The sequence below is a fragment of the Lactobacillus kefiranofaciens genome (genome assembly GCF_900103655.1).
In the GTDB taxonomy this organism is placed as follows: Bacteria; Bacillota; Bacilli; order Lactobacillales; family Lactobacillaceae; genus Lactobacillus; species Lactobacillus kefiranofaciens.
In genome coordinates this window covers 1-55780 of the sequence record NZ_FMXC01000011.1, presented here as the reverse complement: position 1 = coordinate 55780, position 55780 = coordinate 1, and the positions used below count along the sequence as shown (strand labels likewise).

The window sequence follows — 55780 nt, the reverse complement described above, 5'->3', positions numbered from 1 at the left end:
CTTCAATGAGTTTGTTAGGTGTCAGCTCAGTTGCTCAAGCTGCTAGCTTCAACGCTCCAAAGCTTGGTGTTTCAGAAGTTGCTCCTGCTAACCCTTCAATCAAGAAAGGCAACAAGATCTTTGTTACTGTTAAGGATACTAAGAACCAAAAAGTTAGCGTTTTAAACGCTAACGGCAAGAAGACCAACAAGAAAGTTTCAATGGGTTCAACCTTCACTGCTAAGGCTGTTAAGAAGGCCAATGGCAAGAAGATCGTTAAGATCCAATGGTTGAACGTTAAAGACGTTGTCAAGGACTAATTCTTCTAGATCAATTTAAATTCAATTAACAATTCTTACATAATGAATATCATGAAGAAAGCGAGCTTAATGCTCGTCTTTTTTCTAAAAAATAATTGGGCATCACACGCTTTTGTGCTATACTAATTGAGTTGATAGATGCGCCCTTAGCGCAACTGGATAGAGTGTCTGACTACGAATCAGAAGGTTGAAGGTTCAAATCCTTCAGGGCGCACTTAAAAACGGGAAATGGCTCAGTTTGGTAGAGCACCTGGTTTGGGACCAGGGGGTCGCAGGTTCGAATCCTGTTTTCCCGATAATATATTTAAGCGATGGGTTTTAATTCCATCGCTTTTTTTGATATTTTCAACATAAAAAATACGAACTATTCCCTAGGAAATAGTTCGCGTCTTATTTCTACTTTTCTTTATTTGCTTTTCGAAAAATTACCCGTGTACTAGAGCCAATATGGTCTAATAAAGCTAAGTCATAATCTTTCACTTGTCCCAGTACATTAACTTTTTTATCACAAGGCAAATCACGCTTGGTAATTTCAATTTCACCTTCGTAGCGTTGATATAGACTATTATCAATCGTTACGCTGCCTTTAGGTCGAGCATAAATATTGTCCTGTGGTTCTGTAGATAGTACATGCTTCTTCCTGCTCTCCTGCAGTCTAACGACATCCCGGGCCACATCTGGTCTATTATGCCACTCATTTTCAAATAACTCAAGAATCTCAGTATCAAGATGCAGAGTAATGGCATCTTCCTTTTCATAATCTGTGATCGTCTCAATCGCATCCCGCGTTAATTGTGGATCACCGATAAAAACATGATCACAATCGTACTGTTGCAGCTCTAATATAGCAGCTAGTGGATTCTCATATCTCTGTTTTTCTAAAGTAGGCAGTCCAGCAAAAAGCGGACCACGCAATTTGCCATTCCCCGCAACAAAAGCGGCAGTCTTTAAGTCATATTGATGCAGCCACTTGTTACGCTTCTGCATCCAAGAAGCATCCAATCCAGTCTCGGGCCGCGGATAAAAATTATGCCCTGCCGTTAATCTATCAAAATTTGCATTGCTGTACTTTAGATTGTCAATATCCTCTTGTGTGATCGTGCTAGCATTAAGCACAATTGGCATTTCCTTAGAGAGCTTAGCGATCATCTCGATTGAAAAACCATCATCAACCCTCAAGCCAGTCAAATTCAGACTCTTGATCTGCTCCACGCTATTGACATTAATATCTAGTTTCTGCAGAATCTCTTCTGAGACATCTGCTCCAATTTTTAAATCTAACTTTTGACACCAATCAGTCAAGTTACTTAGCCGCTTCAAGATTGTTTCTCTATCTGTATCAGGTGCCTCAAGCTGCGTAAAGACGCACGCGAATCCACTATTTCGCATCGTCAGCAAATAATTATAATCTTCAGACGTTAATTCATGTCCGAGATAAACTGAAAATCCTAACATTTTTATCCTCTAAAATAGTTTAATTTCATTTATATCTATAACTAAAACGCTTTTCCATTTATCATAGCACAAATTTTTCTTGCTTTTTTGCGTAAAATAATGTTAAATACATATAAACAAATTAAAAAGCAATGAAAAAGACGAGTAAATAACCTATTTCTTTTCAGTGAATTAGCGTTAGTGCGAAGCTAATAGACCCTGGGTTATTGAACAACACTTTTAGCAGCTCACCGAACTAACAATTCTTATAGTAGGTTGAGACGTCTCCGGTACGTTACCACGCCGGTGGAGCATGATAGTGCTTCATGAGTAGGTCTAGATCTAGACAATATGGGTGGTACCGCGGAAAAGAGCCTTTCGTCCCTGGCAATTCAGGGAGTGAAGGGCTTTTTCTTTACTCTCAACTAAAAAAGAAATTATTTTTAGAAAGAAGATTATTATGGAACTTATTTTACCTAAAGATTATCATCCAACTCTAACTGTCCGCGACACTGAAGCAGCTATTGTCTATATCCGCGAAACCTTTCAAGATAAGCTGGCTTCTATTCTAGGCGTGCAAAGAATGTCTGCTCCAATGTTTGTCGAAAAAAGTACAGGTTTAAACGACAATTTGAATGGTGTTGAACGGCCCGTTGCCTTTGATATGAAGGCATTACCTAAGGAAGATACCATTGAGGTTGTTCACTCACTAGCTAAATGGAAACGGCTAGCATTGAAGAAATATGGTTTTGGCATGCACGAAGGTCTTTACACCAACATGAACGCTATCCGCCGCGACGAAGATCTAGACAACTTTCACTCCATCTACGTTGACCAATGGGACTGGGAAAAGGTCATCCGTAAGGAAGAACGCAATACCGATACTTTAGAAATCACCGTTAACAAAATTTTTAAGGCAATCAAAGAAACTGAAAAGCTAGCATCCGCGCGCTATCCTGGTTCTACTTACCGTCTAGGTGATCACGTTTCATTTATTACTACCCAAGAACTTGAAGACCGCTGGCCTGATCTTTCACCAGAAGAGCGTGAAAGCAAGATTGCTGAAGAAGAAAAGGCCGTCTTCATTATGAAGATCGGCGATAAATTAAAGCGTAGCGGCAAACCACATGACGGTCGTGCTCCTGATTACGATGACTGGCAATTAAACGGTGACTTGGTCTTCTGGTATGAACCATTACACCAAAAGATCGAACTTTCTTCCATGGGTATTCGAGTTAGTGAAGAAAGCTTGCGTGAACAACTGAAAAAAGCCCACTGCGAAGAACGGGCCAAGTTGCCATTCCACCAGATGCTTTTAAAGGGCGAATTGCCATACACGATCGGTGGCGGAATTGGCCAATCACGTTTGTGTATGCTTTTACTTGGTAAAGCTCATATCGGTGAAGTCCAAGCAAGTATCTGGCCAAAAGACATGGTTGAAAAATGTGAAGCTGACGATATTAGATTACTGTAATCAAAAAAGCGTTCTGAAACTAATCAGAATGCTTTATTTTTTATCTAATTTTTTCGTTCACTTCTAGAAATCCAAGCCATAATCAGTGGCAAAATTACGAAGCCAAAGATCATCATGGCGATGGCGTACCAGTTGACGTCAATGACTTGTCCGCTTGCATTCATCACACCAAATTGTGCTTTCCAGTTATACTCAATTAGCAAGAATACAACTACAATGATTGACAAAATTGGCGCAACGACATCCGTAACGACGTTTTTATCAGCTGGCAAAACATCTTCACTAGCCTTGCCGCGATAAAACTGAATGACAGCTAATGGTACTACGATAAAACCTAAAAATCTAACCATGGCACTCAAGGTAATCAGGTTAACCATATTGTATTCAAAGGCCATCGGAATTAAAATCGCCAAAGCAACTGAGATAAAGAATGTTCTAATCGGAAAATTATTTTTGGTTCTCTTGGTCAATGCTTTTGACATCTGTCCTTCACGGGCCATTGCCTCCAAGATACGTGGCGCATTAAAGCTAGAAGCAACATTGATCCCAAACATTGAAACCAAGGCACCGACTAAAATTATATCCCGTAAAATTTCATTGTTAAAAATTGCAGCTACAGCTACAACTTGCTTAGTAGTCATCAATGCCTTAGGATTAAGCACCATGGCTACCGCTACAACGCCGATATAAATCAGTGCAATAACCAAAATAGCCAATGGAATAGCACGCGGTAAATTCTTTTCCGGATCTTCCATATCTTCAGAACCTGAAGCTACAGATTCAAAACCAGTAAAGGCATAAAACGCTGAAACGATTGCCATTACGAAAGTGGTAGTAGTCAAAGTTGGCACAATCTTTTGTCCGTTTTGGGTAATTTGATCAACTTCAGCCATATGACTTGAAGCACCAGTGGTGATCAGCAATACTACACCAGCAACGATGATTAATACCAAGGCAGCCAATTTACCGATAGTAGCCAAGTTCATCACCCACTTTAAAACGCGTTGACCAAACAAGTTAATGATCGTGATAATTGCCATCAAGACTAAGAAACCAATCGTTACACTCATCGTTTTATTAGGGTCGCCACCAAAAATAGAAATAGTCGACTTGATAACCCCAACGGCCATTACACCCCAGGCAACACTAGCTGAGAAGTAACGCAACACGCCCATGTAAAAACCAACTTTTTTACCAAAAGCTGCCTTAGAATAAGCATATGCGGCACCAGACTTAGTAACATACTTTGATGCAGCCGCAAATGAAATTGCCAAAATAGATGCAAAAATGGCTGCGATTAAGTAAACAACTAAGGCCTTGGAACCTGCTTGCTGTACAACGCTACCTGGGGTCAAGAAAATTCCTGATCCGATAATCGCATTAATTGCCAGCAAGACAATTGACCAAAAGCCTAATTTATCTCCTGTTTTCTCATTCAATATTTAAAACTCTCCCCTATTTTGCATTATTAATTACAAACTTAAATAAATTGTTCATGAAAGCTACATCAGGATTACGATGCATCATCTCTGGATGCCATTGCACGGCGATAATATCGCCTTGCTTATTTTCTAATCCTTCAACTACGCCATCAGGAGCAGTTGCCACTGCTTTTAAGTCAGGCGCGACATCCTTAATTAACTGATGATGGAAGGAATTGACTCTAAACTCAGTCTTACCTAAAATTTCAGCCAACTTGCTATCAGGCTCAACCTTCATCCCATGTGTAGGCAAACTTGGCGTATGTCCCTGCATATGCTTTAAAGTTAAGCCTTTGCGGTATGACAAATCTTGGTAAAGCGTGCCACCATGCGCAACGTTGATGATCTGCGCACCGCGACAGATACCTAGCACTGGAATCCCTTTTTCTTCGGCTAATTTAAGCAGAAGCATATCGAAGTGATCACGCTCAGGCCAAGTGGCACCGATCTTTTGCAACGGTTCTTCGCCATAAAAATGTGGATCAACATCATGACCGCCTGATAAAATCAAGCCTTGAACATGATCGATCTGCTCTTTAATAACCTCGTCATTTTCCGTAAATGGAATGATATATGGCACTCCGCCATTTTGCACTACTGAATCAACATAGTCTTCATTCACATAGCTACGATGATAGCCAGGAAAAATCCCGCCATCGTCAATAATAACGGAACCCGAAATGCCAATAATTGGTTTAGTCATTCATATTCCTCCCTCTACTTACTTTTAGTATGTAGTTACTATTATAAATAAATTAGAATGAAACGTACAATCAAAAATACTTAGAGAGATGAAAAACACCAAGATCATTTTGATCTTGATGTCATTCTTGAGTATTAATATTGGAAATATTAGTATATTTCTACTTTAGTACCTACCTTGATTGTAGGAAATTCTCCTTTTTCTACATAAAGTGAGCCTGGCATGTCCGCTGTTGTTTCTCCAGTAAATTTCACAGCAGTATGACCAAGATTTCGTAGATTACGATTTACTTCATTACCTACAGCAGTAATCTTATATTGGGTTTCACCTATTTGAAGAGTCTGTCCCACTTCTATATCTTGCTTTAAATCATTTACTTCAATGATAAAACATGAAGATCGTAAAGCATCAGGTGCTTCATTGCCAAAGAAAATCAACATGTTTATTTCTTTAAATTGTTGAGCTTCTTTACCAATATCTACAACTTCCGTCTCATAAATTTTATTTTTTAGCGCATCCATTTAAATTTCCTTTCCGTTATTTACCACTGTAAAGACCAAAACTTGCAAGCCAAGCAATGAATACTCGTGGTACACCGTTTAAAAATCTTGAGTACAAAACAGAAGTTACACCAACTTCAACTGTTTTGGCATCAGCATCCATTAAGCCCAGTCCAACTGGAATAAAATCACACCCATTTTGAGTATTAATAGCAAACAAGGCTGGCAAAGCATATTGTGGTGGAATATTACCCTTACCAATTTCTACACCAATCAAAGTCCCAATAATCTGACCAATTACTCCTCCTGGTCCAAGTAATGGTGATAAGAATGGAAGTGAACAAATAAAGCCTAGAATCATTAAACCCCAAATATTGCCTGCAAGTGGTGTCATCAACTTAGCAAACCATTTACCAATTCCTGAAGCATTAATAATACCAATTAACAAAGATACAAAGGCCATAAATGGTAAAATAGTTTCGATAACAGTTTTAACTGATTTTTTAGCGGCTTGATTAAAGGTAGCAACTATTTTACCAACGCCAACACCGACTTTAGCTACCCAGCCACCACTTTTTTGTTGCGTAAGTGTCTTTTGAGTATCGATTTTTGTTGAAGTAGTTGATTTCTTATCTTGAATTTTACTCTCATTATTATCCGTCGTAGATGGGGCATCCCCGGATGATGAAGTAATTTGATCAACGTCTACTGCTGAAACATATAATTCAGGAGTAATAAAATCTGCAAGTGGACCGGATTTACCGGTAGGCAAAATGTTAATTGTCTTGATTTTCTTTTTAGGATAGATCCCACATCTTAATGTACCGCCACAATCAACGACAGCCACAGCTACTTCTTCATCAGGAATAGATGTTTTAAAACCATCCACTGCTTTCATACCTGTTAGCTTGCTTAACTTATCAATAATTGCAGGACGATTACCGCCGGTAACATATAAAATCTTATTCTTTTGGTCAGTAGGAGTAATCGTTATCGGACCACCCCAGCCGCCAGATCCGCGAACTACTTTCACGCTCTTCCATTTTGTCATAATAATTGCCTCCAATTACTTAGTTAAGTTGGTCTCTTTAGACAGCTTAATACCAGTAGTTTTACATACATATGCAGTCGTAAAATCAGTAATCCAACCACCAATAAAGTTCATAATTAAACCAACTAATAGATATCTAACTGCTAAGTCCATAGTATTCAAGCCTAATTTTTGAACACCTGCAGCTATCCCCATCCAAATAAAATATTCAGCGGGATTAATATGAGGAAAAACACCATTACTGGTATTACAAAATTGAGCACATGATGCATAATAGCTAGGTTTATAATACTCTGGCAAAAATTTTCCCATAGTATGAGCTAACGGATTGCCTAGCATAAATGCTGCCAAAAATGGTAAAATCATATATCTCATAATCGGATTGCTAGCTGATGCCTTAGCAAACTTGTTCATCTTTTTTTGACCAATTAATGCAATTAGTGCATTCATGAACACTAACATGATCAAAACCAAAGGAATAATTGTTGCTACCCAGTTAGCAAATTGTTTGCCACCAGCTTGAAATAACCCCATAAACCATGTGGCAAAATCAATTATATACTTCATAATTTACGCCTTCTTTACTAACGTTTTTACTTTATTACTAAACTTATTAAAGCCAATTATCGCCATATCTTTCCACATACTAAATACGGGAAGAGAAAAGAAATTATTGTTTTTATCCCAATCTGCTTGACTCATTTTTCCAGTCCGATAATTAATGAAATTACGATAAGCATTCAGAATACATTCTCTAGTTAATGGATCAAATTGCTGTAACTCATAATAAGAACTAGCTAAAATTGGCAGTGATTTATTTTCTAGTTTCTTAAAACGCTTAAATCTAGCAAAAACTGTCACGCCTTTCATTAGACTGGCATTTTGAATATAAGCATCTTGATCTATATTTAACAAAAGCAAACTGCCCGCATGAATCTTTTTAGGATTCTTACCAATTAATACTTTACCGTTTTTACTCATTCGCCTAAAAACTTTAACGAAATTTTGTAATTGCAGAAAGCCTAATATACTTTGTAAAAGAAAAACTAGGCCAATTAAAATTGAAATAAACCAAATATTCATCTTAAATTCCTTCTAGCATTTGAATGAAAGATCTTTCATTATTATACTTTTCCGCATTTTCTAAAAGAACCTGATTACGCACAATCATCGAAACAAAATCATATAATTCAGAAGTTGCTTTAACTAATGAACTATCTAAATTCTCAGGAATGCCTAATAACGCAATAAATCTTAATTTCGTCTTCTTGTAAACTACTCGTTTTTTAATAATTCCAAAACTAAGTAGAATCCGTTCCCTACCAGAATTATCAACTGCATGAGGAATCGCAATTCCATTTGAAATTACATTATTTGATTTCTTTTTTCTTTCTGTCCAACGTTGATAAAAGTCTAAGGTCAATTCATTATCTTTACTAAGCAATTCCACTAGTTCTTTAACAGATTTATAATAAGAATCTTCATTGAGATCATATCTTACAACCTTAATCATACCCTGGGTAATATATTTTGAATTAAAGAAATAGTAACTACCGCTGTAAATCTTTCCCTCTTAAACAACAAATTAGGATTAATTACAGGAATATTTTTATAAACAAATGGCATTTTTGAAATTACAAATAAGTAATCACCATTGTCTTTAAGCAAATCTTGTCTTTGATTAAAAACTACTATTTTTGCTTTAGGCAAGTTCTTTTTTATTATTTTAGCTAAATAATCATTAGCCGAATTACGAAGATCTTTTATAATTGCAATTTTTTCAGCAAAATTTATCTTTTCTGTATTCAATTCAGTAATATATTGCTGGAAGTACAGTACTAAGTAATTAATTTCGCCTAAGCTGACCTTGACATGATATTTAGTTTCAATTATTTGTGCTAAACTAAGTGCAAATTCAAAAGCAACAGGATATTTTTCAGCAGTTTCTTCAGGTAAAGTTTCATTAATCTTTTTCCTTAAGATACAGCGGTTAATTAAAAATAAAATATGCCATTTTATCTTGTAATACACTGTATCTGTATTAAGACCGTAGTTGATCACGCTTTTCTTCAAACTACTATAAACTAATTTGCGGTTTTCATTAAACAACTGATCAACTTTCGTTTCATTGGTATAGATATTTTTATCTAAATTCAGAGGCGATAACAGAAACATAATTTCTGTTGAGGTTAGACCCAAGAAATGAACTTCTAACCATGAAACCAATGCCTGAATCTCCACGTTTTCTTTATTCCACAAAGGCTCAAAAAATGGCATTTTATCTTCTACCTGACCATGACAATTTCTAATCTTTTCAAGCACAAGAATATTTAATATAATTTCCTTTAATTTAGTCTTATCTGTAAACTTCTTATCTAAAGAAGCATATATTGTTTTGAAACGATCTGAATCAATGTAGTTTCGCTTTAAAGTCATAATATTTCTCAGCAAAAGCAAAATCATGGCTTCATTTTTAAAACAAATTTTGATACCTTTTCCTTGCTTGCCAATGACCTTAGCTGAATACAATTGAAGATAATTTTCTTTACTAGCTATACTTTTACTAATAGAACGCCTATCAAGCGCCAGCTGATCTGCTAAGTCATCAATAGAGATATAATCTGTCTGCTTGATCAATTCATAAATAATGCAAATTGATTTTTCCTCTGGATCATCAATATCAAGCCCACTTTTTAAATACTTATATTGCATTTGATAAAAAACGTTGTAATTACAAATAGATAAACTATAAGAATTACCACGTTTAATTATTGATGCGATATTTTTAAGAATTTGAGATAGATTCTTTATTCTATTTTCAATGGTTCATCTGCTTACATTTTGCAAATAGGCTAATTCATCAATAGTTGTAGGCCCATTTTCCAGCAATATTCTAATAATTTTATATAAATCGCTGTTCATATCCTAGGCCTCCAATCTTTGATAATTTTATCCTCTTGATTTACCACCTGCTACATTGATAGTGACACCTGTAATGTAGCTTGCTCTTTCAGAAAGTAAATATGATACTAAATCCGCAACTTCGTATAAATGACCGCTTCTGCCCATTGGCGTAGTCGTTGTACTCTTATAACCCGCGCGAAGCTGATCAACTGTAATATTCCTAGTATAAGCCAGAGCATTTTCATAGCTTGGTGTTCTTAAACCTGTAGCTTCCATGATACCAGGAGCTACACCAGCTACTCTCACATTAAACTTACCTAATTCTTTAGCCCATGAACGAGTAAAGCCATTAATAGCACCCTTAGTAGCTGAGTAAATACTCTGTCCCTGAGAACCCTCAAGTCCTGCTTCACTTGACATATTGACAATTACACCATGTTTTTGACTAACTAAATGGCGACCTACTGCTTGAGACATTAACATTACGCTTTTAACATTAACTGCAAACATCTTAGCCCAATCTTGCTCAGTCATCTCATATTGACTTTCTGGCTTTTTATCATCGACTAACAATCTTGGCAAGTTAATTCCAGCATTATTAACTACACCATCAATTCTTCCTAATTCAGAAATTGTAGATTCAACTGTAGTTTCAACATCTTTTCTGTTAGTAACATCTGTATGGCAGAAAGTTAAGTTTTCATTTGCTTCCTTAGGCTCATTCAAGTCAGCATCCACAACTTTAGCACCGTGTCCTAAAAGTTCCTTAACAATTGCTGCACCAATACCAGATGAACCACCTGTTACAATATAAACTTTGTCTTCTAAATTTAACCAATCGTTCATTTTAAATACCTCTTTTCGCTTGATTCATTTTCTATCTTAATGAATGCGGTTACATTACTTAATAGCATGTTTTTCGAACCAGTTTGAAAAAGATGTATCTAATAACAAACAAAAAGTACTACCTAACAAATTAAATGACAGTACTTAAATTTTTACTCTAAGCCTTGTTCAAAGCGATACTGCTGCAATACGTATTCTTTGAAAAACGGTAAGGTAAAGGCAACTTCACCATAATTAGTAGATTTGATGACCTGATCATCTAACAGCCGTCGACGATAATTTGCAACAAAGTTACTCGGGCGATTTAATCTTTCACGAATTTTTTTGATTGAAACACGATGTTGGGAACTCTGAGCCATCGCCAAAACAAACTTTTTATCTTGTAGCGACAAGCTACTAAATATTTTAGTATAAGCATTCTGATCAAGTTCAACTAGATATTCCAGCTTAATCTCGTCTAACAAATCTTGATCAACCGTCTTGCTTTTTTGGGCAACGTTCCAAACTAAGTAGCCCAGCAGTTGAAATCCATATGCATATCCCATTGTCATTAATGCCATTTTACTAAGAGTATCTTCCGTCACTTGAAAACCAGAACGCTTAAAAACGTTGTTATAACTGATTTCAATTTGCGATAGATTTAAGGCTGACAAAGCTATTCTTTTTCCACGTAATAAGAAAGTCATTACGTCTTCATTTTGCAATTCAGAAATATTCTCAGGAAGGCCGGTCATCATTAAGGCAACAGGATAATCCTCTCTATTTAGGATCTGATAATAAGCTACAAAATTCTTTAATTCGGTATTAGATTTAGCCTCATCTAACGTGATCAAAACTTTAATCCCTTTTTCTCTTAATTTAGTAAACATATTAGTCAGAATCCCTTGATAAGTAGAAAGAGTGGGTTTACTTAGATCAGCGCTTAATTGTAATCCAACTGCAGAAAAACTAAGTCCACGAATGGATTCAAATGTTTTTTGTAAGTCTGAACTAGCTTTCATGTATAAATCGTCTACTAAAGTAGCCATTAGATTTGATCCCATTGCTAGATTAACAACCAACCAGTCTGGCGCTTGCTTCACTTTTCTGCCAACTTCTGTTAAAAAAGTGGTTTTACCTACCCCTCGCATTCCGTAAACTATAGAAACTTTATAAGGACTGTTAGGATTATTTAACTCTTCAACTACTTCATTAATTAGTTGACCACGATTCAAAAAGATCGTTGGAATTCTCCTAAAACTCGGATTAAACGGATTGTTCATTCTGCCACCTACTTGCTAAGATACATTTGTTCCATCTTATCATTTTTATGTATCTCTATGTATCTTATCCCACTAAAAAAGCAGCAAAGCTACTAACTTCACTGCCTAATTTTAATTTTTCCTGCCGTGCTTAATCACATAAGAGAGTGCCGCAATAATTAATACTGCTGCACCAACTGCTACGGAAATACGCGTTTCCGGGTTAATGAACATAAAAATGACGATCAGTACTAACATGATCAATGCAAAATAATTGGAATAAGGATAAAGCGGCAATTTGAAGGGATGCTTCTTCATTAGATCGAGATTCTTTTTCCTAAAGCGTAATTCCGCTAGCAAAATTACGAACCACGCTACCATCCCTGGCAAAACGGATGAACTATAAACGATTACAAAAATATTGCCAAGTGATTTACTAAAGAATTGCAACAGCACATTTAACATAAAGCCAATAAAAATACCCGAAGTAATTCCGATAATTGCATGACTAGGAACGATACGCTTAGAAACATAGCTAAAAGTCTTTGGTGCATATTCTTCGTGCGCCATTTTATACAGCATTCGACTAGATGAATAAATACCTGAATTTGCCCCAGACAAGGCGGCTGTCAAAACGACAAAGTTAATTACCGAAGCGGCAGCAGTAATTCCTACCTTGGCAAAAGTCGTTACAAATGGAGAACCAATATTGCCTAGTTGATCCCACGGATAAATTGTCACGATTACGAAAATTGCCCCAACATAGAAGATTAAAATTCGCCATAATACAGACTTAACGCTTTTCACAATTGCCTTGTGCGGATCTGCTACTTCACCAGCAGAAATACCAATTAACTCAATCCCTTGATAAGAACCAACAATAATCGCCATGGAGAATAAAAAGCCTTTAATGCCGCCGGTAAAGAAGCCGCCGTGACTCCACAAATTAGAAAAGCCTACCGGATGACCACCATTGCCAAAGCCAAACAGAATTACCATGAAGCCCAAGATGATCATCAAAATGATAGTAACCACTTTAATCATGGCAAACCAAAATTCCAATGTTGCATAAGCTTTCGCACTAGCTAAATTGGCTACTAATAAAAACAGAATAATTATTACCCCGGCAATCCAGTCAGAAGTACCTTTCCACCAGAAGCGAAGATATTCTGTCGTGGCTACCACTTCAGAAATACCAACCACAATATACTGAAAGACGTTCGCCCATTCAGCTAAATAGCCAGCAATCGGATGAACATGTTCTGTAGCGTAATCCGCAAAGGAGCCAGTACCTGGATCGACATACAGCATCTCGCCTAATGCCCGCATTACGATATACAAAATCACGCCGACAAAAATATAGGCCAATAATACTGATGGTCCTGTCCATTTAATTGTGGAGCCGGCCCCCATGAATAAACCAACTCCGATCGCTCCTCCAAGCGAGATCATTTCCATTTGTCCAGCCGTCATCGAACGTTTTAATTCAGGTGCCTTTTTCACCATACACAACTCCCTTTCTTTTGTATTTGTAAAAAATTCCCCTGGAAATAATTTAATTTTCCTCTAATTATTATACATAATTATGCTTTTCGTACAAAACTGTAGCTAATTGCTAAAACTACTACAAATAAAATTGAAATGATTAATGCTAACTGGGTTGTAGGAATAAAGAATAGTAACGCCAACACAGCTAAATAAAAGATAATCGTTACCCAGCTAGTTACAGGATAACCAGGCATTCTAAACTTGCCTAAACTAGCTTTATTCTGATTGCGATAAACAATATGCGCCCACATAATCATGAGCCAAACAATCACAAAACAGATCGTCGAAACAGTTGACACTACAGCAAAAATACTAGCTGGCATGACATAATTGAGAATTACAACGACAAATAAAATTAATGATGAAGTCGTCAGCGCATTCAATGGAATTGCTTTTTTAGTCAAACTGCTTAGCTTCTTAGGAGCATGACCATTGCGGGCTAAAGAATAAAGTGACCGACTAGTTGAAAAGATCGCACTATTGGTTGCTGACATTGCGGCAGTCAGAACAACGAAGTTCAAGATTCCAGCAGCGGCCGTTACGCCAATTCCCATAAAGACCTGCACAAATGGACTCGAGGTCGTCTTGATTTCATTCCACGGATAGACTGACATGATTGCCAACATTGAGCCGACATAGAACAGACCGATTCTTACTGGCAATGTGTTGATCGCCTTGGGAATGTCCTGTTCTGGATTGGCTGTTTCACTAGCTGTTTGACCAACAATCTCCACGCCTACGAAGGCAAAGACTACCATCTGGAAGGAGAGCAGGAATCCCCACCAGCCAGTTGGAAAGAAGCCACCGTGATTAACCAAATTAGTTAGCGAAACATTCCCACCTTTAACTGGAGTATGTAACACAATCATCACAGCGCCGGTAATGCTCAAAGCCACAATTGCGATAACTTTGATCATTGAAAACCAACTTTCCAATTCACCAAACAAACCTACATTAACGGTGTTAATCAAAAGGAGCAGTACAATAATCGCCAATGGTCCGACCCATTGTGGCAACCACGGAAACCAGTAGCGTAAATAAATACCAGTAGCAGTCAAGTCAGCCATCGCTAGTGTTAACCAGCAAGCCCAATAAGTCCAACCCGCAACAAACTCAGCTCGCTTGCCCAAATACTTCTTAATTGCTTCAAGAAAGGAACGACTCTCTGGATCAGCCAAGATCAGTTCGCCTAATGCTCGCATCATGAAGAAGGTGATAATTCCGACAATTAAATAGGACAAAATGATCGACGGACCTGCGCTATGAATTGCTGAGCCGGAACCTAAGAACAGTCCTGTACCAATCGCTCCACCGATCGCAATCATGGTCACATGGCGGCTTTTCAATCCACGTTTTAGTCTTGGCTTCTCACTATCGCATTCACATCTTTCCCCTTTAAGAAAAAAGCGTCTATTTCGGTAATGAAACAGACGCTCCATCAAAATTACTTTTGACTTGCATTATAACGGCAACTTACTTTTTGTGCAATTATTTTTTGCTTTTAATTCGATTATTTAGATAAGCTGTAAAAATCAAAATTGCAATTGCAATCAAAATGAAGGCAATCACGCTTAAAGTTGGCATCCCAAAAAGAGGCATACAAGCTAAAATTTCAATAATCATCAATATTGTAGTAATCCAAACCACTTTACCGCGATAGAATTTTAACCAATTAATCACAGCGTATGCAATATCTAAAATCGCTAGAACTAAGATCCCATATACTAACGCATATTGACCCCATTGGGGCAAGTACCAAATCATCGCGCCACTGATCTCCAACATTAGAATTAACATAATAGCAATAATATCAACTTCAAAGCTTAAAATAATCCGCATGAAAACAAGCAACAAATCCAAATTGTCATGTCGCGTGTTTAAATTAAAGTAGATTAAGCCTAAAATTCCTGGGGCAGCCAGTAAGACTATTATCAGAGAATGAAACATCTCTGCTTGATAAACACCCAGCGGAATTCCTGCTATTGCCTGGGCAATTGTCAAAATCACCGTCACTACAAATGAAGCCGTCATTATTACTTGCAGCCAGCCTTGTTTTTGCTGCAGCCATAGAGTTAAGGCAATAAGAAAATATAGAATTCCATAAATTGTCGCAATTACTGCTTCTCGACCTGGCCATTGCGTTACAAAGCAAAAAACGCCAGCAGCTAAGGCTAAGATCGTCAAAATTATTTTGATAATTAAATCAATTGTTTTTCTATCCATGTTCCTAATCTTTTTACTCGAATCGTATTAGTTAGATTATACAAGAAATCATGTATGTAAAAAAGGATATTCCCTGGGGAATATCCTTCAAACACAGACTAACTAAAAATTAGTCTTCTTTTTTATCTTCAGTTTTAGCTTCGTCTTTCTTAACCTTTTCTTCAATCTTTGGAGAAATATCATATATTGCTTCACCGTTTAAGTACAAGTGCTTGTCATCAGCAGTGAATTCAATCTTCTTAGTATCCGGCTTGCTCAAGATCAACTTAGCAGCTGGTGTCTCAAGATTTTGTTCCACCACTCTTCTTAATGGCCGAGCACCGAATTTCTTGTCGTAACCCTTTTCTGCTAAGAATTTCTTAGCTTCATCTGATACTTCAACCGTAATATCCTTCTTAGCAAGAACATGAGTCATCTTCTTTAAGTAGATGTCGATGATCTTGCCCATGTCTTTTTCAGTAAGTGAGTTGAATGGAACAATTGCATCAAGACGGTTCAAGAATTCAGGTCTGAAGTAATTTTCAAGAGCTGAGATCAACTTGTCTTGGTCAACCTTGCCGTCCTTCAACAACTTGTCTGAGAAGCCAGCATTAGAAGTCATGATCAAGATCGTGTCCTTGAATGAAACGGTTCTGCCTTGTGCGTCAGTCAAACGACCATCATCCATGATTTGGAGAAGTGCGTTGAAGACTTGTGGGTTAGCCTTTTCAATTTCGTCGAACAAAATCAATGAGTATGGTTCATGACGAACTTTTTCAGTTAATTGACCGCCTTCACCGTAGCCTACATAGCCTGGTGCAGAACCAATCAACTTGTTGACTGCCATTTCATCTTGATATTCACTCATGTCCAAACGGATTAAGTGATCCTTGCTGCCAAATAATTGAATAGCCAATTGCTTAGCAAGTTCAGTCTTACCAACACCAGTAGGACCAGTGAGCAAGAATGAACCAGTTGGACGATCATTGTCCTTGAAGACTTGCTTACGAGCAATAGCATCAGTAATGACATCAATTGCCTTGTCTTGGTCAATGACGTTTTGCTTTAATTTCTTAGCCAAATCAATATTCTTTTGCGCTTCGTCAGCGTGGAGTTCACTCATTGGAATCTTGGTCTTTTGCTCAATAATTGCGTAGATGTCCTTCTCAGTTACTTCTGGAGTATTCTTGGTGTCTACGTTCTTTAGTTGTGCTTCAAGTTCAGCAATCTTCTTCTTGATGTCAGCTGCCTTGTCGTAGTCTTCTGCCTTAGCAGCTTCAGACTTCTTAGCTTCAAGAGCATTAATTTGGTTCCTCAAGCTCTTTTCATCAGTTGGTTGTACAAGCAAAGCCTTCTTAGCACCAGCTTCATCCATCAAGTCGATGGCCTTGTCTGGTAAGTAACGGCCTTGGATATATCTTTCTGATAATTCAACAGCTAACTTCAGACTGTCGTCACTGTATTTTACGTGGTGGTAGTCTTCATACTTCTTCTTCAAACCTTCCAAGATCTTCACAGCTACCTTAGTAGTTGGTTCTGGAACTTGAACAGGTTGAAATCTACGTGATAAAGCTGGGTCTTTTTCAATTCTTTGGTATTCACTAGTAGTAGTAGCACCAATTAGCTTCAAGTCACCACTAGCAAGAGCTGGCTTCAAGATATTGGCTGCATCACCATTGTTGTTTTCAGAATCTGTTGAACCTGCACCTACAATGTTGTGCAATTCATCGATGAACAAAATAATGTTTGGATCGCTCTTAGCCTTGTCGATGACTTTCTTTAATCTCTCTTCAAAGCTACCACGAAGGCTAGAACCAGCAACCATGTCATTAATGTTAATTGAAATAATGTGCATGTTAGCCATCTTAGCTGGTACATTACCTGAAGCAATTCTTTCAGCTAAGCCTTCTACAATAGAAGTCTTACCAACACCAGCTGGCCCAATCAAGACAGGATTGTTCTTCTTACGTCTTGATAAAATCTCAATTACATTATCAATCTGTTCATCACGACCGATTACTGGATCGAAATGATTATGCTTAGCTTCTTCAACTAAGTCTACGCCAATTGTTTTTTCATTAGTTTGGTTAGGATTCTGTTGAATAGTCTGTGGAGTGGCACCCATATTGCTTGAGTAGTTCACTGGAATTGAGCCACCGTTGCTGGCTCTTCTGTTGCCAAAGTCATCGTTAAAGAATGAGCTGTTCAATTCGTTAAATAAGTTATCAAAATCATTGTCAAAGTATGCCATATTCGCAACACTCCTTATGTCAAATTTAGATCATTAGCACTCAATAGCTTTGAGTGCTAGCTCTTTACATTTATAAGTATAGCAGGTTATCCACAAAAAGCAATAGAAAAGCTAAAAGCTTTCCACATTTATTTTGATTTTTGTGATTAATAAGCAAAAAAGTGCCAAACATGTTGATATATCAACACATCTAGCACTTCACAAAATATAAAGAATTTCTTAAGATCACTATGAAAATTAGTTTTTTATCGTCTTATTATCAAAGTTTTCCACAATAATACTAATTTTGATCCTTTCTACCATTATTCTTATCTTTATTTTGATTTGCTTGATTTGGATTATTTTTAGGTTTCACAGGATTGACCAAATGCTGTTCAATTACCTGAACAACCTGCTCATTTTGAGGCAAATCTGAGTGATCTGCTTCTTCACCCGTTACGGTCATTGCAGTGAAGTTTTTAACCCGGTTTTGAAAGATATATTTGCCGGCAGCTACACTGGCCTCAGGCACAATTCCATCTGATTCATAGTTCTTACCACCAGATAATGAATAGACAACCAAATCTTTCGGAATCCTATTCCTATCTTTGATAAAGTCTTCCAACATCTGCGTTCTATGACTAGCATTGCCTTCACTAAAATTATATGGCGTACCTGCCGTCATCAGTCGCTTCATCGTGATTTCATCGGAATACGTTGAATAATAATGCTCTAGCCAGTAGGTCCAGATCAAGCCACCATTTGAATGACCAAAAGCCTTGAAATTATTAAATCTATAATTCTGTGTCAAATCGTAAAAAGCCTGATCTAGCCAGCCTGCCTGCTTCTTGATATTGCTGTAGCCGTCTTTATTGTTTTGGAAACCTACTATAATAAAAGGCTCATTATCGTTTTTATCAATTGAACCAGAATAAGACAATACCCCTTTAGTCGAAACGTTAATCTTCAATACGCTGTGCTTAGTTGGCGTATCACGGTTTAGTTGGTTGACTAATTCATTGAAACGCTCGGTTGTTGCACTTGAGCCAGGAACCATAATTACTGGCGACAAGATAGACTTCTGCCGCTGAGCCCGCATCCGGTTGCCTTCCTTCATCCAGCTATAACCTGGAATAGCCAGCAGAATAATCAATGCTATTACAATGAGTAGCCACTTTAAGTTGGGATTTTTACCTAAATTACTTTGCTTTTTGCTCATATTCTTTCAGTCTCTTCTCAATCTTTTGTCCCAGCATGGTAGTTGGAACAAGCAATACAATATCAAAAATAAATAATAAGATAGAAAATACTAAATTCATCCAATTTCCGTTAGAGCCGAAAAACGAAATCAAAATTCCTGGAGTCCCCTTTAACACAGGATAAACGCAAGGCGGAATAAGATGAATGGCAATTGCACCAGCCGCAAGTAACACATTGATTAGAGGAATAATTAGCATCGATAAAAAGAAAACCGGATTCAAAATGATCGGCATCCCAATCATAAAGCCCCACGTCGAATTAAAGGCCGCTGGTAAAAGGTTTGCTTTAGCAATATTCTCACTTTCTTTAGAGTTTTTATTTGCTAATAAAATCAAGACGATTAAGGCCAGAACCAAGCTCGCACCACCCATTGCACCATAGGGATAAACTAGCGAGCTAACTAAGAATCTATGTGGTACATTCCAAGCACTGCCATGCCTTAATGCATAATTCAAATTAGCAGTTGCTGCAGCACCTGAAGCTGCGTTAGAGATTGATGATAAGGGGTAGCCAATACCAATCCAGCTTAATATCATTACCACCAACAATAAAGCTAAGATTTCCAGCAAATTATTTGAACCTTGCACCTGGGCAACCAAGGTCTTGAAAGTGTCAGAATTAATAATTTTGATTTGAAACTCATAGATTATAATGCCTAATACCATCCCGCATCCAAGTGAAACTGACATTGGCAAAAACGAATTCCATGCTCGCTGCCGAATACGCTCGGTGTGTTCAAAAGAAATAGGTTGATGATCCTTACCTAGCCAATGAAAAATCTGCCCCACAACATAACCAATTAAAATAGCTAAAAGCAGTGCATTAATCTTTAAAATACTGGATGAAAACGGTGACCGATCTCCTGCACTGTTTGCTACATTATTTGCATACGCGCAGAACATAATGACAATCACCGCGGTCATGCCGGCTAAAGTTGAGTCCTTTTTATATAATCTTGCGGTATAACGAGCTGCAAAATATGCAGCATACATACCAAACAAGCCAAAGGTTACCCGCACAAAACCATTACTAATAAAAGCTCCAGCATACCAAAGATGATCCGACATTGTTTCATCAAAGCTAAAGATATTATAGATGAAGCTATCTGGTGAAAAAACTGCATCCCGCAATAACTTAAAGTAGGAACCAACAATGGCAATCGGCATTAGCATCATCAATGTACGCTGAATTATTCTAAAAATCGATAGCCTTCTAACGCGAAGGACAAAACCTACTACTTTATCTCCCATGGTGTTTTCCTTTACCTATCTTCCAAAAATATGATTGAATTAACTTAGATCTATTATACATGTATGCTAGAAAGTTGATCATTATGGCTTATATTGAATTAAAAAATAATACCAAAACTTATCAATCCGGTGATACAACTATTTACGCCAATAAAAATATTACATTTTCTGTCGCTCAGGGAGAGTTAGTCATTATCCTAGGCTCATCCGGAGCAGGCAAATCTACTTTACTTAATATTTTAGGCGGGATGGAACCAAATACTAGTGGCGACGTAATCGTGGCTGGCAAGAATATTGCCAACTATAATGCTAAGCAGCTCACCACTTATCGCCGCAATGACATGGGCTTCGTCTTTCAATTCTATAACCTTATTCCTAATTTAACGGCAAAAGAGAACGTCGAACTAGCGGCTCAAATCGTGCCCGACGCGATGAGCGTGGACAAAGCTTTGCAACAAGTTGATTTAGCCAATAGAGAGGACAATTTCCCCGCGCAACTATCTGGCGGGGAACAACAACGCGTGGCCATTGCCCGCGCAATCGCCAAGAAGCCAGAACTTCTCTTATGTGATGAGCCAACAAAATGGTTCAACCGTATTAATCGTTACCCACAACGCCGCTATTGCGCCAATTGCCGACAAGGTGATTCGCATTCATGACGGCGGTATTCAAGATATTAAAATTAACCATCAGCCTGCTGACATCAGTACAATCGAATGGTAGGTGATTATTATGCGTAAAACGATTTTATATAAAGACGCATTGCCAGCAATTACCCACTCGCTAGGGCGCTACATTGCTATTATTCTCTTAATCGGTCTGGGAACCTTTGCTTTTGTAGGGCTTAAGATGGCTGGCCCTGACATGCGTGCCACCGGTGGCAACTTTTTTAACAAGCATAATCTAGCCGACGTAACCATTACTTCCAACTATGGAATCAATTCAACCGATCGTGCTACTATCCGCAATTTGCCAGAAGTTAAAGAAGCCGCGTTTGGCTATTTTCAGGATGTACGCGTTAAAAATAGCCATGATACTCTACGCGTCTTTTCTCAATCTAACAATATTTCCAGTTACGAATTAATTAAAGGACATTTCCCGGACAATAAGCGAGAAATTGCCTTGTCATATTTACTAAAGAAGAAATACCATCTTGGACAACAAATCACCTTTAGCAAACCAGGTATTTTAAAAAATAAAACTTATCGCGTTGTCGGCTTCGTTAAATCCAGTGAATTTTTAGATAAAAATCAAATCGGGCAAACCAACATTGGTAATGGCCGCCTAACCGGTATCGCCGTAACCTCGCATAATGCTTTTGCTTCACCTGTATATCAGGTTTCACGTGTAACTTTTAAAAATACGGCTAGCCTAAGTCCCTTCAGCGTCGCCTACCGCAATCGTGTTTATTGCGACCAAGATAAGCTGCAAAAAGCACTTAATAAAAATCGCCGCGACAAATACAATAAGTACGTAGCTTTATACAAGGCACAATATCGGCAAAAAGCAGCACGACAATTATTAAAAAAAGGCATTCCAATCAATCCTAATCAAATTGAGGTGCCTAAAAATAAAATTAAAATTGCCTATCCAAGTTACACGATTAACGGCCGTGAAGAAAGCCAAGGCTATTCTTCCTACCGCGCTGATTCAGAACGAGTTGAAGTCCTCGCCAACGTCTTTCCTGTCTTTCTTTTTGCCGTAGCCGCGTTAGTCAGTTTGACAACCATGATGCGTTTTGTCGAAGAAGAAAGAACCAATATTGGTACGCTAAAGGCACTAGGCTACGGTAATGGCGCAATTGCCATCAAGTTTTTGCTTTACAGTACCTCTGCCGCAATTTTAGGTGTAGTACTGGGCTCCATTTTAGGCTATACCTTTTTACCCGATTTAATCATCAAGGCATATCTGGCCTCTTCTACATTAGGGACTGGTTATCAGCTAAACTTTGCCTGGGGACCACTTTTAATCTCCTTAGCCGTTGCACTGCTTTCAACGACAGTCATCTCTATGCTTACACTTTGGCAAACGCTGCGCGAGCAGCCCTCAGCTTTGCTTTTGCCCAAACCACCTAAGAACGGCTCTAGAATTATGCTAGAACACATCCCTTGGCTCTGGCGGTACATGAGTTTTTCAGCCAAGGTCACAGCACGCAATATTTTCCGTTATAAGAGCAGAATGCTCATGACGATCTTGGGTGTAGCTGGCTGTACGGGGTTGTTAGTAATGGGCTTTGGTATCCGCGATTCGCTTCAAGGCATCGGCCACATTCAATATAATGATGTACAAAAAATGATATTATCGCCTTGAAACCTAGCGATGTTACTAAAAAAGAAGAAAGAAAATTAACTCAAATTTTTAAAGAAAAAGCTATTACCCAAGTCAATGCGGTGCAGTATCAGCAGTTAAGCAAGCATCTAAAAAATAGCGGCTCAACTGAAAACGTGTCATTAATCGCGCCTAAAGATACTAAGACTTTTAGGAAATCAATTAACCTGCGGCAACGCCAAGATAAAAAGAAACTGATTCTACCCCAGAATGGCGTCATTATTTCAGAAAAACTAGCTACTATTCTTAATGCTAAAAAAGGCTCAACGATCTCTTTAAAAAACAGCCACGGCAAGATCTATCACTTCAAAGTTAGCGGTATCTGCGAAATGTATCTGGGTCACTATCTCTTCATGAGTCCGCGTGAGTATGAAAAGGCTACTGGCAAGAAGTATTCAGCTAATGCCTACTTAGTCACTACCAAGAAGCATGATCCTGCTTATGTGAACAAAGTCAGCAGGCAATTAGTAAAGACCGCAGCGATTGAAACCATCGTTTCTAATTCATCTAACAGAAAGCTCTTGGGCAGCTTTACGGGTAGTTTAAACGAGGTTATCTTTATTTTGATCTTAATCTCTGGGATACTAGCGCTGGTTGTAATCTATAATTTAACCAACATTAACGTAGCTGAAAGAATCCGTGAATTGTCCACAATCAAGGTCTTGGGCTTCTACGATAATGAGACGACGATGTATATTTACCGTGAGACCATTATCTTATCGCTGCTTGGAACTTTAGTAGGCTTTGGCTTCGGTTGGTGGCTGCATTACTTTATTATCACGAGCTTGCCGCCAGACGTCGCAATGTTTGACCCGAACATGTACCCGCTCAACTTTGTCTTTTCGGCATTAATTCCTGCCCTGATCACGGCTGCCTTGGCCATTGTAGTTCATCACAAGATTAAAAAAATCAATATGCTCGATGCTTTGTCATCTATTGACTAAAAGGCATTATGTTATAATTGCTTCATAAGAAAAGGTGGAGATAAAAATGCCAAGAAAGCACTTTGAATTAAATAGTGATGTCAGTAAGTTAATTGAAAAATATGATGAGATCAACGATGTTGATTTTAATAAGTTAGTCAACAAGGCCTTAAGATTCTACCTTGTTAATCAAATGAATTATAAAGATATCCAAGATGCTCTTAACGAGGCAGATATCGAAACTTCAAAATACGTTGATGAAGCAATGCGTTCCAGCATGGGCGACATCAATCGAAATTATTAGCATCAAAAAACGGCAAGTTCTAATCAACTTGTCGTTTTTGTTTTACTCATAATGCTTATAGCGATAATAACGGTAGCCAATCTTCTTCCCAAAAATCTTCTCGGAGATTCCCATGAAGTTGGCCAGCATAATATAAATACCTAGGAAGGCTAAGCCAAAGATAGCTAGATAAATGAAACTGCCCATGCGGCCGAGCGTGTTGAAGTGGCTGCCAATCAAGAGTTGATAGATAAAGAGTACAACAATGTAGATTTCATTAGCTACCACAATTGGCAATAGACTGCCTAGTTTAACGCCATAAGTATGATTCAGTTTATGATAACTAAGCAAGATCACTACTAAGAAGGCAATATCGCTAGATAAAATTGAACCGTCAGCACTTAACATAAAAGTCATCGGCACCTGTAAAATCAGCTTAATCACGACGCCCCAAACTATGTAAATCACGGCTAGACGATTCATATTCAATGCCAAAAGCAAGGTTAAAGAGTTCATTACTAATCCAGCAAAGAGACTCTGGATAATATTTTCTACCAAATAATAGCTGCCAAAGCTGTCATGTGAAAATAATACCGTATAAACTGGCGAAGCCGCAAAAGCACCTAAAGCTACAACAGGCAGCAGAATAAATAAGAGTAGTCGATAATTCTCTAGGAGCAATTTTCTGATGCTTTTAACGCTATCCTTAGATTTATACTTAAGTCCAGCCAAAAGCGGCAGACTCGTCTCTGAGACGGCTGTAGCTAAAGAAATAATCACCGTTGTAATCTTGCTGGGATTAGCTGAGAAAATGGTATAGAGATAACTAACATAAGTTTTATCCATATGGTTGAAATTAATCAGAATTTGCTTAAATAGCAGCTGATCAACTAACTGCGTTACCGTAATAAATGAACCGAGCATCACAAATGGAATTGAAGCATACCATAAGTTAAGCAGACTGCGCGAAACATTGTTCAGGGAACGAGGCAGACTATTATTAATTAGCTCCCGGTAATCCCCCCATTGCTTACGCAAATAAGCAAACAAATACAGATAACTAGCAATTGCCCCAACGCAGGCGCCAAATACGCTGAAGTAAACCGCAATTACATAATTACGGTGAAAGACCTCGATGATTAACAGCGTAGCCAGCAAAATAAAGAGAATCCGGGCAAACTGCTCCCATAATTGGGAAATACCGTAAGGCTTCATATCGTTATTACCTTGGAACCAGCCACGAACCATGCTCATTGAAGGCAGAATCACTACGGCTGGCACTAATACCCGAATAGAAATCGTCGCGCTAGCCACCGAATCGACTGGGCTATTCTTGGCAATCAAAGGTGCCGTCACATACAGCAAGATCCCACAAGCAAGACCCATCACCAGCATAATAATCAAGCCTAGCTTAGTGATGTACAGACTATCTTTATATCTTTTTTGTGAATTAAGCTGTGATACTTCCCGGGCAATAACTGAAGGCAGTCCCGCTGCCCCAATGGACAAAAAGAGTGCATAAGGCGTGTATGACGAATTAAATAGCGCCTGCGCATTCAACTGATTGTGATAGCTCCCTAACATGATCAGCCAAGGAATTAAATAAACTACTCCTAGAATTCGTGAGACAATACTACCAAACGATAGCCAAAACGAACCGGATAGGATTTTTTTATTCAAAATAAAAACCTCAAATCTACGTTATCTCATTGCCTTCTTATTATACGTGGATTTTTTATTTTATGGGTAAAAAGTTGATTTTTTACCTCATAATAATACAAATCCGTTACATTATTTACTATATTATTACTCCTCGTTTAATTTTTTATTAGTCCCCTTGACCTTCTCTTTTATTATTATTATCCTTGATATGTTTCTATGTAAAGTTAACTAATTATTATTGGTTTAAAAAAATACATTCGGGGGACTTAAGTTGTTATTTAAGAAGAGATTTATTACAAAATTAGCATGTGTTGCTATGCTTTCAACTGCTGGAATTGTTGCAGCTCATTCACAAGTATCAAGTCATGAAACTGTGCAAGCTTCAACTACTTCAGTTGCGGCACGTTCATTGGGGATTGACGTTGCCAGCTACCAAAGCGTAGACTTATCAGCACACGCTAGATCAGGGGCTAAGTTTGCCGTTGTTAAGGTAAGTGAAGGTACCAGCTACCGCAATCCTAAGGCAAGCAGTCAGATTGCTAGTGCTCGTCGTCAAAACATGATGCCAATGGCTTACCACTTTGCAACTTTCAGCGCTAACTCTGGTGCAGCTAAGCGTGAAGCTGATTATGCTATTGCCTCAGCTAGAGCCATGGGCCTTACACCAGGTTCATACCTTGCTTGTGATTACGAATCAGGCGATGGTAACAACGTTAACATGGGTAAAGGCGCCACTGCTAATGCAATTATTGCCTTCATGAAGAAGGTTAAGGCAGCAGGTTACAAGCCATTGTTATACGCAAGTTCATCAGTATTGAGAAACAACATTAACACTAATGCTGTAGTCAACGCATTTCCTAATTCATTATGGGTAGCTTCATATGCCATTTCAGGTCGAATTGACAATCCTAACTTTAACTACTTCCCATCAATGAAGGGCATTTCTATCTGGCAATTTACTGACAACTGGCGCGGCCTTAACGTAGATGGCAACATCAACGTATTACCACTCCATGCTTCAGCTGGTGCTGTTTCTCAAGCTCCTAAGAAGATCAAAGGTAAGGCTCGTTTGTTAAAGCATAAGGCTGCTATCTACAACAAGCACGGTAAGCATACGCACCACAAGGCTTTGAAGAAGCATGCTTCAGTTACTACTTACGGTAAGAAGAAGACCATCCACGGCAAGAAGTACTACCGGATTGGCAAAAACAAGTACATCAAGGCAGCTAACCTCTATTAACCAATAATTATAGTCAGAAAAAAGGCACCGGGTAAAAAATTACTCGATGCCTTTTACTATGCTCACTTTTATTTTAAGAATTGGTTGCCAGCTAATTCGCGGTAAAAGTTAGCCTTGGCAGTCTGATAATATGGCACAACCCATAGCATCCCAATTACGCTAATTCCGCCCAATAAGAACCAACCGATGAAGCTGAGATCAAAGACGAATAAATCCATCTTATGTCCATTCATTAACTCCCTACTAGCATTGATTCCGTCAGTTGCACCAACTTGCTTGCCACTAGCTACCATGTCCTTTACGATGTAAGGCGTCATTGCGTAGGAGTAACTCTTAATAATCCCTGGAATGATCAACAGCAATGTCCATAAGAATGTAAAAATACTGGTCATGACAAAGTTAATACATTCAGGGCCGAAGCGATTCTCCGTAAAAACTGAGAACGCTGAAACATATGGCTTCTCTAGCTTATCGTTATCTCTTAGCTTCAAGAATGAAATAACTAAGCTTAAGGCAATAAAATCGCCAATCCAAGCTAGAATCGTACCCAGTGGACTAAGCAATTGCATGTAGAAATTCGTGCCTTCATAATCCATATAGATCTGATCAACCCGGTGACCGCCGCCAGACAAAATCGCTACGATTATCATGTTGATCAGACACATCAGTACAGCCCAACCCCAATTGCCACGCAGGGCAAGCTTGGCATTATTCTTTAATTCTCTTCTAGTAGTCGACATAATTCTTCCCACTTTCTACTAAATAAAGATATTTTCACCTAATTAATTACAATTAGCAACACGAAAATTAAGATCAAAAAAAGCCTAATCCCACAACACGGAACTAGGCTCACACAGTGTTGACCGCCACTCTGACCACATATAGAAGATGACATTTTCGCTACCGGAGAAAATGACCACAACTAGTGGCGGTACATGAAAATCTTAGCATTCAACTATCTAAAAAACAAGCAAAAAAACATGTTGAATTAACTGAACAATGATTATTCTAAAGAATCGAAATCAAACCTGAAATTACAGCTGCTACGACGATTATATAAACTGTTATAACTTGCCATGAGCTACCCATTGTTTTGCCATTGACAGGCTTTATCTTTTTCCTCATTTGATTAGCTTTAATTAATGCAATAGCCGCAGCTACCCAAAATAAAATAGCACTAAAGATAGAAAAGCCACGACTAATATCCGAAGCTCGGCCCGCGAACACCATTAACGAAATAAAAATTACACCTATTCCAAATACTACACTACTCCAGATAGCAAAGGGAGCTGTTAATGCATGATTTTTAATTTTCTGGACATTCTTATAATAACGATAGGTCAAAAATAATTGCAATCCACCTAAAAACATCAAGACTACACCGATTAAAATTCCAGCTGTATCCATTTTTATTACACTTTCTGTAATCTAAGTAACCGCTTTCTTTACTGAACAGCACTATAATAATTGGTATAAACATTAAAAAGTATATAATTATACGCGTGGTGCTAGTTAAATCGTTCTAGACAATATGCCATATTGTAAGCCAAAACTGCGACTTCAAGACGTTCTTGAAAACCTGTTAAGCTCCGGGCACGATTGTTTTCAGCGTTGTAGTAGCTAAACAAGGAAAAGTCGCTCTCGATTGTTCTTCTGATAGCCATTAGCTGATGATCGTTATGCTCTTTAGCACCTTGCATGTTTTTGCGGTATGGCGTCCAAAGCTTATAGCCCATTTGTTTTAGCTTAAAAGCTAAATCTTTGCCGAGGTAGCCTTCATCGCCTAAAAGATAATGGTTGGCAGGATGGGCATTGGCCATCAGCTCTGTGGTTTCCTTGGCATCATGCACTGATGCTTTGGTGACTGCATAATCAAGCAAGTAGCCGTCATCACTTACAATGGCATGAACCTTAAAGCCATAATAGTAGACTTTTTTGGTTGCCTTATAGCCAATGTCAGCTGAACTGCGAAAGATTCGCGATAATCGCGAACTGGCTGACAAACTGGTACTGGAAAGCTATCAATAATCAAGATTCTGCCTGAAAGATCTACCTCCTGGTTCAGAATATGGCGGATCAGATAGATTAAAGGTAAAAGCTAATGGGCTCTGCGATTAAAACGGGAATGGGATAGTCCTACAAAGAACTTACAGAATCTTCTTTGTGATTCGATTCCTAATTCCGCTTGCCAGATAAGCATGGCCAATATTGAGCTGTCAGATAGCCTGGTTTGATCAGTATTTCTGCGATGCTTCAAAGAATCCGGTGCATACAGTTGATACCAAGAACGACAGATTACATTTAAACGAGTAAAGCTAACTTGTAAATGGTGAGAAAAACGCTTAAGCTTAAGGTAGTTCAATTGGATCAGACTCCTTTTTATTACTACTTACAACTTGAGTCTAGTCCGATTGGACTTTTTATTTAACTAAAACGATTTAACTAGCACCACGCGTATTTAAATATATATTTAATTATCTTCATAATTTCTTCTCAAAATATGCAAATTAAAAGGGATTAAAAGCATTGCCTTCAACCCCTTCTAACCTAGTTAATCACGATCTCTCCATGAGCGATGATGACGTGCTCTACCTTCAAATCCATTTTTGAATCCCCAGATCCAATCTCTGGCACCTTTCCAATTCATTATAAGTAATTCCTCTCCTATAAATTCTAAGGAAATTTTACACCCGTATCATCTTTAATATGATAAAATTCCTAATATTAGGAATTTTTTTGAAAGAATAAATACAAATAAAAGATAAAATATACGGACCCAAGTTTCGAAAACTTAGAAAAAATAAAGACATCACATTAGTAAAAGCCGCAAAAGGAGTAACTTCCAAATCTTCCCTGTCATTATGGGAAAAAGGTAGTGATAATCTATCATTTACTCAAGTTCTGACTCTTTTAAAAAATAATCATATTCAAGCAATTGAATTTATTGATAATCCTATTTTGCCGGAATTACTAGCAGTCACACATAAAATTAATACACTTTATGTTAACAACAACATTATCACCTTAAAAAAATTTACTCTTGAAAAACAAAAAATAGCTAAGAAAAATCCTCAAAATAAAATTTTATTTCTGGAATATTGTTGTGCTTGTAATTTTTTTCAAGATTTAAGTCAAAATACTATTTTTTCAAGCAGTGATCAAAAAAGACTAACTTTTATTTTAAATCATGTTTCAGACTGGCAGTATGAAGATATATTTTTCTTTGGTAATGCACTTGGTTTATTACCTAGCGAAAAAATTTATCAAATATCAGAAATTATAATCCTACATGCTATCAAGGTAAATCTAAGTACTAAAAGATGGTACGATGATGTTCTTGACAGCTTACTGAATGCTATCTCCATTCTCATAAAAAAGAATTATAATTTAGCACAAAAATTACTAAACCAATTCAAAAAGCTTCCTTTAACAGATAGATATACTTTCGAGAAAATCTATATTCAAGCCTTTCAATCGTACATTGACTATATCAAAAACAAGAACGATGCAAACTTTCAAGCAATAATTCAAATTACTGAATTACTTGATTTACCTGATCTCAAAGACGGATTCATAACCGGATTTAAGCAAGTAAAACAAATTTATGGATAAGAAAAAATGGCCTCGCTTTTTTATTGAAATGCAGCATCATCGTCTTGATACATTGCCTATTTACTTAACAAATACCGTATTCTTAGCTTTCCAATCCAGCAGCTTAATTCTCACCCAGAAAGAATAAATTCCTAAAGTAATGATTGATAATAGTAACCACTTAACCCAATTGCCAAATAAACTCCAAGCACTACCGACAAATCTCATTCGCTTACCTTCAATCACCGTATGATTAATTTGCCAACCATAGATCATACAAACAGCCCAAGGTTAGCAGATTCCCAATGTTAGAAAAGTAACTAAAAATCCTAAAATATGCCAGCCAATTAATGCAAACAAGCCGCCATCAAAAAATGAATTGCGTCCATGCTTTAATTCCATAATATCCTCCATCATCAAAAAGAACCAAGCAGCCATTTTACTAACTACTTGGTTCTATTCATTCACTCCTGATCAACAAAATTAATCAAAAGTCTTAATTGAAATGCAGCATCATCGACATGATACTGTTAACTTTCTTTTTAATCCTACCAAATTCACCATGGGTAGTGTGATTATCCTGAATAATAATCATATCTTTCCCATGCTTGGTGCTACGCATGAAAGTATAGTATCCTGCACCAGCACCATTAGCTGCTTTATACCTTTTCAAGTTATAAAGACCGCCATTGTAATAACTCGGTGCCTCGCCTTTGAAGAGAACCGCTCTACTCTGCTTGGTTAATAACTTGCCATGCAAAATATAGTTCATCGTCTTCGCAAGATCCGCGTTAGACATCACAATTGAGCCTGCACCTAATTCATTATGTGCATCCTGTACAGCAGCCGCATGCTTAACTCGCACGTACTTACCATCTTTTTGTTCATAGCCAGGAACCCAGTTAGCAGCACGAAGCTCAGCTTTGCTCGACCATAGAAATTCGGTTTGCTTTAGCTTTAACGGGTTAATATAAGTCTCACGGAACAATTTCTCATAAGACTTATGCTCTAATTTAGACAAAATACCACAGATATAGATGTAGTTCACTGCCGTATAATGCCATTCGCCCAACTTTCTAGCATCGAAAACCGTATATTTCTCAACATGCTTCAAGTTAGCCTCATCAGAAATGAATTTCGGCGTGCCTAATGGTTCACCGACTTGAATATCAAAACCTGACGTCATGGTAAGCAAGTTGTGAATCTTCACGGAGTCAGCACCAGCAACCTTAGGGAAGAATTTAGCAAGTGGATCATTCAGACTCATCTTGCCCTTTTGAACTTCCCGCATCAGCATTGCCGCTGTCATGGACTTTTGCACCGAATTGATTAAATAGCTAGTGTCAGCACTATTATTAGTAGCGTATTTAAGGATCGGCTTTCTTGAGCTTGTAACCAAGACTGATCCCTTAACGCCTAAATGATTAATAGCCCGGCGCACTACTTTGCTTTTAAACGCTCTTTATCCGTTAAGTTAATTCGCTTAACATTGTCCTTATTCTGCCACTTCTTAGAGAAGTAGTAGTTAGACAGATCGTAGTTGTAGCGTTCATTCGGCTGCTTCATGAATGGTCTAACGGCTTGATCAACTGCTACCCAGCCTCTCCAGCCGAGGTGAATCGTATCTTCCATGAAGTACTTTTCACTGCCACGTCTTGAGAGATCGGCAATATTTTCGAAGCCTTGACTAGTTAATTGGTGCTCCATCTTGGCAACCGATTCTTGGTACATCTTGCTTGATAAACCAGTGTACTTCATCCACTTGCCATTAATTGGTGGAATAATGAACAACACGTTAGTATGCTGCTTAGCAAATTGTTCCAGCATCAATTGGAAGTCACCGTATTCAACGGAATGAACATAGTCAAAGTTGCGTTGACTGCCCTTTAGACGTTTCAATACCTTCTTAGACAAACGAGTTCTATAGAAAGTATTATCAATACCCAAATTATTAGAATTGGTATGCATCTCAGCTTGTTCCTTAGCGACTCTATTCAAAGCCTTAACAGAATAAGCACTTGGTAATATTTTGGCTCTTTGATGGATCTTATTGACCCGATCACGCAATTGGAATGAACTAAAGAAGTTATCCTCATTACGCAGCATTTGCCGACGATTTTCCAAATAGAACTTTTGGAAAGTAGTCAACTTCTTGCCCTCAGCAATTTGCTTGAAGCTGTTCTTGATCTCGCCTTTAACATCTGGCATTTCCAAGAAACGCTTAGCAGCATAACGATCAGCTACATTATTCTTGGCACTAAGCAAGAAATTACATGCTTGCAGTGGAGAATAATACAGTGCAAAAGCATTCGGGTCTTGGCCTCTCTTGGTAAACCATTGTGGTGAAATGATCACAACGGCTTTTTTATTCCTAAGCTGCTTAACTGTGCCTTGCATCCCCAAGAACTGCGCCAATGATTGACTACCTGGACCACCCAATAAGAATGGGCGGTAGTTTCGTTGATACTTCTCCGCAATGATGCTTGGGTGCAGTGGGTCAAATCTAGATAATTCACTTGAACCATAAAATGGCACATACCCTTCATCAAAAGCCTCTTGCTTCATCGTACTGCCCTTAAAAACAGTCGTATTCTGTGAAGCAGCTGCTTCATAGATCGTTTGCTTAGAAAAAGTTTTCTCCCAAGGAATCAGAAATACAACTAATAAAAGGATAAAAGCGCAAAGAACTGGGCCAAAGATTTGCCACAGCCGGCGTTTATTACTCATTTTCTAAGCTTTCCACCTTTGCCACAATCTTGTTAGGAGTGTCCCATTCAGCACGGTTGAATTCTGAAACAGGAACATCAATATCAAACTTTTCTTGTAAGCTCAAAAGCATTTGTATGCTTGCCATTGAGTCCATCAAACCATTTTCAAAGATGTTTTCATCCATTTGGTCTGATAAGTCTTCACCAGTTAAATCGTTTAAAATGTCTAATACGCCTTGTTTAGTGTCCATAATTACTACCTCTATTTTTAACTAATACTAAAAATTCTCATCACTATTATATAGCTTATTTCCAGCCAAACCATAGTTGACTAAGAAATCCTGAGAAAATCAGGAAACTGAAGCAAACTACGTTGAAAGTTAAGAAAATGGCGAACCACTTAGTAAACTTGTTATGCGGAATCTGCTTCCTATGCTTTCTCTTAAATCTGAGCCACATGTCGTTGATACAGATTGCTGAAGCATGGAAAATACCATACACAATGTAGTACCAAGTAAGGCCATGCCAGAAGCCCATGATTAAGAAAAGCAAGAAGTAAGAAACTTGTGATAATCTAATGCGTTTTTTGAAAAGCTTCTTCTTCATTGCAAAGAAGGTAAATCGCATATAGATGTAATCACGGAACCAGAATGACAACGTCATGTGCCAACGGTTCCAGAAGTCCTTAATGTTCTTAGAAATAAATGGCATGTTGAAGTTCATTGGAGTATGGATACCCATGAAGTATGAGATTGATACAGCAAATAATGAGTACCCGGCAAAGTCGAAGAACAAGTACATGCTGTAGCAATACATGTAGGCTAATACCCACCATGATAACTTCAAGCCGCCATTGGCATTACCAACAGCTAACGCTGCGGCACTGATCTTCGGTAGCCAATAAGTACCAAAGAACCAGCCAATTACGAATTTATATAAGAATCCTTGGAACAAATATCTAACTGCATATTGCAAGTCAGTAATATAAGCATCCCTAGTAGGAACCTTATCATAGTCTTTCTTAAATCTGCGATACCGATCAATAGGGCCTGATGAAATAGTAGGGAAGAACAGCAAGAACCTAGCATAAGTTATAGGATCTACCTGCTTAATTGCCCCATCACGCATTTCCATAATTACCTGAACGGTCTTGAAGGTTACATAAGAAATACCTAGGAACCCAATTACAAAGCCAATGGAATTATCTGGAAAAGCGGTCAAATACTTAACTGCAACTAACGGAATAATTGCCAAAATTACAGCTAAGCAGAAGACCCAGGTCTTGTTCTTGCCATGATGACGATAATATTGATAGCCAAAGGTCAGCGCAAACTCGTAAACTAGCCAGATTAACAGGTTAACCCCTTGCTGCCAATGGCTGCCATCAAAGATTAAAAACAAGAAGACCAGTGAAAATACTGCTTCATAAGTCTTTAGACGATGACCAAAGTAAAGACCAACAATAATTGGAACTAACGCGATCATCAAGTAAATAAAGTATTGCGGATTCGAGTAAGGCTGTAAGTTAATGAAGTTAAAATTCACTGCTTATTAACCTCCTTAATAACCGCCTTGATATCCACCTTGCCGTTTTGAGAAATTGGCAACTTGTCTTGGTAAACAAAACGCTGCGGAATCATGTATGGCATCACGTTCTTAGCTAGATCTTCACGAATTGCTTTAGTCAAAGCAGCTTCGGAGTGTTGACGCGCTACGTCATGTTTCAATTCGATCTCTGCTACGATCTGCTTAACGGTATGGTCTTTATTATACTTAGGAGCTGCAACGCCATAACGCACATACTCATTCTTAGACAAGTAGAAGTTAATCTCCTCAAGTTCGATTCTATAGCCATTGAATTTAATCTGGAAGTCAATTCTACCGCGATAAAAGAGCATATCGCCATCGAAGAAGCCGGCATCCCCACTGCGGTAGCTGCTTTGCGCTTCACCATCTTGGTGGAAGAAAGCAGCTTCGGTTTTTTCAGGATTATTCATGTAGCCCTTAGAAACGCTAGGACCACTAATAATAATCTCGCCTTCACCAGGCTTATCGCCCTTAGAAGTATCAATGGTGACCTTAGTGTCTTCCTTAACCTTGCCAATTGGCAAACGATCATACTTCTTAAGCACTTCATCAGTAATCTCAACTTGCGTTACGGCTACTGTTGTTTCAGTAGGACCGTAAGTGTTGAAAATATGACTATCTGGGAACTTCTTCTTAAGCATGTTAGCTTCGCTATGTGGCAACTCTTCACCACAGAACAAGAAGTGACTTAAGTCTGGGTGATGCTTGCTATCAAAGGTTCTATCTAAGAAGCACATCTGTGCAAATGATGGTGTAGATACCCAAACGTTAAATTGCATCTTAGGCAAAGTCTGGAATAATTGACCAAAGTTTTGCGTAACATCATGTGGCAAAATAACCAGTTTACCAGCAGAAACAAGTGCCGGATAAAGACTCATGACTGACAAGTCAAATGAGTAAGGTGCTTGAGCCAAGAAACTTGGATTCTTTGGTAAGTTGAAATCTGACAATTCCCAATTTACGAAACTAAGCAAGTTATCATGGCTAATCTGTACGCCCTTAGGCTTGCCAGTAGTCCCTGAAGTAAAGATAATGTAGTAATTATCATCGCCTTCAACGAATTCTTCTTCGTTAACTTGATAATCACCGTCTTCAACTTCACTAGCCTTCAATACCTTAACACCTGATAAGTCAACATCTGGCAATGGATCAATTTCTAAAACTATTGGTGACTTAGAAACGTCTTGAATCATCGTTAAACGTTCCGCGTTAGAGTAACTAGCAATTGGAATATAAGCATGTCCTGACTTTACGCAACCCAAAAAACTTGCGACCATTTCAAAAGTCTGACCGCCCCAAATCATAATTGGAGCCTTAGCCGGAATATCCATGCTAGCAATCTTATGAGCCCAGGCATTAGAGCGACGCTTGAGTTCACCATATGTATTAGTCTTACCAAGATAGTCATAAACAACACGATCTGGTTCTCTATCAGCTATCTCGTCAATTTTCTTAATAACATCTTGAATCATTATGACAGCACCACCTTAAAATTCATTGTAAATGAAGTGAACAGAGTTAAGTCCACTGTATTCATACAAATAAATTAATGCCATCAGGATTCCGAAATAAATAATTGTCTTCAAAACAAACATGCCAATGCGTTTGCCTCGAGAGTCAATTTTCGTATTCTTATTCATCATTTCTCCCTCAAGTAATATTATTGTAATATTTTCTTGCTTGAACTTATATTACTACAAAAAATACTGTTTAAAACAGTACTAACTTACATTTTAACAAATTTAAACTTTTTCTTAATGAATGCTACTCTTTTATTGCATTATTGCGCTTTTTTACAATCACGATAAGCAAAATATAATGGAATGGCAATAATAATTGCTACAAAAATCAGGGCAAAGATCAGCAAGCGCATTACATTTTGGGGCTTTTTCCAACGATCAGTCTTAGCCGTCGTCAATAAAAAGGCTGCGAACAGTGCAATGACGATTACCTCTGCTAGACAAAACCATAAATTCGTCATCTTATAAATATATAAGTAGGTTGAAGCGGGGAATAAGCAAAACCAAGCCGCAAAGCGTAAAAGAAAAACTTCTTTTTGATAATAATCGATATTCATAAAATTCCTTCCATAACTAGTTGCCAAATAAGGCATTGATATTCATTGAGAGGATACGGTCCATTACTACAATATGAGGTTTAGCATAAATGCGAGATGCAGATTCAAAGACGCAGAGCAGCTGACCTTTATATGCTGTAATCTGCTCTAGATATGGCGGCATGTCGATCACTAATTCCGCGTTCTTTTCATCCAAAGCATTCAATGCCGAAGTTGGAAAAACATAGAGCTTAGAATCCCCACTACCGTAAGACTGGCTCAAAAAGATCTTATCCTGATAAATGGCGATTCCCTGAATCTGTTTGTCCATTGAGGTCTCACCAGTTGGATCTGACCACTGCAGCGTACCCGTTACGGATTTAACTTCATTATTAGTAATGGAGTCTTTATTCTTCCCACTGCGAGCAATTGTATAAGCTGCAACCTTACCGCGACCATACATGTTAAAAAAGCCGACAAATAATTGTCCATCATAGTAAGTGACAGTGGAGGCCTTTTCTACAGCAGAAATGGCAATTTGGTGATTATATTTAATTGGTAAGTGCTTAGCTTCATCGTACTGCTGCAATTTCTTAAGCGAAAAAGACGCTAAAGCAGATGACTTGCCCAATGAACCAGTTACCCAGATATTTTTAGCAACCGGATCATAGGCAATCCCACCTAAATGGGGCCTGCCCGCTACTTGAATTGTTTTAATATACTTGCCCGTTTTTTTGTTCAAGACATAAATCACGGAGGCATGTTGATGATCACCGTCATATGCCGTCAGCAAAATATACTTATCCGCAACCGCTATTCCTTGCGGAGTCATAGCCGTTGCCGTATTATATTTTTTTGCTTTAAAATCATAACTCTTAGTAGAGATTAGCCCTGGAATAACAGCATCCTTACCATCCCAAGTTCTAGGCGGTACATAATTGCTTACCTTATTAATGAAAGAATATTTCCCGCGCAATGCTTTTTGATAGTTAGCCAAATTATGCCAAGCAGCGCTAGTGTTAGTCCTGTCCTTAGCTGTAACCAGCTTAGGTCTTTCTTTGAGCATTTGCCTTTGTTCTAGCCACTGAAAGCCATAATAGCCGCCTACTCCAAGTCCGGTTAAAACAAGGAACATCAAAAACAAATGGAAGATAAATCTGCCTATTTTTTTCATGATCACTGCTCCTTTCTCTGTGGCAAATACTTATTGGGTACGGTTAACATTATAGCTAAAAATCCTCTTCTTTTCGTCAATCAGGCATCTAATTTGGCTGACTTAAGAAAAATATGTATTTTTCAAAAATAAAGTGTAGATCGTCACACTTTTTTCATAATTTAAGGTTATACTATGTAATGTAGTAAGCAAGAAAACGAAGATCTTACTACTACAACTAAACTTTTTTGTTTTTCATTCATACTCCTCCAAGTAAATAATGAAAATAAAAAGAATTGGCTTACTCCAATTAGTCAATTTCATATCTATCCCTTTCGGCTCACGTGTGTTGCGTGAGCTTTTCTTATACTCTGAAAAATCCCTTTAACTCTTCTCAAACAAATCTTTACCTTTTCATAAGAATTTGAACATTTTTAATTCACAATTGCTCTGTATTATATAAATCGTAGCGAGGCGGTAGAAACTTGCTACATACTCCCACTTTTTTATTTCATTCATTCTTACTCCTCCAAAGTAGATGAAACTAATAAGGTTCGCAAAAACTTGCGAGCCTTTTTCTTTTCTCCTCTTTTTCCTGTATACTGCCTGTATACTGTAGGTAGAAAAGAGGCGCTTTCATGTTTTCCCCATCAATTAAGCATTTAATTCAAGAAAAATCAGGTTCGTTTTTAATTTTGGCTAGCCGAATTGCTTTTGTCGAAGAGGATAATCCACTTTATCACGCATTTTTGATTTTAACTAAGGTGAAGTATTCTAAGATTCCTGTGTTAGACAAGGACAGAAAAGTGGTCGGCTTGCTCAGTCTAGCCATGATTACGGATAAGATGCTCACGAATGAATCGATCACGACTGAACCGCTTGACAATTTAAAAGTTAAAGATGTCATGCAGACTAAGTTCGATAAAATAAATTTTGTGCAGACGACTCTGGAAACGCAGCTGCATTTATTGATCAACAACGCCTTTTTGCCAGTAATTGATGACCGCGGCGTTTTTCAAGGATTGCTGACTAGACGTGAATGGATCAAGGCCTTTAACTATGTCGTGCATACTTATGACAAGCACTATAAAGCTCAAAGAATAAAATAACCAACTTGCAGCCATAAGGCTGCTTTTTTTCTTATATAAGTTTAGCAAAGCAAAAGCGTGTCCAGACCAATAAAGAATGTTAGAATGTAGCGGTAGACAAATATAGATTGTATTTTGGGGAGGCAATCATTATGGAGAATATGAAGCGTCAATGGAAATTTATTGTCGTTTTGATTGCTGGTGCCTTTGGTTTGTTTAGTCAATTTGCACTGCACTCAAAGAGCCTCTTCTCAATCGGAAATCTTCAATTTCCAGTTCATGCCATCATTATCGATATCATTGGTATCTTGATGGCAATTTCTTTGTTAATGGAGATTTTTCACGATTGGAAGACTGGCCGTTACGGCGTAGATATCCTGGCTGTTATCGCTGTTGTTTCTACCATCTTAATCGGCGATGTCTGGGCTGAATGGATGATCTTAGTCATGATGACCGGTGGTGAAACGCTGGAAGATTACGCCACAGGCCAAGCCAATAAGGAATTACGGGCATTACTTGATAAAACGCCACGAATCGCTAACAAGTTAGTTGATGGCAAGATCACCGAAGTCAAGGTTGATGCCTTGCAAGTTGGCGATCACGTTTTAATTAAACCAGGCCAACAGGTTCCAGTTGACGGTAAAATCGTTAAGGGAACTTCTAGTTTTGACCAATCATCATTAACCGGTGAATCGGTTCCTGTATCAAAGAACCCAGGCGATGACTTAATGTCTGGATCAGTAAACGGCGATGTAGCGGTTGAAATGGAAGTAACTAAGGCAGCTAAGGACTCAGAATATCAGTCAATCGTTGCTTTAGTTAAATCAGCACAAGCTCAGCCAGCTAAGTTCGTTAAGATGGCCGACCGTTACGCTATTCCGTTCACCATTATTTCCTTAATCATTGGTGGTGCTGCTTGGATCGTTTCTGGAGACGCTACACGTTTTGCGGAAGTTATGGTAGTCGCTTCTCCATGTCCATTGTTGATTGCGGCTCCTGTTGCCTTGATATCAGGAATGAGTTCAATGTCAGCTCACCACATCATTGTTAAGTCTGGGCCAACGCTTGAAAAATTAGCTAAAGCTAAAACTTTTGCCTTCGATAAAACTGGTACTTTAACTGAAAATCAATTGATCGTTGACCAAATCGTAACGGCTGATGACTCAATCGACCAAAAAGAGTTGCAAAGCTTAGCTGCTAGCGTTGAACAGCAATCAAGCCACGTTATCGCTAGTTCTTTAGTTAAGGCCACTGATAAAAACTTAATTCATGCCGTTACCAACTTAAAGGAAACCACCGCTCAAGGGGTTGAAGGCGACGTTGACGGCAAGCACGTTAAGGTTGGTAAATTATCCTTTGTTGATCCAGGCCATGAAAAATTAGATATTACCTCAACTGCCATTTATATCTCAGTTGACGGTAAGTTTGCCGGTTACATTACCTTGAAAGACAAGATGCGTCCAGAAAGTCCTAAGACCATTGAACGTCTGCTTCGTCAAGGTGCTGAAGACATCATGATGCTAACGGGTGACCACAAGCAAGTCGCCGAAAAAGTTGCTAAAGAAGCTGGCATTACTGATGTGCGTTCCGAACTTTTACCATCACAAAAGATTCAAGCTATTAAAGACGTACCAAAGAACTTGCGTCCTGTTGTCATGACTGGTGATGGCGTTAACGACGCTCCAAGTTTGACTGCAGCTGACGTTGGTATCGCTATGGGTGCTAAAGGTGCCACTGCTGCTAGTGAAAGTGCTGACGCAGTTATTATGGTTAACGATATTTCTAAGGTTAACGACGCAGTAGCCATTTCTAAACACACCATGAAGGTTGCTAATATTGATGTTTTAACTGCTATTGGTGTTGTCATTATCATCGAATTAATTGCCTTCACTGGTGTTATCCCTGCCTTTTGGGGTGCCATCTTGCAGGAAGTTGTCGACATGATTACGATCAGCTTAGGTCTTCTTGCTAAGACTAAGCCAAGTGACAAGCAATTTGGGTTAGAAGAAAAGTAGATATTTAGATATAATATGCAGCTTCAGAATCAATTTGATTTTGGAGCTTTTTTTCTACTTTTTTATTATCATAGTGAAAGTTAAGAAAGAGACATTCTAAAAATGAAAAGCAAACATAAAATAGCATTAACCATAATTCTAATATTTCTTACTCCATTCATCCTTCTTTGTTTGCTTAACTCCGGCTATGAGTTATATGTGAATCATCAAGAAAATATTGCATACGCTAAAATGCAAAAAGCTGTAGATAAATACGGCTACAACGCTATCAACCTTGAACCTGTAAAAGCTCAGGTTAAGTTTTTCCATATTTATAAATTCAAAAGTTCGTTTTCCAATCAAAAAACTCTAAATAAGAATAGACAACTTTTTACTAAAGCTGGACATAAGATTGGTAAACATGACGATTTAGAGACTCCTTACAAATATTCAATTAGTGCTATTAAATCAAACTGGAAATGGAAAGTTTACATTAGAGAAATACCGTTCGGTAAAGAAAAGAGCTATCTAATAGATTAATCTAAATTATCGAGTAATTTGCATCAGATTTAAAAAAATATTAAAATTAACTCAACTGAATACATTATTTAGTGGTTGGGTTTTTATTACAATAAAAGCTTTCAAGATTTGCTTCTTTGGGTCAAGAAGCGACTTGAAAGTTTTTTCTTTTTCACGGAAGGGATAAATATGCATTTTCTAGGGGAATTAATTTTAATCCTATTAACTACTTTGCTATTAGGGCAACTTTTCGCCCGTCTTAACATGCCAGCAGTTATTGGGCAATTATTATCAGGAATTTTACTTGGACCAGCTATCTTAAACTGGGTTACACCGAATAATATCGTCAGTCTATTCTCCGAATTCGGCGTCATTCTATTAATGTTCTTAGCAGGTCTGGAAAGTGATTTAGACTTACTAAAGAAATACTTTAAATTAAGCTTTACAGTTGCCAGCGTCGGCGTTATTTTGCCGGTTATCTTTATGGGAGCTGCCAGCTACTTCTTTGGCATGAAGCCGCTCGAAGCACTCTTCATCGGGATCGTCTTTGCCGCTACTAGTGTTTCGATTTCCGTAGTTGTTTTGCAAGAAGCACACCAGTTGCATACGCGTGCCGGCACCGCTATCTTGGGCGCTGCTGTAGTTGATGATATCCTAGCGGTGGTAGTTTTAAGTTTATTCACTACCTTCAGTCACGAAGGCGGTAAAAGCGGCTTAACTAATAATTTTTTCGTCAATATTTTAATCGAGATTATTTACTTTGTAGCGGTCTGGATCATCTTTAAATTCATTGCGCCTTACTTTATGAAGATTTCTGAAAAAATCAGCGTTGATTATTCAGTCGTAATTGGATCACTAATCTTAGCCCTAACCATGGCTTGGGCTGCTGACTTCGTTGGCCTGTCTGCCGTTGTAGGTGCGTTCTTTGGCGGCTTAGCAATTAGACAGACGCCGCAATACAAGGAAGTCCACTCCTCCGTTTCGGCAATCGGTTATTCGGTTTTCATCCCTGTATTCTTCGCTGATATCGGTCTATCAATGACCTTTGCCAGCTTCTTCAAGGATCTTTGGTTCATCATTGCGATGACTATTTTGGCCGTTTTGTCCAAGTTCTGGGCTGGTAAATATTCTAGTGAAGTCTTCGGCTTTACTAAAAATGAAGGCAATATCGTCGGTGCAGGGATGGTCTCGCGTGGTGAAGTTGCGTTGATTGTAGCCCAGATTGGGATTACGCATCACCTCTTCCCTGAGGATATCTATTCCAGCCTGATTTTGGTAATCATTGTAACGACGGTACTTTCACCATTTATTTTAAATTACTTTATTAAAAAGCAAAAAGATAGTAAGGAATTTATGTAAAAGAAAATCCTCGACAATGTGTCGGGGATTTTTTGTGTTCGCTTGTGAACGTATATTTGAATTTGTCATTGCACTTATTGCATTAGTTGCGGAGTTGATCAAATTCTAGCAAGTTTAGACAGCTGCAACAATTTATTTAACTGAAAGTTGTTCTAAATCTATCACATGATCATACTTCTGCAATTCTTCAGGCTCATAATGGTGAATTACTTCCAAAAAGGTCAAATCAGATTTTAACAAATAATCGTGAATCTGATCTGAAGTCTTTTTATCGAGGGATGCGTTAATTTCATCAAGTAGAAGCACTGGACGAGCCATCAAAATAGCACGAGCTAATTCAATTCTGGCAAGTTGCCCGCCTGATAATTGGTCAGCATTATCGCCCAATGAGTAATCCCAACCCTTTTCTTTCACGATAGTATCTAAGCCTAACTTAAGGCAAACTTCTTTAACCATTTCCCGGGGAATATCTGTGCCAAGAGTTAAATTGAACCACAAATTATCTGCAAAAATCACCGGACTTTGGCTAGCATAAGAAAAAATATTAGCAAATGAACCAGCCTCAACTCGTTTATTATCCAAGATAATTTCTTTAGCTTGACCAAATTTACCTGTCATCAAAAACTGCAGCAGTGTCGATTTACCAGCACCAGATGGGCCAATAATTGCCACTTTTTGTCCCTTTTTAATTTCTAAGTTAAGGTGACGAGCTAACTGTTGATTTTGTCTAGTTAAAGTTAAATCATCTACGTTTAGTTTATCAAAGTCAGTCTTAGTAGACGTTTCACTTTCTTTACCTTGAGCAATATATTTCTCAGCCTTAGCAACAATCTTCTTAGTAGTTGATAACTTATTACGATCTGCTAAAATCGTCAAAATTGGGTTAACAAAAGAGTTAGACAGTTGCACGATTGCAAATAATGCGCCTAACGTAGTTTGCCCGTTGATTACCATGTAAATCCCTACTAAAAATGGCACTGTGAAAGTAAACAGATTAGCAATCAGACTGACCCAGGAAACGGTATCTAAATTCAAAAGATTCATCTTGCGTAACGCCATTTCCAGTTGATTAACAAAGACCCTATTCTTTTTAACGGCGTTATCCTGCTTACCATATAACTTAAGCGTTGAACTGCCAGCTAAAAAATTCTTGATATGGCTAACGTACTTATCATTAGCATCAGTCCAATTTTCAGAAGCTACTTGAATTTTCTTTTGAAAAAGGTTAGATGCAATCATAGGTAAACATGATCCCACTAGAAAAAGCAGAGTTACTAACCAGTTGACGGACAATGCATATCCTAGTGCCAAAACAATCATGTAAGCTTGCATCATAATCTCAATTTCTGCATCAAAACGATTAGTTTCTAGCAATTTAAAATCTGTAGTTAAATAGCCTAAGCTAGCAGTATTTTCATCACTTGATTGCTTGAGCATTCCCTTTAAAATGCCAACTCGCAAAGTAGTATTTGTTTCTTGGATCGCACTTGTTTTTAAGCGGTTAAAAATTAGCGAAGCTATAAATGTGATTATCAAACCACTAATGGCAATTAGCAGGAATACTGGTAAATCACTAAATCTTTTTTGCGTACCAATATTCGTTAAGGTTTGCACCATGTAGGCCACAACAATCTGTTGCATGCTTGCAATTAAACCAAAGATAATCATGCTGATGAATTTAGAATGTGAAGAGTATTTGTTAATCATTTTTTATCCTCCGTAACTTGAATTGCTCTTAGTATCGCAGGATAATGAGCTTAAATGTCAAAATTTTGCAGATCTGCAAATTGAGGTGTGCTATGTTTAAATACGGTTCAGTGTACAAAGAATTACGCAAAGAACAGGAAGTTACCCAAACGCAAGCTTGCCAAGGAATTTGTTCAATTTCCAAGCTCTCTCGCTGGGAAAACAATCAGGTAGAGGTAGAATTTAGTACGGCAATTGCATTACTTAGGCGCATTAATATTACGCTAGATGAATTCACTACTCGTGCAGAGATTGCAACAGAATCTGAATTACCAAAAAAAATAGTCATTGCTATTAGAGATGAAAATGTACCTTTATTGCGTAAATATGCACAAAAACATTTAGCAAAATATCATACCAGCAAGAATTTCCTAGAGCTAGAAAACATCCTGGTAGTATGTAATCAATTACTACTAATCGAAGGTAAAAACTATCTAAGTCCAGCAGATATTCAGAGAATTGGTTCTTATTTACTGCATAATACAGTGTGGTCTAAATACAACCTCAATTTATTTGCTAGTTCACCCTTTTTACTAAATTCTGAGCTTGGTTTTAAGATTGCCATACGGATTGTTCATAATTTTGATCAAATTAGTGATCTAAGCGATAACCTGACCATTTTCATGGGTGGACTATCAGACACCGTAATTGCATTTATTCTCAAGAAAAAGATGGATTACGCGCAAAAGCTTTTAAATGAACTCAAAAAGATTAATTTACCTTTTTACTTCATGTTCTTCAATATCGCATTAACTCTTTTACAAAAGATAATTGATTATTGTCATACGGGTGACGAACAGCCGGTCTTAGCAATCTTTGATAATTTGATACAATTGAACTGCTCAAAACAGGCGCAAAAATTATTAGAAGCCTTTAAGGATGTTAAAAAAGTTTGGGAGGACGAGAATGTCTAGTTCTGAGAAAATATACTTAGCTAAAAGGATCTCGGCTATTGTTGCAATTATTACCTGGGTAATAGCCCTTGTTTTGACAGCAATAACAATTTATAACTGGATACAAGCTCCACATATGCCTGTTATTCACGACCACTTCTTTGCATTAATAGGTTTCATCCCTATAGTCAGTGGCTTTCATCCTGGTATTTGGTGTTTTGATATTGCAGTCCTAGCTTCCATTGTTTGGCTGTTTTTGCATTCGTTTTATAGCAAAGAAAATCGTTGCCACTAATGTGAGAACGATTTTTTCATGTTCGCTATAGCTTGTTTCTAAAATTAAGTATCCTAGTCATTAAAAATTCTTTCAGTTAATTCTGATTAGAATTAAGGCATGAAGAAAAAAGAAGAGCAAAAAAAATAGCCACTCAGCCGCCAAGCTCATTGTGGTTATTTTTTGGTTTAAAAAATAAATTATAACTGCTTTAGCTCTGGCAAGCTTGCAGTTATTTAGTATATCTTAAAAATATATTGGATAGCATCGCTGATGCTACTCTACACTAAGGGGTTGGCTCATTTGCCAGCCTCTTTTTCATTTCTTATTATAGCAAGTTTACGAACCCGCTACAATTAATTATAATGTCCAAAACAAAAAGCAAGAAAAGACTAAATTGAGCCCTTTCTTGCTCTCATAATATGAAGTAATTAGAAATTATATTACTAACTATGAAGAATATTAATCTTCGCTAACCCAGCCGTCTGATTCAAGCATTTCTTCAACACTGTTAATTGACAAATTCTTAACTGCAAAATGTAATTGGTTTTCGTTCATAGTGTTTACAATAGTTTCTAACATTTTAATTACCCCACATTTATTTAACTCGTAATTCTCTTTACACATATATAATAACACTTGTTATTATAATTACAAGTATTTTGTTAAGTAATGCAAAAAAGGCTCCACCTGGAGCCTTTTAACATGGAGTTAAACACCATTTTACAACTACTTAGTAACCACTGCCGTAGCGTTAACCGTCTTTTTCTCTCTAGTCTTCGCACCCATCTTAATTGCCACAAAGAAGATGATCACTTCAACCGCAATCAAAGCAAATAATGCATACTTAACGCTGGCAAAGCCAGAAATTGAGGTCAAAACCGTAGTAAAAATTGGTGCTACAGCCATCAAGATAGTGTTCAATAGCCCAACTGATGATGCTAAAATCTTATGTTCAATCGTGTTAACTAACCATTGCTGCATCTTGATTGACGCGATACTTGCAGTAGCTGCCAAGAAAAAGTAAGCAACTAAAATAGCATACATATTAGCAAAAACAGCAGCGATAATTGTCGCAAAACTCAAAATAATGGCAATAATCGTCATTGTAAATACTGAAGCTTTTTTAAATAATTGTGGTCCAAACATACTGCCTAAGATAGCGCCACAGCTTACAACCACGCCCATTACCGCAATGGTAAAGCTGTAGCTGGTAATAACCATCGTCGCCTTGTTTCCCGCAATTACAATTGGAATTAATGAACCAAGCGCGGTCAACATCCCATTAACTAAAGCGATAACGAAAATCACATTCAATAAACCTTGAGCCTTCTTCATTTGCTTTTATGAAGATTTCATGGTAGCGAAAAACTTTTGATCATTAACTTCTTGCGCTTCAAGTGGCTTCTGATCTTTTCTATGCTTTAAGCCGACGCTTAAGAATAAAAGACCTGCAACTAAGAATGTCAAAGCATTGATAAAAGCTAAGTTAGCAAATGACAAGAACAGCAATAATCCAGAACCGACAAATTGAGCCACAGTATTGATTACTTCATTCATGCCGTTAGAAAAGCCTTCAGCTTCACCAAACTCTTTTTTACCGACAATATCAACGATCAACGGAGCGGTCAAACCACCTGAGTATGAACCGAAAGTATCAGACAAAAAGTTAATAATCACAACTGCGATAACCAAATTCCATTGCGAAACGTTGCTAATGAAAAGTAAGCCTACAATGCCGTAAAGAATGAATCTAACTACCGCCATTAAAAAGATATTTTGAAATTTCCTTTTAGTTTTATCAGCTAAGTAACCAGCAAAGATATCAAATAATCTCGGAATAGATTCTGAAATAGCAATTAGCGATAGAGCTAATGAGTAATTATGCAGTTTACTTGCGTAAGTCATAAATGCTAAGTAAAAAAGAATGTCACCAGCGGTAGATAAGAAACTAGCAATTGAAAATCTTCTGTAGTCTTTGTTTTTCAAAAATACATTCATAATGTTTAAACCCTTTTTCTTTGTCTCGTTTGTTGTTGCAATTATAATAAAGTGAAAATGAGATTAATTTGAAAAAGTGGCGTATTTGACATTTTCGAGGTAAAAAACATGACAATCGGTGAATTACTTAAGGATGAAAGACTAGCAAAAGCCAAGACCCAAAAGGAATGGGTTGGCGATATTATTAGCACCTCCTACTACGCTAAGGTAGAAAAGAACAAGCATCGAATTACTGCAGAAGACTTATTGGCACTCTTGCGTCGTAATCACATTGATAGTAGTGACTTTTTTCAGCGTCTAGAAAACAATCAAGATTTAATCCATGAACAAGAACAAACTTGGAGCCACATGGCAACAGATGCTGTCTATCACCATGACATCCCTACGCTAAAAAATATCGTCCAATCAATTAAAGACAGTGAATTACCTCAAGATAAAAAAGAAGAAGATGCACTAGAAGTTGAGGGAATGATCGAAACTCTTCGCATAGATTATGAAAAAGATTACCAGCCTAATTTAGAATTGCAGCAGAAGTTAAAGGAGAGAATTTTTAGCATCCCTAACTTCACAAAACTAAAATTACAACTCTATTGCGACTTTATGGGATTTTACGACTTGGATGCCAACAAACAGATTATTAAACAAATAATCAAAGAAACAGCCAACACGACTGATAACCAAATCATGTTAGCCGTTAGCGCGATTATTAATAATTTTATCAGTGCTTCAATGTCTGCAAACCATTATGATGATTTAGATTATTACATTTCCATAGTTGAAAAGATGCCGCAAATTCCCGAGTTATATCTAATTAAAAGCAGTATCGCCGTTCACAAGTATTTGATAGAATATCATTTTGAAAAAGATGAAAAATACATTGATTATTGCCAGAAAATCGCCGAGAGCTATCAGCTTACAGGGATGAAAGATTTTGGCAAAAATGTGGCAGCTTTTATTGAACAAGAGAAGAAAAAGGCAGATATATCAAAGAAATAATATGAATAAGAAAAGACTGTGTAGTTTCATGCACAGCCTTTTTACAATATTCATTATGTAAGAATTGTTAATTGAATTTAAATTGATCTAGAAGAATTAGTCCTTGACAACGTCTTTAACGTTCAACCATTGGCTCTTGTTGATCTTAACGATCTTCTTGCCGTTGGTCTTCTTAACTGCCTTAGCAGTGAAGGTTGAACCCATTGAAACTTTCTTGTTGGTCTTCTTGCCGTTAGCGTTTAAAACGCTAACTTTTTGGTTCTTAGTGTCCTTAACAGTAACAAAGATCTTGTCGCCCTTTTTGATTGAAGGGTTAGTAGGAGCAACTTCTGAAACACCAAGCTTTGGAGCATTGAAACTGGCAGCTTGAGCAACTGAGCTGACACCTAACAAACTCATTGAAGCAACTGCAACTGAAACAACTTTAACTAATTTCTTTGAATCAAACATAATGAATACCTCGTTTTTTCTATATCGCTTTAATTGATTGGAACTTTTTGTTCCCTCATTCCTTACATCTTTATTGTATAACATCTGTTATTAATTGCAAAGAAAAATTGAAACTTTTTTAAAAAGAATTCAAATGGCTCAAAGCTTTGCTATGATAACAAGTATGACGATTTTTAAGCAAAAATTATTTAAAAAATAAAAAACATTTTTTTGTAATTTAAATAAAAAAAGAACAGATCTCAATCCGTTCTTTCCTCATACTCTAGATAAATCCTAATGCGTTATAGCACATATGCACTAGCATTGAGTAACGCAAATCTTTAGTCGTCGTGTAAATCCAAGCAAGTACAATACCCAGCACCCAATAAATAAAGATATACTTACTAAGCATTGGATCATGCATGTATCCAAATACGAAGCCACTTGCTAAGATACCTAGCCATTTATTTGTCTTAGTCTCTTTAGTAAAGAAAATATTGAAGAACATACCTCTAAAGATAACTTCTTCACAAAACGGTGCAATAAACACCACCATGATTTTAAATAAATCGCCAGTTGATTGCTCAATCCTATCCAATCCCTGCTGGTTTTCTGAGATTCCGCCAGCAATATGCAACATCACGGCTGCTCCTAAGACCATCAAAATAAAGCCTAATATAGCAATTCCAATTCTACGCATATCCCAGTGCGGTTCTCGATTAAAGCCCCAATCGTTAGCTTCCTTTAACTGTTTTTTATATAGATAGAAGATTAAAAATAAAACAATTACCGTAACCAGCGCAGTCACGATTACCCTACTATGTCCTAGCTCTACTTTTCGCGGATAAAAATAAAGTATTTGCAATACCATATATAAAGCAAATGCTAAAATTATTCCTGCAATATTTCCCAGGTAATGCCAAAATTTGCTCATTTTTTCATTTACACCTTGATTCTTTCAACTTTTACTTATTGTTTCCATTATAATGGAAATAATACAAAATGACTAAGGAGGAGTCATCATGTGGAATGAGATCATCGCTTTTTTAGGAAGGCGTGGAGAATTTTTCTACGTTTCGGTTTTCATGTTGCTAATGTTCTTCATCTTTTTAACATCATGGCTAATCGAACCACGTCGATTAATTAATGGCGTATTCTTTACTATCTTTTGGGTCTCAGTAGTTATCTGGGGCACAATCATGGTTCATAAGAGCACCAGTCATGGCTTGCAGCGAGCATACGACTTATTAGTAATGGTTGTTTTCTTTGCAACGATTGTACTACTGACCTTTGCTTGGCTATTTTTGTTCTGGAACGCCTACTTCGTTTGGAAATACGAGAGCCATACATTGCCTAACTTGTTAACCCTTATCTCAGGAGTATTAGCCTTAATTCTCAGCCTAATGTTCCTGCTCGGACCAGGCAAATACTTACCACATTGGCTCAGTGCGCTGCTTGCTTCGATTCCAGCGATTGCAATTTATCTTGGCTTAGTCTTGTACAATTTCTTAGTTAACCTAATCTTGTATCAAATTTATCCACGGCGTTATAAACAAGATTATCTCATCGTCTTAGGTGCTGGGTTAATTAACGGCGACCAAGTTTCTAAACTACTGGCTGCCCGGATCAACCGGGCAATTCAATATTCCAACCGTCAATATCAAAAAGGCAGACAGCGGCCGATCATTATCATGTCAGGCGGTCAAGGCCCCGATGAAAAAATCCCCGAAGCAGTTGCCATGGCAAAATTCGCCCAACATCGCGGTGTTTCTCCTGCCCGCATTTTAATTGAAGATAAGTCAAAAAACACCTATGAAAACATGCTCTTTTCAAAACAAATCGCGCTTAAGGACTGTGGCAATACCAAATTTAGATCCACTTTCTTTAGCAACAACTACCATATTTTTAGAGCGGCTTTGTTAGCTAAGGAAGTTGGCCTTAAAGCCAACGGTGTCGGTGCCTTCACGCGTTTTTACTACTTGCCTAATGCCGTAATTCGCGAATTCGCTGGTGTGTTTGTCATGCATAAACGCCGCCATTTCGTTATCATGGGATTATTAGTTTTATTCTTTATCCTGCAAGCTATCTTAGCTGCATTTGGCTGGGTAAGGTTTAACGTTATCTAACAAGAGAGGTGGCCTATGCTTAAACTAAAACATATTTTCAAATCCTACAAGGTGGGCGATAATGTTACGCACGCCTTAGACGACGTAACGATCGCGTTTCGTGATCAGGAATTCGTTGCTATCTTAGGACCGAGTGGTTCTGGTAAAACAACTATGTTAAATGTCATCGGCGGTTTAGATCGTTATGACAAGGGTGATCTAGTTATTAACGGCAAGTCGACCAAGAACTTCAAGGAAGTTGATTGGGATGCTTACCGCAACAATAGCGTCGGTTTTATTTTTCAAAATTATAACCTGATCCCGCACCTATCGATTATTGCCAATGTCGAATTAGGGATGAACCTATCGGGCGTACCTAAGAAAGAACGTCACAATAAGGCTATCGCAGCTCTAACGCAAGTCGGCTTAAAAGAGCATATCAACAAGCGTCCTAACCAACTATCAGGTGGTCAAATGCAACGGGTAGCGATCGCCCGTGCCATTGCTAACGACCCTGACATTCTGCTCTGCGACGAACCGACTGGTGCCCTTGATACTGAAACCTCAGTGCAGATTATGGAATTAATCAAAAAGCTGTCTAAAGACCGTTTGATTATCATGGTTACGCATAATCCGGAATTAGCCGAGAAATACACTACGCGGATCGTTAACTTTCAAGATGGTAAGATTCGTCATGATTCTGCTCCATTTGAACCGGAAAAAGAAGATGACAACTTCAACTTAAAACGGACTAAGATGTCCTACTGGAACGCAATTAAGTTAAGTTTCACCAATATTATGACGAAGAAAGGGCGAACTATTTTAACCGCCTTTGCTTCTAGTATTGGTATTATCTCAATTGCTGTAGTACTCGCAATCTCCAACGGTTTTCAAAAGCAAATCAACACCACGATGAGCAAGGCGCTTGCCAAGTACCCCATCTCAATTACGCAGACCGCAACCGATATGACGGGCGATGGACGAACGCAAGGAATCGGACAAGAACGTCAAGAATCGTGGCTATGTAACAGCGAAGAAGGATGAAGCTGAACAAGCACAACATACCAACAAAATTACGCAAAAATATGTTGACTACATTAAAAAGATTAACCCCAATTATGCTAACAACATTTCTTACCAAGGCAGCGTTAATTTGAATTTGTTGTCACTAGTAAAGGGCAAAGCTGAACGGGTGCAATTTTCTAACAACGATCCCGATCAATCAGCTTCCATGACGCAAATGCGTGCGCAAGCGATGAGTTCGATGGGAATTGGCTCTTCTGTTTTTCCAACTACTTTGAATAAAAATAAGGGTTCTTTCTTAAAGCAAAATTACCAAATGCTATCAGGTTCTTGGCCGACTAAGGCAACCGATTTAGTTTTAGTAACTGACAATAAAAATACGGTTAACATCAATGCTTTAAAGAATTTAGGCTTTGACATTGATGACAAAGCTCAAGTTAAATTTAATAAATTGGTTGGTAAAGAGTTCAGAGTAGTCGCTAATAATGACTACTATCAAGAATTGCCAACTGGCATGTTTGTTCCTAAAAAGATTAACAAGGCAATGTATAACGGTGCCAAAACTAAATTGAAACTAGTTGGCGTGATCCGTCCTAAGAATGAAGATTCAATGGCCTTGCTTTCAACCGGAATTGCTTACAGCGACAAGCTTTCACAACAGATTATTAAAGATAATAAAAATTCTGCTATCGTGAAAGCACAAAAGAAGAGCAATCATAGCGTCTTAACCAATCAAAAGTTAAATGCTAATGAGAAGAAGGCAACAATGCAAGCACTTGGCGGTACTGGCATTCCTTCCGGCATTATGATTTACCCTAACAGCTTCGATGATAAGGACAAGGTTCTAGATTACCTCGATAAATGGAACAAGGGCAAAAAGAAGGCCGACAAGATTGTCTACACTGATATGTCGAGTGCTGTAACCACAATGACTGGTGGATTGCTTAGCGGAATTACGACTATTCTGGTAGCCTTTGCCGCTATCTCACTGATCACTTCCATGATCATGATCGGCATTTTGACCTACACCTCTGTCTTGGAAAGAGCCAAGGAAATCGGTGTCTTGAAGGCTTTGGGTGCACGCAAGAAAGACATTACCCGCGTATTCGATGCGGAAACTTTTATCCTAGGTATTTTCTCCGGGATATTAGGTGTCTTTATTGCTTATCTATTAACTTTCCCAATCAACAGTATCATTTACAAGTTAACCGATTTAGCAAACGTAGCTCAGCTTGATCCAATGGCTGCGATCATTCTAATTATTATTTCTACAATTTTAACTTTATTAGGTGGACATATTCCTGCACGCATGGCAGCTAAGAAAGATGCTGCTATCGCGCTTAGAAGTGAATAGGATATACAAAAAAGCTTGGAGAAATCCAAGCTTTTTTCTACGCTCTTTTCATGACTAAATTAAGTGGCGTTACAATCACTGGCACAACGATTGCCGTAAAGATTGCTTCTATTAACCAATTTACGCCTAGTGCCGTAACCAAAATCAAGATTAGTGGTGAATTTGCTGCATCATTCCCCAGATAATGCACCAGTGTTGCGGGATCATGCATGAAAAATAAACTCGTCAGCAAGATTACCATCACCGTATTAGTCAAAGACGTTACTGCTCCACTAAGAACATAGCCATATTTATCATATTTTGTTTTCTTAAATTGCTTGGCAATCAAGCCTGGGAAAAAGCCCGCTAAAATACTAGGCACTAATGAAATGGCAGGATTTTGAAATAGCATCAAGCTAACCATATCACCTGGCTGAGTGTAAGCCACAAACAATCTAGTAATTCCCCAGAACAGTCCAAACAGAAAACCAGCTTTAGGTCCCATCAAAACTGCATAAATCGCAATAGTTAACGGAATGGTGGTGACAGCTGGCAGAGTAGGAATGATTCTCACATAGCCAATATTGGACATGAACGTTTGCATCAGCAAAACAGCCACAAATACGGCGGTGATCGTCATTCGTTTTGTTTCTTCTCGTCTCATTTTTATCCCCAATTCATCAAAAAATTTACTTTTTAAATTAAACCATATTTGCTAATTTTTCTCACTAAAAAAGAGCTGTTTCACATGAAACAGTTCTCTTTTGCACATATGCACAGAGTTATCCACAAGATATTGTGCTTGCTGTGATTTTAAATACTATATCTTGATACTAAATAACCGCTAATGGAGTTTTTTCCGTAGGTATTGGAAAGTCACTATTAATTAAGCGCAATTCATCATCAGTTAGTTTAATATCCTGAGCAGCAATATTTTCTTTCATATGCTTAATGCTACTGGATTTAGGAATCGTTAAAACATTTCCATTACGCATCGTCCAAGCCAGCATAATCTGGTGCGGTGTCACATGATGATCACGAGCCACAATTTTCAAATTTTGCGTAATCCGGATTGTATCACCCTTACCAGAATTAAATGGAGAATAGCCAATAAAGCTAACGCCATGCTTTTCTTGCCAGTCCTGCAAGTTAAATTCGGTGCCACGTTCCTTGATATTGTACAAATCTTCATTGGCAAAACATTCCTTGCCGCCAGGCACTGTGAATAGTTCTTTCATATCACTAGTATCAAAGTTAGAAACACCCCAATGACGAATTAGGCCCTCTTTTTGTAGTGCCTCTAAACCACGGATAGTATCAGATAAACGATGACTTCCCCGCCAATGCAGCAAATACAGATCTAAATAATCCGTATCCATTCTCTTCAAACTAGCTGCTAAACTTTGACGTTCCAATTCTGGCGTTGCATGGTAAGGATAGAATTTTGAAATTAAGAATAATTTATTTCGATCATATCCCTTAATCGCTTCACCAATTAACTTTTCACTCTTACCATCACCATACATCTCAGCAGTATCAATAATATTCAGGCCATGATCCAAGCCATAGCGAATTGCAGCAATTTCATCCTTTTTCTTCTTATGGTTTTCACCTAATCCCCAGGTACCAATACCTAAACCAGTTAACTTTTCAAAATCCATCCGGGTTCACTTCCTTTATTCAAATTTTAACATAATTAGGGATTTTTCTTTTTACCAATTGACAAAAGTAAGTGTCAATATTTTTGCGGTAGGCTATTAACCATTAGTCTGACCTTAATTTCTTAAATATTTATTTGATTTATTTTTCTGCTGAAATCGTTTAAATAGCTATGTCCTGCTGTTAAGCTTTCAATGGCGCCGTGATGAATGCCCAGATGAGCTTCATGCGTCTTTCTTAGGCTGGCACGAACTGCACCTTTCAATTCTTCCTGATCACCAATATCGAGCTGCCCACCTGCAAATTCACTGCTAAGCCAGTATTCCAGCTCTTTGTTTTTAATGCAAGTCAGCACACGCAAAATACCCTCAGCGCCATTCTCTGACCAGTATTTTCCTTGTCCTTTA

The 55780-nt window shown here is 37.8% G+C and carries 46 protein-coding genes, 2 tRNA genes, 7 pseudogenes and 2 other annotated features; of the genes and pseudogenes, 18 read left to right on the top strand and 37 right to left on the bottom strand.

The genetic code is table 11. The annotated features are described in order from the left end of the window. The 3 genes from BLP58_RS05745 to BLP58_RS05735 form a co-directional block, all read left to right on the top strand. The coding region (locus BLP58_RS05745; protein ID WP_074484253.1) for a hypothetical protein at positions 1 to 299 on the top strand (299 nt) is incomplete at its 5' end. Positions 300 to 439: 140 nt separating this feature from the next. Beyond that, positions 440 to 513, top strand: a tRNA-Arg gene (locus BLP58_RS05740). Positions 514 to 521: 8 nt separating this feature from the next. Next, positions 522 to 595 (top strand) — tRNA-Pro (locus BLP58_RS05735). Positions 596 to 695: 100 nt separating this feature from the next. Here BLP58_RS05735 and BLP58_RS05730 read toward each other — a convergent pair. Continuing rightward, positions 696 to 1754, bottom strand: a complete 1059-nt coding sequence (locus BLP58_RS05730; RefSeq protein WP_013855065.1) for a DUF871 domain-containing protein — start codon at positions 1752 to 1754, stop codon at positions 696 to 698. A 122-nt stretch (positions 1755 to 1876) separates the two neighbouring features. Then, positions 1877 to 2122, top strand: a binding site (T-box leader). 71 nt (positions 2123 to 2193) lie between these two features. Here BLP58_RS05730 and asnA point away from each other — a divergent pair. Next, positions 2194 to 3207, top strand: a complete 1014-nt coding sequence (gene asnA / locus BLP58_RS05725) for an aspartate--ammonia ligase (protein WP_013855064.1) — start codon at positions 2194 to 2196, stop codon at positions 3205 to 3207. Positions 3208 to 3251: 44 nt separating this feature from the next. Here the strand turns inward: asnA and BLP58_RS05720 are convergent, their stop codons facing one another. The 16 genes from BLP58_RS05720 to BLP58_RS05645 all read right to left on the bottom strand — a co-directional run bounded on the left by BLP58_RS05720 (position 3252) and on the right by BLP58_RS05645 (position 20423). After that, the gene (locus BLP58_RS05720) at positions 3252 to 4646 is read right to left on the bottom strand and encodes an APC family permease (RefSeq protein ID WP_056956885.1); all 1395 of its coding nucleotides are present in this window, start codon (positions 4644 to 4646) and stop codon (positions 3252 to 3254) included. A gap of 16 nt (positions 4647 to 4662) precedes the next feature. Then, complete coding sequence (locus tag BLP58_RS05715) at positions 4663 to 5391, bottom strand: gamma-glutamyl-gamma-aminobutyrate hydrolase family protein (RefSeq protein WP_013855062.1); 729 nt, start codon at positions 5389 to 5391, stop codon at positions 4663 to 4665. A gap of 149 nt (positions 5392 to 5540) precedes the next feature. Next, positions 5541 to 5912 (bottom strand): PTS glucitol/sorbitol transporter subunit IIA, encoded by a 372-nt coding sequence (locus BLP58_RS05710; RefSeq protein ID WP_013855061.1) that lies wholly within the window; start codon positions 5910 to 5912, stop codon positions 5541 to 5543. A 16-nt stretch (positions 5913 to 5928) separates the two neighbouring features. After that, positions 5929 to 6942 carry a PTS glucitol/sorbitol transporter subunit IIB gene (gene srlE / locus BLP58_RS05705; protein ID WP_013855060.1) on the bottom strand — a complete coding sequence of 338 codons (1014 nt, stop codon included), beginning with the start codon at positions 6940 to 6942 and terminating at the stop codon, positions 5929 to 5931. 15 nt (positions 6943 to 6957) lie between these two features. After that, the gene (gene srlA / locus BLP58_RS05700) at positions 6958 to 7509 is read right to left on the bottom strand and encodes a PTS glucitol/sorbitol transporter subunit IIC (RefSeq protein ID WP_013855059.1); all 552 of its coding nucleotides are present in this window, start codon (positions 7507 to 7509) and stop codon (positions 6958 to 6960) included. A 3-nt stretch (positions 7510 to 7512) separates the two neighbouring features. Continuing rightward, positions 7513 to 8025: a transcriptional regulator GutM gene (locus BLP58_RS05695; RefSeq protein ID WP_013855058.1), complete on the bottom strand. Its 513-nt coding sequence runs from the start codon at positions 8023 to 8025 to the stop codon at positions 7513 to 7515. Between the two features lies 1 nt (position 8026). After that, positions 8027 to 8455, bottom strand: coding sequence for a PTS sugar transporter subunit IIA (locus BLP58_RS05690; RefSeq protein ID WP_025084179.1), 429 nt, complete (start codon positions 8453 to 8455; stop codon positions 8027 to 8029). Further along, a complete protein-coding gene (locus BLP58_RS05685; RefSeq protein ID WP_025084180.1) occupies positions 8452 to 9654 on the bottom strand; it encodes a PRD domain-containing protein in 1203 nt (400 codons plus the stop codon). Before BLP58_RS05685 ends, BLP58_RS05690 begins: the two co-directional genes overlap by 4 nt. Positions 9655 to 9891: 237 nt before the next feature. Beyond that, positions 9892 to 10692, bottom strand: a complete 801-nt coding sequence (locus tag BLP58_RS05680; protein WP_013855057.1) for an SDR family oxidoreductase — start codon at positions 10690 to 10692, stop codon at positions 9892 to 9894. A gap of 152 nt (positions 10693 to 10844) precedes the next feature. Beyond that, positions 10845 to 11954: a DUF8462 domain-containing protein gene (locus tag BLP58_RS05675; RefSeq protein ID WP_013855056.1), complete on the bottom strand. Its 1110-nt coding sequence runs from the start codon at positions 11952 to 11954 to the stop codon at positions 10845 to 10847. 111 nt (positions 11955 to 12065) lie between these two features. Beyond that, positions 12066 to 13439 (bottom strand): amino acid permease, encoded by a 1374-nt coding sequence (locus BLP58_RS05670; protein ID WP_013855055.1) that lies wholly within the window; start codon positions 13437 to 13439, stop codon positions 12066 to 12068. A gap of 77 nt (positions 13440 to 13516) precedes the next feature. Then, complete coding sequence (locus BLP58_RS05665) at positions 13517 to 14806, bottom strand: amino acid permease (protein WP_013855054.1); 1290 nt, start codon at positions 14804 to 14806, stop codon at positions 13517 to 13519. Positions 14807 to 14969: 163 nt separating this feature from the next. After that, positions 14970 to 15704, bottom strand: coding sequence for a hypothetical protein (locus BLP58_RS05660; protein ID WP_013855053.1), 735 nt, complete (start codon positions 15702 to 15704; stop codon positions 14970 to 14972). A gap of 109 nt (positions 15705 to 15813) precedes the next feature. Further along, on the bottom strand, positions 15814 to 17934 hold the full coding sequence (locus BLP58_RS05655) for an ATP-dependent Clp protease ATP-binding subunit (protein WP_013855052.1): 2121 nt from the start codon (positions 17932 to 17934) through the stop codon (positions 15814 to 15816). 280 nt (positions 17935 to 18214) lie between these two features. Continuing rightward, the gene (locus BLP58_RS05650; protein WP_025084181.1) at positions 18215 to 19132 is read right to left on the bottom strand and encodes an alpha/beta hydrolase; all 918 of its coding nucleotides are present in this window, start codon (positions 19130 to 19132) and stop codon (positions 18215 to 18217) included. After that, positions 19113 to 20423, bottom strand: a complete 1311-nt coding sequence (locus tag BLP58_RS05645) for a PTS sugar transporter subunit IIC (RefSeq protein ID WP_025084182.1) — start codon at positions 20421 to 20423, stop codon at positions 19113 to 19115. Before BLP58_RS05645 ends, BLP58_RS05650 begins: the two co-directional genes overlap by 20 nt. Positions 20424 to 20506: 83 nt before the next feature. Between BLP58_RS05645 and BLP58_RS05640 the strand changes: the two are divergent. From BLP58_RS05640 to BLP58_RS05630, 3 genes and pseudogenes are all read left to right on the top strand, one after another. Continuing rightward, positions 20507 to 21146 (top strand): annotated as a pseudogene (locus tag BLP58_RS05640) (ABC transporter ATP-binding protein). Positions 21147 to 21155: 9 nt separating this feature from the next. Beyond that, a pseudogene (locus BLP58_RS05635) lies at positions 21156 to 23695 on the top strand (ABC transporter permease). Positions 23696 to 23741: 46 nt separating this feature from the next. Next, complete coding sequence (locus BLP58_RS05630; RefSeq protein WP_013855048.1) at positions 23742 to 23978, top strand: hypothetical protein; 237 nt, start codon at positions 23742 to 23744, stop codon at positions 23976 to 23978. Between the two features lie 42 nt (positions 23979 to 24020). Here BLP58_RS05630 and BLP58_RS05625 read toward each other — a convergent pair whose 3' ends face one another. Next, positions 24021 to 25637: a putative polysaccharide biosynthesis protein gene (locus BLP58_RS05625; RefSeq protein WP_013855047.1), complete on the bottom strand. Its 1617-nt coding sequence runs from the start codon at positions 25635 to 25637 to the stop codon at positions 24021 to 24023. 253 nt (positions 25638 to 25890) lie between these two features. Here BLP58_RS05625 and BLP58_RS05620 point away from each other — a divergent pair, with 253 nt between their 5' ends. Next, positions 25891 to 26859 (top strand): GH25 family lysozyme, encoded by a 969-nt coding sequence (locus BLP58_RS05620; protein ID WP_013855046.1) that lies wholly within the window; start codon positions 25891 to 25893, stop codon positions 26857 to 26859. A 68-nt stretch (positions 26860 to 26927) separates the two neighbouring features. On the opposite strand, the gene BLP58_RS05615 is transcribed toward BLP58_RS05620, so the two are convergent. The 3 genes and pseudogenes from BLP58_RS05615 to BLP58_RS05605 all read right to left on the bottom strand — a co-directional run bounded on the left by BLP58_RS05615 (position 26928) and on the right by BLP58_RS05605 (position 29221). Beyond that, on the bottom strand, positions 26928 to 27599 hold the full coding sequence (locus BLP58_RS05615; RefSeq protein WP_013855045.1) for a DUF975 family protein: 672 nt from the start codon (positions 27597 to 27599) through the stop codon (positions 26928 to 26930). A gap of 268 nt (positions 27600 to 27867) precedes the next feature. Then, positions 27868 to 28266 (bottom strand): hypothetical protein, encoded by a 399-nt coding sequence (locus tag BLP58_RS05610; RefSeq protein WP_013855044.1) that lies wholly within the window; start codon positions 28264 to 28266, stop codon positions 27868 to 27870. 101 nt (positions 28267 to 28367) lie between these two features. Further along, positions 28368 to 29221, bottom strand: a pseudogene (locus tag BLP58_RS05605) (IS982 family transposase). Between the two features lie 596 nt (positions 29222 to 29817). Here BLP58_RS05605 and BLP58_RS05600 point away from each other — a divergent pair. After that, positions 29818 to 30471: an Rgg family transcriptional regulator gene (locus BLP58_RS05600; RefSeq protein WP_013855043.1), complete on the top strand. Its 654-nt coding sequence runs from the start codon at positions 29818 to 29820 to the stop codon at positions 30469 to 30471. Between the two features lie 60 nt (positions 30472 to 30531). Here the strand turns inward: BLP58_RS05600 and BLP58_RS05595 are convergent. The 9 genes and pseudogenes from BLP58_RS05595 to BLP58_RS05555 form a co-directional block, all read right to left on the bottom strand. Next, positions 30532 to 30852: pseudogene (locus BLP58_RS05595) on the bottom strand (DUF898 family protein). Between the two features lie 94 nt (positions 30853 to 30946). Further along, complete coding sequence (locus BLP58_RS05590; protein ID WP_013855042.1) at positions 30947 to 31891, bottom strand: serine hydrolase domain-containing protein; 945 nt, start codon at positions 31889 to 31891, stop codon at positions 30947 to 30949. Beyond that, positions 31891 to 33177, bottom strand: coding sequence for a D-alanyl-lipoteichoic acid biosynthesis protein DltD (gene dltD, locus BLP58_RS05585; RefSeq protein WP_013855041.1), 1287 nt, complete (start codon positions 33175 to 33177; stop codon positions 31891 to 31893). The genes BLP58_RS05590 and dltD overlap by 1 nt, the downstream gene beginning before the upstream one ends. Next, positions 33170 to 33409, bottom strand: a complete 240-nt coding sequence (dltC, locus tag BLP58_RS05580; protein WP_025084186.1) for a D-alanine--poly(phosphoribitol) ligase subunit DltC — start codon at positions 33407 to 33409, stop codon at positions 33170 to 33172. The genes dltD and dltC overlap by 8 nt, the downstream gene beginning before the upstream one ends. Before the next feature lie 55 nt (positions 33410 to 33464). After that, positions 33465 to 34703 (bottom strand): D-alanyl-lipoteichoic acid biosynthesis protein DltB, encoded by a 1239-nt coding sequence (dltB, locus tag BLP58_RS05575; RefSeq protein WP_013855039.1) that lies wholly within the window; start codon positions 34701 to 34703, stop codon positions 33465 to 33467. After that, positions 34700 to 36217, bottom strand: a complete 1518-nt coding sequence (gene dltA / locus BLP58_RS05570; RefSeq protein ID WP_013855038.1) for a D-alanine--poly(phosphoribitol) ligase subunit DltA — start codon at positions 36215 to 36217, stop codon at positions 34700 to 34702. Before dltA ends, dltB begins: the two co-directional genes overlap by 4 nt. A gap of 15 nt (positions 36218 to 36232) precedes the next feature. Further along, positions 36233 to 36385 (bottom strand): teichoic acid D-Ala incorporation-associated protein DltX, encoded by a 153-nt coding sequence (locus BLP58_RS05565; protein ID WP_013855037.1) that lies wholly within the window; start codon positions 36383 to 36385, stop codon positions 36233 to 36235. A 140-nt stretch (positions 36386 to 36525) separates the two neighbouring features. Beyond that, positions 36526 to 36822: a hypothetical protein gene (locus BLP58_RS05560; protein ID WP_013855036.1), complete on the bottom strand. Its 297-nt coding sequence runs from the start codon at positions 36820 to 36822 to the stop codon at positions 36526 to 36528. Positions 36823 to 36838: 16 nt separating this feature from the next. Continuing rightward, positions 36839 to 37975 (bottom strand): YncE family protein, encoded by a 1137-nt coding sequence (locus BLP58_RS05555; RefSeq protein WP_013855035.1) that lies wholly within the window; start codon positions 37973 to 37975, stop codon positions 36839 to 36841. A gap of 617 nt (positions 37976 to 38592) precedes the next feature. Here BLP58_RS05555 and cbpB point away from each other — a divergent pair. The 4 genes from cbpB (at position 38593) to BLP58_RS05525 (ending at position 42914) form a co-directional block, all read left to right on the top strand. Further along, positions 38593 to 39063 (top strand): cyclic-di-AMP-binding protein CbpB, encoded by a 471-nt coding sequence (gene cbpB / locus BLP58_RS05545; RefSeq protein ID WP_013855034.1) that lies wholly within the window; start codon positions 38593 to 38595, stop codon positions 39061 to 39063. A gap of 131 nt (positions 39064 to 39194) precedes the next feature. Next, positions 39195 to 41057, top strand: a complete 1863-nt coding sequence (locus tag BLP58_RS05540; protein ID WP_013855033.1) for a heavy metal translocating P-type ATPase — start codon at positions 39195 to 39197, stop codon at positions 41055 to 41057. Positions 41058 to 41255: 198 nt separating this feature from the next. Then, on the top strand, positions 41256 to 41576 hold the full coding sequence (locus BLP58_RS05535; protein ID WP_013855031.1) for a hypothetical protein: 321 nt from the start codon (positions 41256 to 41258) through the stop codon (positions 41574 to 41576). A gap of 73 nt (positions 41577 to 41649) precedes the next feature. Then, positions 41650 to 41706, top strand: a sequence feature (sodium ion sensor (DUF1646 type); this cis-regulatory element may regulate processes involved in with the transportation of sodium ions). Positions 41707 to 41744: 38 nt separating this feature from the next. Next, positions 41745 to 42914: a cation:proton antiporter gene (locus BLP58_RS05525; protein ID WP_013855029.1), complete on the top strand. Its 1170-nt coding sequence runs from the start codon at positions 41745 to 41747 to the stop codon at positions 42912 to 42914. Between the two features lie 132 nt (positions 42915 to 43046). On the opposite strand, the gene BLP58_RS05520 is transcribed toward BLP58_RS05525, so the two are convergent. Further along, on the bottom strand, positions 43047 to 44621 hold the full coding sequence (locus BLP58_RS05520) for an ATP-binding cassette domain-containing protein (RefSeq protein WP_013855028.1): 1575 nt from the start codon (positions 44619 to 44621) through the stop codon (positions 43047 to 43049). 92 nt (positions 44622 to 44713) lie between these two features. On the opposite strand from BLP58_RS05520, the gene BLP58_RS05515 reads away from it, so the two are divergent. Both BLP58_RS05515 and BLP58_RS05510 read left to right on the top strand, forming a co-directional pair. Further along, positions 44714 to 45574 carry an Rgg family transcriptional regulator gene (locus tag BLP58_RS05515; protein ID WP_013855027.1) on the top strand — a complete coding sequence of 287 codons (861 nt, stop codon included), beginning with the start codon at positions 44714 to 44716 and terminating at the stop codon, positions 45572 to 45574. After that, entirely contained in the window at positions 45567 to 45848 is a 282-nt protein-coding gene (locus BLP58_RS05510) for a hypothetical protein (RefSeq protein WP_013855026.1), read from the top strand. Before BLP58_RS05515 ends, BLP58_RS05510 begins: the two co-directional genes overlap by 8 nt. 708 nt (positions 45849 to 46556) lie before the next feature. On the opposite strand, the pseudogene BLP58_RS05505 reads toward BLP58_RS05510, so the two are convergent. Continuing rightward, positions 46557 to 47828: pseudogene (locus tag BLP58_RS05505) on the bottom strand (MFS transporter). A 108-nt stretch (positions 47829 to 47936) separates the two neighbouring features. Between BLP58_RS05505 and BLP58_RS05500 the strand changes: the two are divergent. Further along, positions 47937 to 48824: a helix-turn-helix domain-containing protein gene (locus tag BLP58_RS05500; RefSeq protein ID WP_013855024.1), complete on the top strand. Its 888-nt coding sequence runs from the start codon at positions 47937 to 47939 to the stop codon at positions 48822 to 48824. 96 nt (positions 48825 to 48920) lie between these two features. On the opposite strand, the gene BLP58_RS05495 is transcribed toward BLP58_RS05500, so the two are convergent. Both BLP58_RS05495 and BLP58_RS05490 read right to left on the bottom strand, forming a co-directional pair. Beyond that, positions 48921 to 49274 (bottom strand): hypothetical protein, encoded by a 354-nt coding sequence (locus BLP58_RS05495; RefSeq protein ID WP_013855023.1) that lies wholly within the window; start codon positions 49272 to 49274, stop codon positions 48921 to 48923. Positions 49275 to 49536: 262 nt separating this feature from the next. Beyond that, a complete protein-coding gene (locus BLP58_RS05490) occupies positions 49537 to 50187 on the bottom strand; it encodes a type II CAAX endopeptidase family protein (protein ID WP_013855022.1) in 651 nt (216 codons plus the stop codon). A gap of 88 nt (positions 50188 to 50275) precedes the next feature. Between BLP58_RS05490 and BLP58_RS05485 the strand changes: the two genes are divergently transcribed. Continuing rightward, positions 50276 to 51379 carry a YdcF family protein gene (locus BLP58_RS05485; RefSeq protein WP_013855021.1) on the top strand — a complete coding sequence of 368 codons (1104 nt, stop codon included), beginning with the start codon at positions 50276 to 50278 and terminating at the stop codon, positions 51377 to 51379. Positions 51380 to 51394: 15 nt separating this feature from the next. Continuing rightward, positions 51395 to 53735: pseudogene (locus tag BLP58_RS05480) on the top strand (ATP-binding cassette domain-containing protein). Positions 53736 to 53772: 37 nt separating this feature from the next. Here the strand turns inward: BLP58_RS05480 and BLP58_RS05475 are convergent. The 3 genes and pseudogenes from BLP58_RS05475 to BLP58_RS05465 form a co-directional block, all read right to left on the bottom strand. After that, positions 53773 to 54378, bottom strand: coding sequence for an ECF transporter S component (locus tag BLP58_RS05475; protein WP_025084189.1), 606 nt, complete (start codon positions 54376 to 54378; stop codon positions 53773 to 53775). A gap of 169 nt (positions 54379 to 54547) precedes the next feature. Beyond that, positions 54548 to 55375 (bottom strand): aldo/keto reductase, encoded by an 828-nt coding sequence (locus tag BLP58_RS05470; RefSeq protein WP_013855019.1) that lies wholly within the window; start codon positions 55373 to 55375, stop codon positions 54548 to 54550. 122 nt (positions 55376 to 55497) lie between these two features. Next, positions 55498 to 55780, bottom strand: a pseudogene (locus BLP58_RS05465) (ISLre2 family transposase); the annotation flags it as partial.

Coding starts and splice junctions, on each gene's coding strand:
- BLP58_RS05730 (WP_013855065.1), bottom strand. CDS start 1,754: ATGTTAGGATTTTCAGTTTATCTCGGACATGAATTAACGTCTGAAGAT.
- asnA (WP_013855064.1), top strand. CDS start 2,194: ATGGAACTTATTTTACCTAAAGATTATCATCCAACTCTAACTGTCCGC.
- BLP58_RS05715 (WP_013855062.1), bottom strand. CDS start 5,391: ATGACTAAACCAATTATTGGCATTTCGGGTTCCGTTATTATTGACGAT.
- BLP58_RS05710 (WP_013855061.1), bottom strand. CDS start 5,912: ATGGATGCGCTAAAAAATAAAATTTATGAGACGGAAGTTGTAGATATT.
- srlE (WP_013855060.1), bottom strand. CDS start 6,942: ATGACAAAATGGAAGAGCGTGAAAGTAGTTCGCGGATCTGGCGGCTGG.
- srlA (WP_013855059.1), bottom strand. CDS start 7,509: ATGAAGTATATAATTGATTTTGCCACATGGTTTATGGGGTTATTTCAA.
- BLP58_RS05695 (WP_013855058.1), bottom strand. CDS start 8,025: ATGAATATTTGGTTTATTTCAATTTTAATTGGCCTAGTTTTTCTTTTA.
- BLP58_RS05690 (WP_025084179.1), bottom strand. CDS start 8,455: ATGATTAAGGTTGTAAGATATGATCTCAATGAAGATTCTTATTATAAA.
- BLP58_RS05685 (WP_025084180.1), bottom strand. CDS start 9,654: ATGCAATATAAGTATTTAAAAAGTGGGCTTGATATTGATGATCCAGAG.
- BLP58_RS05680 (WP_013855057.1), bottom strand. CDS start 10,692: ATGAACGATTGGTTAAATTTAGAAGACAAAGTTTATATTGTAACAGGT.
- BLP58_RS05675 (WP_013855056.1), bottom strand. CDS start 11,954: ATGAACAATCCGTTTAATCCGAGTTTTAGGAGAATTCCAACGATCTTT.
- BLP58_RS05670 (WP_013855055.1), bottom strand. CDS start 13,439: ATGGTGAAAAAGGCACCTGAATTAAAACGTTCGATGACGGCTGGACAA.
- BLP58_RS05665 (WP_013855054.1), bottom strand. CDS start 14,806: ATGATTGCGATCGGTGGAGCGATTGGTACAGGACTGTTCTTAGGTTCC.
- BLP58_RS05660 (WP_013855053.1), bottom strand. CDS start 15,704: ATGGATAGAAAAACAATTGATTTAATTATCAAAATAATTTTGACGATC.
- BLP58_RS05655 (WP_013855052.1), bottom strand. CDS start 17,934: ATGGCATACTTTGACAATGATTTTGATAACTTATTTAACGAATTGAAC.
- BLP58_RS05650 (WP_025084181.1), bottom strand. CDS start 19,132: ATGAGCAAAAAGCAAAGTAATTTAGGTAAAAATCCCAACTTAAAGTGG.
- BLP58_RS05645 (WP_025084182.1), bottom strand. CDS start 20,423: ATGGGAGATAAAGTAGTAGGTTTTGTCCTTCGCGTTAGAAGGCTATCG.
- BLP58_RS05630 (WP_013855048.1), top strand. CDS start 23,742: ATGCCAAGAAAGCACTTTGAATTAAATAGTGATGTCAGTAAGTTAATT.
- BLP58_RS05615 (WP_013855045.1), bottom strand. CDS start 27,599: ATGTCGACTACTAGAAGAGAATTAAAGAATAATGCCAAGCTTGCCCTG.
- BLP58_RS05610 (WP_013855044.1), bottom strand. CDS start 28,266: ATGGATACAGCTGGAATTTTAATCGGTGTAGTCTTGATGTTTTTAGGT.
- dltD (WP_013855041.1), bottom strand. CDS start 33,177: ATGAGTAATAAACGCCGGCTGTGGCAAATCTTTGGCCCAGTTCTTTGC.
- dltC (WP_025084186.1), bottom strand. CDS start 33,409: ATGGACACTAAACAAGGCGTATTAGACATTTTAAACGATTTAACTGGT.
- dltA (WP_013855038.1), bottom strand. CDS start 36,217: ATGATTCAAGATGTTATTAAGAAAATTGACGAGATAGCTGATAGAGAA.
- BLP58_RS05565 (WP_013855037.1), bottom strand. CDS start 36,385: ATGAATAAGAATACGAAAATTGACTCTCGAGGCAAACGCATTGGCATG.
- BLP58_RS05560 (WP_013855036.1), bottom strand. CDS start 36,822: ATGAATATCGATTATTATCAAAAAGAAGTTTTTCTTTTACGCTTTGCG.
- BLP58_RS05555 (WP_013855035.1), bottom strand. CDS start 37,975: ATGAAAAAAATAGGCAGATTTATCTTCCATTTGTTTTTGATGTTCCTT.
- cbpB (WP_013855034.1), top strand. CDS start 38,593: ATGTTTTCCCCATCAATTAAGCATTTAATTCAAGAAAAATCAGGTTCG.
- BLP58_RS05540 (WP_013855033.1), top strand. CDS start 39,195: ATGGAGAATATGAAGCGTCAATGGAAATTTATTGTCGTTTTGATTGCT.
- BLP58_RS05525 (WP_013855029.1), top strand. CDS start 41,745: ATGCATTTTCTAGGGGAATTAATTTTAATCCTATTAACTACTTTGCTA.
- BLP58_RS05520 (WP_013855028.1), bottom strand. CDS start 44,621: ATGATTAACAAATACTCTTCACATTCTAAATTCATCAGCATGATTATC.
- BLP58_RS05515 (WP_013855027.1), top strand. CDS start 44,714: ATGTTTAAATACGGTTCAGTGTACAAAGAATTACGCAAAGAACAGGAA.
- BLP58_RS05510 (WP_013855026.1), top strand. CDS start 45,567: ATGTCTAGTTCTGAGAAAATATACTTAGCTAAAAGGATCTCGGCTATT.
- BLP58_RS05500 (WP_013855024.1), top strand. CDS start 47,937: ATGACAATCGGTGAATTACTTAAGGATGAAAGACTAGCAAAAGCCAAG.
- BLP58_RS05495 (WP_013855023.1), bottom strand. CDS start 49,274: ATGTTTGATTCAAAGAAATTAGTTAAAGTTGTTTCAGTTGCAGTTGCT.
- BLP58_RS05490 (WP_013855022.1), bottom strand. CDS start 50,187: ATGAGCAAATTTTGGCATTACCTGGGAAATATTGCAGGAATAATTTTA.
- BLP58_RS05485 (WP_013855021.1), top strand. CDS start 50,276: ATGTGGAATGAGATCATCGCTTTTTTAGGAAGGCGTGGAGAATTTTTC.
- BLP58_RS05475 (WP_025084189.1), bottom strand. CDS start 54,378: ATGAGACGAGAAGAAACAAAACGAATGACGATCACCGCCGTATTTGTG.
- BLP58_RS05470 (WP_013855019.1), bottom strand. CDS start 55,375: ATGGATTTTGAAAAGTTAACTGGTTTAGGTATTGGTACCTGGGGATTA.